Annotated in this window: 50 protein-coding genes (2 of these 50 running past the window's edge); 29 read left to right on the top strand and 21 right to left on the bottom strand. The window is 49.0% G+C overall.

The window, feature by feature from the left end; all coding sequences use genetic code 11:
• From C8E01_RS04005 to C8E01_RS03940, 14 genes are all read left to right on the top strand, one after another.
• Nucleotides 1-772: the 3' portion of a glycosyltransferase family 2 protein gene (locus C8E01_RS04005; RefSeq protein ID WP_116542069.1), read on the top strand. The gene continues 80 nt to the left of window position 1, outside the view; 772 of the gene's 852 nt are visible here — the last part of the coding sequence; the start codon falls outside the window, past its left edge; it ends in the stop codon at nucleotides 770-772.
• A gap of 24 nt (nucleotides 773-796) precedes the next feature.
• Nucleotides 797-1,714: a glycosyltransferase gene (locus C8E01_RS04000; protein WP_116542068.1), complete on the top strand. Its 918-nt coding sequence runs from the start codon at nucleotides 797-799 to the stop codon at nucleotides 1,712-1,714.
• Between the two features lie 79 nt (nucleotides 1,715-1,793).
• A complete protein-coding gene (locus C8E01_RS03995; protein ID WP_116542067.1) occupies nucleotides 1,794-3,422 on the top strand; it encodes a glucosamine inositolphosphorylceramide transferase family protein in 1,629 nt (542 codons plus the stop codon).
• A gap of 40 nt (nucleotides 3,423-3,462) precedes the next feature.
• Nucleotides 3,463-4,584, top strand: a complete 1,122-nt coding sequence (locus C8E01_RS03990) for a glycosyltransferase family 4 protein (protein WP_116542066.1) — start codon at nucleotides 3,463-3,465, stop codon at nucleotides 4,582-4,584.
• A complete protein-coding gene (locus C8E01_RS03985; RefSeq protein WP_116542065.1) occupies nucleotides 4,581-5,702 on the top strand; it encodes a glycosyltransferase family 4 protein in 1,122 nt (373 codons plus the stop codon). Before C8E01_RS03990 ends, C8E01_RS03985 begins: the two co-directional genes overlap by 4 nt.
• The gene (locus C8E01_RS03980; protein WP_243409417.1) at nucleotides 5,692-6,867 is read left to right on the top strand and encodes a glycosyltransferase; all 1,176 of its coding nucleotides are present in this window, start codon (nucleotides 5,692-5,694) and stop codon (nucleotides 6,865-6,867) included. Before C8E01_RS03985 ends, C8E01_RS03980 begins: the two co-directional genes overlap by 11 nt.
• 47 nt (nucleotides 6,868-6,914) lie before the next feature.
• Nucleotides 6,915-7,880, top strand: a complete 966-nt coding sequence (locus C8E01_RS03975) for a GNAT family N-acetyltransferase (RefSeq protein ID WP_116542064.1) — start codon at nucleotides 6,915-6,917, stop codon at nucleotides 7,878-7,880.
• A gap of 305 nt (nucleotides 7,881-8,185) precedes the next feature.
• Entirely contained in the window at nucleotides 8,186-9,106 is a 921-nt protein-coding gene (locus C8E01_RS03970) for a hypothetical protein (protein ID WP_116542306.1), read from the top strand.
• A gap of 6 nt (nucleotides 9,107-9,112) precedes the next feature.
• On the top strand, nucleotides 9,113-10,093 hold the full coding sequence (locus C8E01_RS03965; RefSeq protein ID WP_116542063.1) for a polysaccharide deacetylase family protein: 981 nt from the start codon (nucleotides 9,113-9,115) through the stop codon (nucleotides 10,091-10,093).
• 136 nt (nucleotides 10,094-10,229) lie between these two features.
• On the top strand, nucleotides 10,230-11,399 hold the full coding sequence (locus tag C8E01_RS03960) for a glycosyltransferase family 4 protein (RefSeq protein ID WP_116542062.1): 1,170 nt from the start codon (nucleotides 10,230-10,232) through the stop codon (nucleotides 11,397-11,399).
• Nucleotides 11,386-12,009 (top strand): sugar transferase, encoded by a 624-nt coding sequence (locus C8E01_RS03955; RefSeq protein WP_116542061.1) that lies wholly within the window; start codon nucleotides 11,386-11,388, stop codon nucleotides 12,007-12,009. Before C8E01_RS03960 ends, C8E01_RS03955 begins: the two co-directional genes overlap by 14 nt.
• 350 nt (nucleotides 12,010-12,359) lie before the next feature.
• The gene (locus C8E01_RS03950) at nucleotides 12,360-12,965 is read left to right on the top strand and encodes an acetyltransferase (RefSeq protein ID WP_116542060.1); all 606 of its coding nucleotides are present in this window, start codon (nucleotides 12,360-12,362) and stop codon (nucleotides 12,963-12,965) included.
• Entirely contained in the window at nucleotides 12,962-14,092 is a 1,131-nt protein-coding gene (locus tag C8E01_RS03945) for a DegT/DnrJ/EryC1/StrS family aminotransferase (protein ID WP_116542059.1), read from the top strand. The genes C8E01_RS03950 and C8E01_RS03945 overlap by 4 nt, the downstream gene beginning before the upstream one ends.
• 355 nt (nucleotides 14,093-14,447) lie before the next feature.
• A complete protein-coding gene (locus tag C8E01_RS03940; RefSeq protein ID WP_116542058.1) occupies nucleotides 14,448-16,379 on the top strand; it encodes a polysaccharide biosynthesis protein in 1,932 nt (643 codons plus the stop codon).
• Nucleotides 16,380-16,524: 145 nt separating this feature from the next.
• Here the strand turns inward: C8E01_RS03940 and C8E01_RS03935 are convergent, their stop codons facing one another.
• The 4 genes from C8E01_RS03935 to C8E01_RS03920 form a co-directional block, all read right to left on the bottom strand.
• Entirely contained in the window at nucleotides 16,525-16,848 is a 324-nt protein-coding gene (locus tag C8E01_RS03935) for an endonuclease domain-containing protein (RefSeq protein ID WP_317046893.1), read from the bottom strand.
• Between the two features lie 201 nt (nucleotides 16,849-17,049).
• Nucleotides 17,050-18,321, bottom strand: coding sequence for a fumarylacetoacetase (gene fahA / locus C8E01_RS03930; RefSeq protein WP_207774864.1), 1,272 nt, complete (start codon nucleotides 18,319-18,321; stop codon nucleotides 17,050-17,052).
• 135 nt (nucleotides 18,322-18,456) lie between these two features.
• Nucleotides 18,457-18,723 carry a NifU family protein gene (locus tag C8E01_RS03925; RefSeq protein WP_116542056.1) on the bottom strand — a complete coding sequence of 89 codons (267 nt, stop codon included), beginning with the start codon at nucleotides 18,721-18,723 and terminating at the stop codon, nucleotides 18,457-18,459.
• Nucleotides 18,724-18,728: 5 nt separating this feature from the next.
• Nucleotides 18,729-19,832 carry an Mrp/NBP35 family ATP-binding protein gene (locus C8E01_RS03920; RefSeq protein WP_116542055.1) on the bottom strand — a complete coding sequence of 368 codons (1,104 nt, stop codon included), beginning with the start codon at nucleotides 19,830-19,832 and terminating at the stop codon, nucleotides 18,729-18,731.
• 276 nt (nucleotides 19,833-20,108) lie between these two features.
• Between C8E01_RS03920 and C8E01_RS03915 the strand changes: the two genes are divergently transcribed.
• The 4 genes from C8E01_RS03915 (at nucleotide 20,109) to C8E01_RS03900 (ending at nucleotide 25,022) form a co-directional block, all read left to right on the top strand.
• The gene (locus C8E01_RS03915) at nucleotides 20,109-20,645 is read left to right on the top strand and encodes a transposase (protein WP_116542054.1); all 537 of its coding nucleotides are present in this window, start codon (nucleotides 20,109-20,111) and stop codon (nucleotides 20,643-20,645) included.
• A gap of 233 nt (nucleotides 20,646-20,878) precedes the next feature.
• Nucleotides 20,879-22,807, top strand: a complete 1,929-nt coding sequence (dnaG, locus tag C8E01_RS03910) for a DNA primase (protein ID WP_116542053.1) — start codon at nucleotides 20,879-20,881, stop codon at nucleotides 22,805-22,807.
• Nucleotides 22,808-22,896: 89 nt separating this feature from the next.
• Nucleotides 22,897-24,138, top strand: a complete 1,242-nt coding sequence (locus tag C8E01_RS03905) for a bifunctional 3,4-dihydroxy-2-butanone-4-phosphate synthase/GTP cyclohydrolase II (RefSeq protein ID WP_116542304.1) — start codon at nucleotides 22,897-22,899, stop codon at nucleotides 24,136-24,138.
• Between the two features lie 212 nt (nucleotides 24,139-24,350).
• On the top strand, nucleotides 24,351-25,022 hold the full coding sequence (locus tag C8E01_RS03900; RefSeq protein ID WP_116542052.1) for a hypothetical protein: 672 nt from the start codon (nucleotides 24,351-24,353) through the stop codon (nucleotides 25,020-25,022).
• An 11-nt stretch (nucleotides 25,023-25,033) separates the two neighbouring features.
• Here the strand turns inward: C8E01_RS03900 and C8E01_RS03895 are convergent, their stop codons facing one another.
• From C8E01_RS03895 to C8E01_RS03885, 3 genes are all read right to left on the bottom strand, one after another.
• Nucleotides 25,034-25,804 (bottom strand): ABC transporter permease, encoded by a 771-nt coding sequence (locus C8E01_RS03895; protein ID WP_116542051.1) that lies wholly within the window; start codon nucleotides 25,802-25,804, stop codon nucleotides 25,034-25,036.
• Nucleotides 25,805-25,811: 7 nt separating this feature from the next.
• Nucleotides 25,812-26,702, bottom strand: coding sequence for an ABC transporter ATP-binding protein (locus C8E01_RS03890; protein WP_116542050.1), 891 nt, complete (start codon nucleotides 26,700-26,702; stop codon nucleotides 25,812-25,814).
• Between the two features lie 232 nt (nucleotides 26,703-26,934).
• Complete coding sequence (locus C8E01_RS03885; protein WP_133242714.1) at nucleotides 26,935-27,690, bottom strand: DUF2490 domain-containing protein; 756 nt, start codon at nucleotides 27,688-27,690, stop codon at nucleotides 26,935-26,937.
• An 83-nt stretch (nucleotides 27,691-27,773) separates the two neighbouring features.
• On the opposite strand from C8E01_RS03885, the gene C8E01_RS03880 reads away from it, so the two are divergent.
• Together C8E01_RS03880 and C8E01_RS03875 are read left to right on the top strand one after the other, a co-directional pair.
• Nucleotides 27,774-28,364, top strand: coding sequence for a DUF3267 domain-containing protein (locus C8E01_RS03880; RefSeq protein ID WP_116542048.1), 591 nt, complete (start codon nucleotides 27,774-27,776; stop codon nucleotides 28,362-28,364).
• 156 nt (nucleotides 28,365-28,520) lie between these two features.
• Nucleotides 28,521-29,720: a dipeptidase gene (locus C8E01_RS03875; RefSeq protein WP_116542047.1), complete on the top strand. Its 1,200-nt coding sequence runs from the start codon at nucleotides 28,521-28,523 to the stop codon at nucleotides 29,718-29,720.
• A 74-nt stretch (nucleotides 29,721-29,794) separates the two neighbouring features.
• Here C8E01_RS03875 and C8E01_RS03870 read toward each other — a convergent pair whose 3' ends face one another.
• The 5 genes from C8E01_RS03870 to C8E01_RS03850 form a co-directional block, all read right to left on the bottom strand.
• Nucleotides 29,795-31,276: a PQQ-dependent sugar dehydrogenase gene (locus C8E01_RS03870; protein WP_116542046.1), complete on the bottom strand. Its 1,482-nt coding sequence runs from the start codon at nucleotides 31,274-31,276 to the stop codon at nucleotides 29,795-29,797.
• 89 nt (nucleotides 31,277-31,365) lie between these two features.
• Nucleotides 31,366-33,117 (bottom strand): M14 family zinc carboxypeptidase, encoded by a 1,752-nt coding sequence (locus C8E01_RS03865; RefSeq protein WP_116542045.1) that lies wholly within the window; start codon nucleotides 33,115-33,117, stop codon nucleotides 31,366-31,368.
• Between the two features lie 269 nt (nucleotides 33,118-33,386).
• A complete protein-coding gene (locus C8E01_RS03860) occupies nucleotides 33,387-33,698 on the bottom strand; it encodes a hypothetical protein (protein WP_133242713.1) in 312 nt (103 codons plus the stop codon).
• A gap of 68 nt (nucleotides 33,699-33,766) precedes the next feature.
• A complete protein-coding gene (locus C8E01_RS03855; RefSeq protein WP_116542043.1) occupies nucleotides 33,767-34,213 on the bottom strand; it encodes a DoxX family protein in 447 nt (148 codons plus the stop codon).
• Between the two features lie 40 nt (nucleotides 34,214-34,253).
• Nucleotides 34,254-34,886, bottom strand: coding sequence for a mechanosensitive ion channel protein MscS (locus C8E01_RS03850; protein WP_116542042.1), 633 nt, complete (start codon nucleotides 34,884-34,886; stop codon nucleotides 34,254-34,256).
• 120 nt (nucleotides 34,887-35,006) lie between these two features.
• Here C8E01_RS03850 and surE point away from each other — a divergent pair, with 120 nt between their 5' ends.
• Nucleotides 35,007-35,780, top strand: coding sequence for a 5'/3'-nucleotidase SurE (gene surE / locus C8E01_RS03845; RefSeq protein ID WP_116542041.1), 774 nt, complete (start codon nucleotides 35,007-35,009; stop codon nucleotides 35,778-35,780).
• 70 nt (nucleotides 35,781-35,850) lie between these two features.
• Here the strand turns inward: surE and C8E01_RS03840 are convergent, their stop codons facing one another.
• From C8E01_RS03840 to C8E01_RS03830, 3 genes are all read right to left on the bottom strand, one after another.
• Entirely contained in the window at nucleotides 35,851-37,104 is a 1,254-nt protein-coding gene (locus tag C8E01_RS03840) for a TonB family protein (protein WP_116542040.1), read from the bottom strand.
• Between the two features lie 102 nt (nucleotides 37,105-37,206).
• A complete protein-coding gene (locus C8E01_RS03835; RefSeq protein ID WP_116542039.1) occupies nucleotides 37,207-38,652 on the bottom strand; it encodes a M56 family metallopeptidase in 1,446 nt (481 codons plus the stop codon).
• Nucleotides 38,636-39,028: a BlaI/MecI/CopY family transcriptional regulator gene (locus tag C8E01_RS03830; protein WP_116542038.1), complete on the bottom strand. Its 393-nt coding sequence runs from the start codon at nucleotides 39,026-39,028 to the stop codon at nucleotides 38,636-38,638. Before C8E01_RS03830 ends, C8E01_RS03835 begins: the two co-directional genes overlap by 17 nt.
• A gap of 449 nt (nucleotides 39,029-39,477) precedes the next feature.
• Between C8E01_RS03830 and C8E01_RS03825 the strand changes: the two genes are divergently transcribed.
• Nucleotides 39,478-42,429, top strand: coding sequence for a SusC/RagA family TonB-linked outer membrane protein (locus C8E01_RS03825; RefSeq protein WP_116542037.1), 2,952 nt, complete (start codon nucleotides 39,478-39,480; stop codon nucleotides 42,427-42,429).
• 18 nt (nucleotides 42,430-42,447) lie between these two features.
• A complete protein-coding gene (locus C8E01_RS03820) occupies nucleotides 42,448-43,899 on the top strand; it encodes a RagB/SusD family nutrient uptake outer membrane protein (RefSeq protein ID WP_116542036.1) in 1,452 nt (483 codons plus the stop codon).
• Nucleotides 43,900-43,957: 58 nt separating this feature from the next.
• Here C8E01_RS03820 and C8E01_RS03815 read toward each other — a convergent pair whose 3' ends face one another.
• Nucleotides 43,958-44,572 carry a histidine phosphatase family protein gene (locus tag C8E01_RS03815; protein ID WP_243409416.1) on the bottom strand — a complete coding sequence of 205 codons (615 nt, stop codon included), beginning with the start codon at nucleotides 44,570-44,572 and terminating at the stop codon, nucleotides 43,958-43,960.
• Between the two features lie 321 nt (nucleotides 44,573-44,893).
• Between C8E01_RS03815 and C8E01_RS03810 the strand changes: the two genes are divergently transcribed.
• The 3 genes from C8E01_RS03810 (at nucleotide 44,894) to C8E01_RS03800 (ending at nucleotide 47,808) form a co-directional block, all read left to right on the top strand.
• Nucleotides 44,894-46,003 carry a glycosyltransferase gene (locus tag C8E01_RS03810; RefSeq protein ID WP_243409415.1) on the top strand — a complete coding sequence of 370 codons (1,110 nt, stop codon included), beginning with the start codon at nucleotides 44,894-44,896 and terminating at the stop codon, nucleotides 46,001-46,003.
• A gap of 41 nt (nucleotides 46,004-46,044) precedes the next feature.
• Nucleotides 46,045-47,139 carry a CgeB family protein gene (locus tag C8E01_RS03805; protein ID WP_116542033.1) on the top strand — a complete coding sequence of 365 codons (1,095 nt, stop codon included), beginning with the start codon at nucleotides 46,045-46,047 and terminating at the stop codon, nucleotides 47,137-47,139.
• A 111-nt stretch (nucleotides 47,140-47,250) separates the two neighbouring features.
• Nucleotides 47,251-47,808: an NUDIX hydrolase gene (locus C8E01_RS03800; protein ID WP_116542032.1), complete on the top strand. Its 558-nt coding sequence runs from the start codon at nucleotides 47,251-47,253 to the stop codon at nucleotides 47,806-47,808.
• Here C8E01_RS03800 and hisC read toward each other — a convergent pair.
• Nucleotides 47,805-49,958 (bottom strand): histidinol-phosphate transaminase, encoded by a 2,154-nt coding sequence (gene hisC, locus C8E01_RS03795; protein WP_116542303.1) that lies wholly within the window; start codon nucleotides 49,956-49,958, stop codon nucleotides 47,805-47,807. The two genes, C8E01_RS03800 and hisC, sit on opposite strands and share 4 nt — an antisense overlap.
• A 209-nt stretch (nucleotides 49,959-50,167) precedes the next feature.
• On the opposite strand from hisC, the gene C8E01_RS03790 reads away from it, so the two are divergent.
• Nucleotides 50,168-50,620, top strand: a complete 453-nt coding sequence (locus C8E01_RS03790) for a MarR family winged helix-turn-helix transcriptional regulator (RefSeq protein WP_165820556.1) — start codon at nucleotides 50,168-50,170, stop codon at nucleotides 50,618-50,620.
• 78 nt (nucleotides 50,621-50,698) lie between these two features.
• Nucleotides 50,699-51,520: a TerB family tellurite resistance protein gene (locus C8E01_RS03785; RefSeq protein ID WP_116542031.1), complete on the top strand. Its 822-nt coding sequence runs from the start codon at nucleotides 50,699-50,701 to the stop codon at nucleotides 51,518-51,520.
• 57 nt (nucleotides 51,521-51,577) lie between these two features.
• Here the strand turns inward: C8E01_RS03785 and C8E01_RS03780 are convergent, their stop codons facing one another.
• Nucleotides 51,578-52,177 carry a DsbA family oxidoreductase gene (locus C8E01_RS03780; RefSeq protein ID WP_116542030.1) on the bottom strand — a complete coding sequence of 200 codons (600 nt, stop codon included), beginning with the start codon at nucleotides 52,175-52,177 and terminating at the stop codon, nucleotides 51,578-51,580.
• 128 nt (nucleotides 52,178-52,305) lie between these two features.
• Here C8E01_RS03780 and C8E01_RS03775 point away from each other — a divergent pair, with 128 nt between their 5' ends.
• Entirely contained in the window at nucleotides 52,306-53,496 is a 1,191-nt protein-coding gene (locus tag C8E01_RS03775) for a serine hydrolase domain-containing protein (protein WP_243409414.1), read from the top strand.
• Between the two features lie 165 nt (nucleotides 53,497-53,661).
• On the opposite strand, the gene C8E01_RS22040 is transcribed toward C8E01_RS03775, so the two are convergent.
• From C8E01_RS22040 to C8E01_RS03765, 3 genes are all read right to left on the bottom strand, one after another.
• On the bottom strand, nucleotides 53,662-53,787 hold the full coding sequence (locus C8E01_RS22040; RefSeq protein WP_262509634.1) for a hypothetical protein: 126 nt from the start codon (nucleotides 53,785-53,787) through the stop codon (nucleotides 53,662-53,664).
• Nucleotides 53,788-53,898: 111 nt separating this feature from the next.
• Nucleotides 53,899-54,777, bottom strand: a complete 879-nt coding sequence (locus tag C8E01_RS03770; RefSeq protein ID WP_243409413.1) for a DUF4846 domain-containing protein — start codon at nucleotides 54,775-54,777, stop codon at nucleotides 53,899-53,901.
• 279 nt (nucleotides 54,778-55,056) lie between these two features.
• A protein-coding gene (locus C8E01_RS03765) for an amidohydrolase family protein (protein ID WP_116542028.1) crosses the window boundary here: on the bottom strand, nucleotides 55,057-57,671 show its 3' portion. 655 nt of this gene lie beyond the right edge of the window; 2,615 of the gene's 3,270 nt are visible here — the last part of the coding sequence; its start codon lies off the right edge, out of view — the gene reads right to left on this strand; its stop codon occupies nucleotides 55,057-55,059.

The raw sequence follows: 57,671 nt of genomic DNA, 5'->3' as shown, positions 1-57,671 counted from the left end.
GACATTTACAGACTGGGAGTTGATTATAGTAGATGATGGTTCTACAGATAATACATCTGAAATAGTAGAGCAATTTCTAGCTGATGATAGAATAAAATATATAAAAAAGAATAATTCAGGAGCTGCTGATAGTAGAAATGTAGGTGCAGGCAGTGCCTCAGGTTCTTTTCTTGTTTTCCTAGATAGTGATGACGAGGTTTCAATAAAATGGCTAGGAACAGTAGTATCCAATTTGAAAGCTGACACCGGAATTGTTTGTGTAGCTGCTCAAAGAAGGTTTAGTAGTGGGAAGATTTTACAAGAACCTCTTTTCGGGACAAAAATATTTGGGAAGAAATATAAACTTAAATTTACTGCTGGTTCCTTATTCGTGCGTAGAGAGCTTTTCCATCAGGCAGGCTGTTATGACGCACAGTTGGCTTCCAATCATCATACAGATTTGGGATTTAGATTAATGAATACATTAATCAATAGCAATTATAAGATCGTCGATCTTAATGTTCCATTAGTGCAAATCAATGTCCATGAAAGCGCTAGAATCAGAACAAATTGGAATAAAGTACGAGAAGGAAGTATAATGTTTCTTGAAAAGCATTATGAATTTATGTTAAGAAATGATAAGAAAGGAGTTTCTAATCTCTATGCAGTTATTGCATTTTCAAATTACAAACTAAATGACCGGAAAGAATGCTTTAAATATATAGTAAAGGCTATTAGATGGAATCCAGTTTCTTATAAGAACTATATCAGACTGTTTAAATATATATTTTAATTTAATTTTCGTGTTTGAATAAGTATGCTTAAGAATCTTAATTTAAAATTTGCTGCTTTTATAATTACATTTGAACGTCCAGAGATACTTCTGGAGACTATTGATCGCATTCTTAATCAATCTTGCCCACCACAAAAAATTCTGATTATTGATAATAGTTTTTCTAAGACGACAGAAATCCTTTTGAAGAAAGTTATAGATCCAAGAATTGAGTATTATTCTACTGGTTATAATGCGGGCCCTGCTGGTGGCGCAAAAATTGGATTAGAAAGATTAGCTGCACAGGGTTATGAGTGGATTTATTGGGGAGATGATAATGATCCTCCAGCTTTTGAAAATTGCTTTGAGCGTCTTTTGTATTTAGCATATACAAATGCTGAAAAATGCGGCCAAGTAGGAGCCGTAGGTCAACTATTGGATAAAAATAAAGGAATCTTAAAGAGATTTGAGACCGAATATTTAAGGCAAAAGAATACTGTCGAAGTGGATAATATAGGTGGGGGTATGTGTAAAATTGTCAATAGTGAAATAATAAAACAGGGAATCCTGCCGGACGAGAAAAAGTTTTTTGGATTCGAAGAACTAGATTTCGATTTGAGGTGTAAAAATGCAGGATATTCATTGTTAGTAGATTGTTCACTTTTCCTAAAATATAGAGAAAAAAGCAACCGTCTTAATTTTAAAAGAAAATTAGGGAGGAAAGTAAAAGAAGAAAACCTGTGGAGAGAGTACTATAGTACTCGAAATCTTCTTTCTATCTTCTGGGAGCAAAATATGCACAAAGCTTTTCTGTTATTAATTCTTCGCAAGAGTTATAAATCCTTTGCAGGCTTTACTTACGGTCTTTCTTATGGAGTAAAAAACTTTAATATACTTTTCAAAGGATTACACCATGGATTAATAGGTAAAAAGGGATTTATAAATAAACAAGACTTGTTTTAAATATAAAAATTTTAAAGTATGAATCTATCTATCCGCTTCAGAAATAAACCGATAATTTAAATAGAGCATTAATAGCCTTATGGTAAAAATTGATAATAAGGAAATCAAAGTTGTTATTTTATTAAACAGTACCACTGTTCCAAGTTGGGTAAAATACATTTGGGATTATATAGAAAATCATCCTAAATATAATGTTGTAAGCATAGTCATAAATAGCAACCCCATATCGAATCCTAACGCATCTTTTTATCGATTACTTCGAAAGGCAGATAGGTTCTTATTTAAATATAGTCCCGACCCATTTAAGCGAACACATCTTAACTTTAATTCAGAAGTTAAAGAGTTAAATATTAGACCTATACAAAAGAGGTTTAGTGACTACTTCACACCTGAGGATATTCAGAAGATAAAAGATGTTGATCCTGAACTTATACTTCGGTTCGGATTCAGAATAATCAGAGGTGAGATTCTTTCTATACCTAAATACGGCATATGGTCCCTGCATCATGCTGATCATATAGTTAATAGAGGGGGGCCTCCAGGGTTTTGGGAAGTTGTCTTGAACGAACCTAATACTGGTATAACTTTGCAGACATTAACAGAGGATTTAGATGGGGGCAAAATAATCGCAAAATCATTTATAAAGACAGATTATACATCTTTTAATCGTAATCAGGCTGCACTTTACTGGTCAGCTGCTGAACTATTCAAAAATAAGCTAGATGACTTTTCAAAAGGAGAAGTTCACCTTGACAAGGTGGTCGATAACGTGTCTTTGCCTGAATTTTATAGCCATCCATTATATAAAGATCCTGATAATTTAACGAGCCTAAAAATAGGCGTTAGGTTTCTTGCTAAATCGTCTATTAGGAAATTGAAGGACGTATTTTATGGTGAGCAATGGGCTATAGGATATGCTATTAAAAGTGATATAGAAAGTTCTTTTTTCAGGTATAAAGGGCTATATCCCCCAAAAAACTGTATATGGGCAGACCCATTTTGTGTGAAAAAAGATGGTGAACTTTTTCTATTTGCCGAACAGAAAAAGGGAAAAGAGAATGGTGAAATCATAAGTTTTAAATATGATGCTCCTACTAAGTCATTTAAGAATTTAGGAGTAGTACTAAAAGAACCCTTTCATCTTTCTTATCCATTTGTGTTCGAACAAGATAATCATTTTTATATGATACCAGAAAGCGGCAGTATAAATAAAATAGTGCTTTACGAGTCAATAGATTTTCCTTTTAAATGGACGCAAAAAAGAGTTCTTATTGACAATATTGCAGCCTATGATGCGACCTTATATCTTCATGAAGGCCTTTGGTACCTTTTCGCATCGATAAAACCAATAAAAGGAATGTCAGCTAATGAACAACTTCATATTTACTTCACGGATAATCTATTAGAGGGTACTTGGCAACCACATAAATTAAACCCAGTAAAGCATGATGCACGTGGTGCCAGACCAGCTGGAAAGATTTTTGAATATAAAAATACTATATATAGGCCTGCACAGATTGCGTCTTATAAATATGGATATGGGATAAAATTCTTTGAAGTAATAAAACTCACACCAGAAGTTTTTGAGGAAATACCTGTTGGTGAAACAAAGCCTTTATGGGATAAAAATCTGTTGGCAACACATACATTCAATTTCATTCCAGGGATTTCTGTTATAGATTTTCAGAAACGTGTTAGGAGATTTTAATACAGTAAAAGTAATTGTTCTTAATCCAATAATATAAAAAATGGATAAAACTCCTACTGTACTTTATGTAGTTGATTCTCTTCTAATGGGTGGAACTGAGATCAGTACGATTGATATTGCGAGTGAACTTAGGGACTTCAAACCAATCATTTGCTACATTTATCAAAATAGTACGTTAAGGTCATTAGCTGAAAGTAGAGGATTAGAATTAATTCACTTAAACATACCTGGCAGATATAACTTTCAACAAGCTTATAAATCCCTTTTGGAAGTGACGAATAAAGTGGCACCAGCAGTTATAGTATCTTCCTTATTACGATCTGATCTTTTGTGCAGATTTGTAGCAAAGAAAGCTGGTATTGCCCTGATAGGAACGTTTGTGAGTGATAATTATTCAGATAATAGGTTTAAAAATACTTCTCTGACTGGTAGTATGAAGATTAAAACATTCAAACTGATCAATCAGCTAACAGTTAACAGATGTGCACACATCATCAGTAATTCTGAGGCTATAAAAGTATCAAACTGTAAAATCCTCAAATATCCTAAAGACAAGGTATCAGTTGTTCCTAGAGGAAGAAGTAGTAAGAAGTACTCTTTCGAGAAGAAGTTTAACTCTGAAAGAACAGTTTTCTTGAATGTTAACAGACTCATAGGTTCTAAAAGAGTTGATCTATTGATAATGGCATTTGCGAAGCATTCAGAAAGCCATCCTAACGATGAGTTGCTCATTGCAGGCGATGGCAATGAAAGAATATCGCTACAAAATATGATTGATAGTTTAAACATAAGTAATAAAGTTAAGATTCTGGGTAAAGTTAGTGATGTACCTTCCCTTATGCAGCATGCAGACTGCTTGGTTTTTCCTTCTAATCTTGAAGGCTTTAGTGGTGTTTTGGTAGAAGCGCTTATGAGTGGTTTACCGGTTTTAGCGTCTGATATAAGTATGAATAAAGAGGCTATAAGCCACTTAAACAATGGATATCTTTTTGCTGTGAATGATTTAGATTCTCTCACACAGGCATTAGGCTGGTTTAAAGACAATCATATGCTGGCAGTTAAGATGGCTACAGATTTCAGAAGTGAAGCACATGAAAGATATGACATAGTAAATGTGGCAGCCAGACATGAAAGGATATATAAGGAGGTTATAGGCAATTGAAAATATTACAACTAGTTACTAAACGTCAGTTTAGGGGTGCAGAAGTTTTTGCTGCGAATCTGAGCAAGGAGCTTCTCAAAGAGAATATTGAAATCGTTTTTGCTGGTTTATATTCACCTCCCCAGCACGCACTTACTGTAGAAGGTGCACGAAATATTGATTTGAATGGTGTTAGGTCTAAATTAATTTCTTGGAGTCTATTACAGGGGCTGAAGAATCTAATAGAACAGGAGAAACCTGATGTAATTCAGGCTAATGGATCAGATACACTGAAGTATGCTGCCGTCCTAAAATTGCTTAAGCCTACAATACCCATAACATACCGCAACATCAGTATCATCAGTAACTGGATAGGTGGTAGTATCCCTAAACTATATTTTTACAAAAAGCTCTTCTCGTCTATAGATCATGTAACCTGCGTGGGCGATGTAGCACGTCAGAATTTTATAAACACAATTGGATTTACTTCTGACAGAGTTACTGTTATCAACAGGGGCATACCAATGCATACTGTTAATCGGTCTGTAGCCAGAGTAGAACTAAGGGAAAAGTTTAGCTTGGATGAGGGTCATAAAATCGTAGTTCATGTAGGTAACTTCTCTCCCGAGAAAAATCATACTTTCCTTCTTGATGTTTTTGAGCAAATAAAGGAGACGGATAATTCTATTAAGTTGCTATTGTTAGGTGAGGGCATGCTCATGCAAGAGATTAAATCAAAAGTTGAAGCAAAAGGCCTTGCAGATACAGTATTTTTCGGGGGCTTTACAAACCAGGTGCAAGATATTATTGCAGGCTGTGACCTGTTCGCTTTATCTAGTAAAATAGAGGGGGTTCCTGGTGTAATTTTAGAAGCTGCTGCACAGAAGATTCCGGCAATAGCAGTTGATGTAGGAGGTGTAAAGGAAGTAGTAAAACACAATCAGACAGGAGTACTCATTCCAACACATGATCCAAATCGATTTGCTGAAGAACTTTTGCTTTTGCTTCAAGACGATCAAAAGCGCACTGAACTTGCACAGAATGCCTACCACATGGTAGAAAGCGATTATGACCCATTGGTTAACTTGCATAAGTTTATCAATTTGTATAAAGAGATGTTGGCAAAAAATGGCAGGTAAAACAAAAGTTCTTCACCTTATAAAGTCTTTAGGAAGAGGCGGTGCTGAAATGCTTTTGCCAGAAACATTAAAAGTACACGATCGAGAGCTATTTGAATTCCATTTTGCTTACTTCCTCCCTTGGAAAGATCAGATGGTAGCCGCTATCGAAGCGATGGGGGCAAAGGTGGTCTGCTTTAAGGCTACTAACAACCTGCAGATGTTTCAGCGGGTTGGTGAGATTAGCCGCTATGTACAGGAGCATAAGATTGAAGTGATCCATAGCCACCTTCCTTGGGCCGGCGTGATTGGCAGGTTGGTAGGAAGGAAGACGGGTGTACCTGTGGTATATACCGAGCATAACAAGTGGGAGCGGTATAACAAGATCACGTACTGGCTGAATAAACTCAGCTTTAGCTGGCAAGACGCTGCAGTGGCAGTGTCGGATGATGTACAGCAGTCAATACGCAAAAATGCTGGGCTCAAATTTCGTGAACTTGAGTTTCCGGTTGTGGAAAAACTTGGGATTAACGGGAATACACAGAAGCCATACCTACTCAACATTCTAAATGGGGTGAATACCGCCCATTTTGTGCGTGAAGAGCAAGCCGGTGTACAGATAAGGCAGAAACTGGGTATACCAGCTAATGCTCCTGTAATCGGGACTGTGTCTGTATTCCGTTTTCAGAAACGCCTGGATATTTGGATGGAGATTGCGGCAGAGGTATTGAAAAAAGTACCGGAGGCGCATTTTATTATTGTAGGAGACGGCCCTCTTAAGGAAGACCTTTTGGCAAAACGAAAGTCACTAAGTATAAAAGAGCGCTTGCACATGCCAGGACTTAAAACCGATGTAAAGCCTTATTTCAGCGCCATGGACATCTACATGATGTCTTCGATCTTTGAAGGATTACCTATCGCCTTACTGGAAGCCATGAGTTGCTCTTGCGCCGTGATTAGCACCAAAGCAGGCGGCGTTGAGGAAGTAGTAGAGGAAGGTAAGAGCGGACTGCTCTGTGAAGTGGATGATTATATGAAGTTGGCAGATTATGGCATTCAGCTACTGCAAAATACTGAGCAACTTATAACCCTAGCAGATGGGGCACGCGTCCGGGTGCAAGCTGATTTTAGCATAATTAAAATGGCGAAACAGTTAGAGGAGTTATACTTGTATCTAAAGAAATAAATCCAGCTCCCTCTCCTGTTTTTAGGGGAGGGCCGGGGAGGGGTAACATGCAAATTAGAAAAGGAACAGCAGCCGATATACCAGCAATTGTAGAGTTACTTAAGTCGTCTTTGGGCGAAGGGTTAATTCAGAAGTCTGAAGCTTTATGGAATTGGAAGCACTTGGAGAACCCACATGGCGCATCCCCTGTGTTGGTAGCTGAAGCCCACGGTCAAGTAGTAGGTGTTAGGGCTTTTCTGAGGTGGCAGTGGGTATACAAAGGGCAGGTGCTACAAGCCATCCGTGCTGTGGATACGGCCACCCATCCTAGTTACCAAGGGAAGGGTATATTCAAGAAACTTACTTTGCAGGGTTTGGAAGATGCAAAGTCAGTAGGTATACACCTGGTATACAATACTCCTAACGAAAGTAGCAAGCCAGGATACCTAAAGATGGGATGGGTCGAGATGAATCGGATGGCGCTGAAATTGAAAGTAAATCCGTTTGCCTACAAGCAGTTGAACCCTCCAATGCCTCCAGCACAAGATTGGAACAAGCTGGCATCCATCCTGGCACAATTATCTAATCCGGTAAATAATGCTAATGATTATGTTCATACGGTATTGAGCCCTGCTTATATTAAATGGCGTTACCAGGACAACCCCCTTTTTGATTATTACTTCCTATCAGATTACCGCTCCTATGTGCTTTTTTACCGGTATAAGCAGCATAAGTTTGGACAAGAGATGCGCGTAGTGGATTTGTTCACAGTTAAGAGCGCTTTTGATAAGTCTGCAAAGAAAGCGTTAGCCATTTCCTTCAAACAAGTAAGTGGAGCTTGTTTCTTAACTTCTGCATCCGGAAGGCACTTTGAACTAGCGGGTAGCGTTTATCCAGGTATGGGCTTATTGCCGGTGTTGGATAAAGGTCCGATTGTAACGTTGCGCAATATCAGCTTGCAGGAAGATAAGTTCAACGTATTGAGCAAACAGGAGAGCTGGGGCTATGCCTTAGGAGATATGGAATTGTTTTAGAGCGGATGATAGGCGCGATTGTATTAATATTTTTATTGTACCTAGTTAACCAGGCGATTCTCAAGAGCTATAAGAAAAAGTTCTCTTTCTTTTCGGTTCCTTTGATGAATAAACTGTATTTCTATCATATTCTTTTCTGGGGGGTATACTACACCTATACTTTGTTTAACAATTCGGACTCCATAACGTATTTTGCAAAGTCAGCCACTCATAGCAGTTCCTGGTTTGAATTATTTACTACAAGCTCCAAATTTATTCAATTTGTAGCTTACCCCTTTACAAATGTATTAGGTTTCACCTATGAAATGGCCATGTTCCTATTTGCCTGGTTTGGTTACCTGGGATTTGTTCATTTCTATATTTTCTTTAAAGAGAACGTAAAATTAAAGCTACAGCTGTGGGGTTATGATTTGCTGCTTATCCTGCTGTTTCTGCCTAATATGCATTTCTGGACGGCTTCGCTAGGGAAGGGCTCTCTGATTTTCATGGGAATCGGCCTTTTTGCCTATGCCATGCGTTTTCCTCAAAAGCGTCTTTTTGCTTTAATACTGGGATCCGTAACTGTCTATATGATTCGGCCGCACATGTTTATGTTCCTGGGCTTAGGTGCTGTGTTAGGTTATTTCACCGGTCGTGAGAAGGTGCCTGTTTATCAAAAAGTATTAGTTTACATAGCCTTTGCTGGAGGCATATTTGTCATGTCGGACCAGATATTGGCGATGGCTAATATAAATGAAGAAGATGTGTTAGGAAGTTTCCAGGACTTCTCTCAGGTACAGGCGGGACGTCTGAGTAGTTCTGGTTCAGGCGTGGACATTACAAATTATCCACTTCCACTGAAATTGTTTACATTTTGGTTCAGGCCGCTTTTTGTAGATGCTCCGGGTGCACTCGGTTTATTTGTATCCTTCGAAAACTTGCTTTACGTTATTCTTGCCTGGAAGCTAGTTGATAAGGACTTTATTCCTTTTCTAAGGAAATCAACTTCACTCGTTAAGATGAGCTTGGTTATCTTCATTAGTTCTTCTATTGCTCTCTCCTTTGTTATGTCTAACTTAGGTATAGCCATGCGGCAGAAGAGTATGGTAATGTATTTTCTGTTCTTCGTAGTTATCTCCTTCCTGGAATATAAAAAACAGAAGAAGATCAACTTCCAATTACTCAGAAAGCGAAAGTTAGAAGAGCAGGAACGATTTGCTGGTTCTCCTACTCCTGCTGTATCTTAAATCACTATGCCTAATAATATACCTGTCTTCACCATCTCCCTTGATTTTGAGCTCTATTGGGGAATTTTTGATAAAGTGCCCTTATCAGAGCGGAAACAGTATTTTCAAAACACACGCCGTGTAATACCTGAGATGCTAGCGATTTTTGAGCAGCAACAGGTGCAGGTGACTTGGGCGACGGTAGGAATGCTTTTTGCGAAAGACTGGACCGATTGGACAACTGCTATACCCGCACTCCGCCCTTCCTATCATAACGATCATCTGTCAGCTTATAGGCTTAAAGAGGAATTTGGAAGGGACTGCAGCCTAAATAATTTCTTTTTTGCGCCAGAGCTAGTAGAGCAGATTAAGCAGACGATTTATCAGGAAATGGCCACCCATACCTTTGCGCACTACTATTGTCAAGAGGCCGGGCAGACGTTGGATCAGTTCCGGCAGGACCTACAGGCTGCTCAAGGTATAGCTGCCCGACAGGGAATGAGACTGGAGTCGCTTGTTTTCCCACGTAACCAGTATAACGAGCAATACCTGAGTGTCTGCCGTGAAGAAGGCATCAAAACGGTCCGGTCTAACCCAAGCGATTGGTTCTGGAAACAGACAGTGGAAGATAAATTGTCGAAACGTATTTTTCGGACGGGCGACGCCTACCTGCCACTTGGTAAAAGGACCTCTTTTCCGCTCTCTTCTCTCAAACTGAAAGAAGGATTGCCTTTGGCTATACCTGCCAGCAGATTTCTGAGACCAGTTAACGGGAAGAGAGACATTCTCAATAAACTGCGCCTACAACGCATACTGTCTGAAATGACCGTAGCCGCTAAACGCAAAGAATGCTACCACCTCTGGTGGCATCCGCACAATTTCGGAAGTTTTCCCGAGCGCAGCATGGCTGACTTACGGATAATCATAGAGCATTACAAGAAGTTGCAGGAGCAGTATGGCATGCAGAGTATGAGTATGCGGGGGATTTATGAATACCTGACTACTTAAATATTTTATTGTCAACTCGACCTTTGGGAGAAATCCGAGATATTGCGAAAACCCTGAAAGACCCAGATTTCTCATTGCATTCGAAATGACAGTTTAAGAATAGATACCTTTGCACTCGAAAACAAATTTTACCCCAATGCCCCCAGTTCTCATCCGTATCACTACAGTACCGCTTTCACTCCAAAAACTGATTACGGGTCAGTTACCTTATATGCGATCCAAGGGGTTTGAGCCGGTGATGGTGTCGGCCACAGGGCCGGAGGCAGAGGCAGTGGTACGTGAGCAAGAGACACCCCTGATCGAGATCGGGATGACGCGTAAGATTACGCCGGTGCAGGATGTGAAGGCGCTCTGGCAATTTTACCGTCTCTGCAAAAAACACAAGCCTGCTATCGTACACTCCCATACCCCGAAGGCTGGCATCATAGGCATGTTGGGCGCAAAACTGGCTGGTGTGCCAGTACGCCTGCACACAGTGGCCGGGCTTCCGCTGATGGAAACTCAAGGCAAGACACGCCGGCTATTAGAGGCGGTGGAGAAACTCACCTATGCCTGTGCCACCAAGGTATATCCCAACTCAACTGTGCTGAAATACTTTATTCTGGAAAGCAGATTCTGCGGACCAGAGAAAATAAAAGTGATTGGCAATGGGAGCAGCAACGGTATTAATACAACCTTTTTCAGTAGAGAGCAATTGATTACTGCTAAACTGGAAGAGCTGAAAGCGCAGCTAGGTATAAAGCCCGATGACTTTGTATTTGTGTTTATCGGACGTCTGGTGAAAGATAAGGGAGTACAGGAACTGGTGACTGCCTTTAAAAAACTACAGGGGCAGCATCCGCAGATAAAGCTATTGCTGGTAGGGCCGTTTGAACAGGATCTGGACCCAATCGCAGATGAAATATTGCAGGAAATAAAGCAGAACCCTGCTATCCTGTCGGTTGGTTTTCAAAATGATGTGCGACCTTACCTGGCCATCAGTCAGGCGCTGGCTTTTCCATCCTACCGTGAAGGCTTCCCCAATGTACCCATGCAGGCAGGATGCTTCGATCTTCCCGCTATCGTGACCGATATCAACGGCTGCAACGAAATCATACGTCAGGGTGATAACGGCCTGATCGTGCCGCCGAAGTCGGTGGAGGCTTTGTACGCGGCGATGGAACGTTTGATCACCGATAAAGCAGCTTATGCCCATATGCGGGTGCAGGCACGCAAGATGATCGTGGAGCGTTACGAGCAGACCCATTTTTGGGAGCTTTTATTACAGGAATACAGATCCCACTTAAAACAAGATGAAGGTATATAGCCGTTTCTTTAAACGCCTGATTGATTTTATGCTTAGCCTGATAGCTTTCATCGTGCTGCTGCCCGTTTTCTTGGTGGTCACGCTGCTGCTGGCGATTGCCAATGATGGCAAGCCATTCTTCCTGCAGCCACGCCCAGGCAAGGACGGCCGCATCTTTCGGGTGATCAAGTACAAAACCATGAACGACAAGCGGGATGCACAGGGTAGTTTGCTACCGGATGCTGATCGTCTTACCCCTATAGGTTCATTTGTTCGCAAAACTTCCCTGGATGAAATACCGCAGCTGCTGAATGTGATCAAGGGGGAGATGTCCCTGATTGGTCCCCGCCCTTTGCTGGTGGAATATCTGCCGCTTTACAACGAAATACAACGCCGACGCCACGAAGTGCGCCCTGGAATCACCGGCTGGGCACAGGTGAACGGCCGCAACGCTATCAGTTGGGAAGAGAAATTCCGTTATGATGTGTGGTATGTCGATAATATCTCTTTTTTGCTGGATGTGAAGATTATTTTCATGACCATTGGAAAAGTGTTTAAGTCGGAGGGAATAAGTGCAGAGGGAGTTGCTACGATGGAGCGGTTTAGGGGGAGTAATTACGCGAAAGATTAACCCACCCCTCCGATTAGGGGAATTATGGGGAACAACTGTCATCCCCCTGCCCCCTTCAAAGGGGGACTTTTCTTCTCCTGCCAGTATATAGGTATAAGCTTTGTTTGAGCATTGATGGGTTCACCTCACTAGATTTTACAAAAAGAATTACACCTGCGGTTGTCCCCCTTTGAAGGGGGCAGGGGGATGATAATTGTGCTCAGGAATCCTGTTAATCTTTAAATCCTGTAAATCCTGGGAATAGGGGCCCTAAACAAAGCTTCAGACAAGCACTATTCCAGATTTCTCATTACATTCGAAATGACAAACTGAGAATTCTTACCTTTGCAGACACCATACCAGAACCAAACATGTACCTGTACGGCGCTAGCGGACATGCGAAAGTGATCATCGATATCCTGCGGGATATGGGTATACCTGCGATTGGGGCCTTTGATAAAAATCCTGCCATAAAGGAAGTGGGTGGTATACCTGTGCTTGGACCTGAGGTGGAGCAGGATCCGGAAAAGTCTGTAATTATCAGTATCGGCGATAATGCTATTCGCCGCCGAGTTGCTGAACAACTGAAGCTGTCGTTTGGCAAGGCCATCCACCCCACGGCGATCATCTCACCATCCGTTACCATAGCCGAAGGCACCGTCGTAATGCATGGAGCCATTGTGCAAGCTGATGCTACAATCGGGAAACATGTCATTGTGAATACGGGTGCCAGCATCGACCATGACTGTAAGATAGGCGACTATGCACATATTTCGCCGGGGGCGGTGCTGAGCGGGAACGTGCAGGTAGGAGAGGGTACGCATATTGGTGCCGGCGCCGTTGTGATCCCCAACCTGAAAATTGGCAAGTGGTGCAAAATAGGCGCAGGTGCCGTGGTGATACGCGATATACCTGATGGCGTCACCGCAGTAGGTAATCCGGCCCGAATTATAAAAGAACATCTGACAAACATATGAATACAAAGATCTGGCTCTCTTCCCCACACATGGGAGCAAACGAGTTTAAAAATGTCAAAGAGGCATTCGATACCAACTGGATCGCGCCACTTGGTCCGCATGTGGATGGCTTTGAGCGTGACCTGGCCGACTTTCTGGGGGAAGGCGTACATGTGGCCGCCCTGAGCTCGGGTACGGCGGCGCTGCACCTGGCACTTATTATGCTGGGGGTACAGGTAGGTGATGAAGTGATCTGCCAAAGCATGACCTTTTCGGCTTCGGCTAACCCGATCGCTTACCAGGGCGCCACACCGGTCTTTGTGGACAGCGAGGAGCGGACCTGGAATATGTCGCCGGACATACTGGAAACTGCAATAGAAGATCGCATTCGCCAAGGCAAAAAGCCCAAGGCAATCATCGTGGTACACCTCTACGGTATGCCAGCAGAGATGGATCGCATCATGGCAATAGCCGACCGCCACGGGATACCGGTAGTAGAAGATGCTGCTGAGGCTTTAGGTTCTACCTACAAAGGCCGCAAGCTGGGCACCTTCGGGGCGATGAGCATCCTGTCCTTCAACGGCAACAAGATCATCACGACTTCTGGTGGTGGCGCGCTGGTTTCAAACAACGAAGCCTACATTAAGCAGGCTCGTTTCCTGGCTACGCAGGCCCGTGACGCGGCTCCACATTACCAACACTCGCACATTGGGTATAACTACCGCATGAGCAACGTGTGTGCTGCCATCGGCCGCGGACAAATGGACGTGCTGCTGGAGCGTGTGCAGCAGCGGCGTGCCAACTATATCTTCTATCAGGAGGAACTGGCTGCTATACCTGCTATTCAGTTTGCAGAGGAGCTAACTGGAGAATACTATTCTAACCGTTGGCTCAGTACGGTGCTGGTGGACGAAAGCCAAGGGGTGAGCCGTGAGGACATCCGTTTGGCAATGGAGCGGGAGAACATTGAGTCGCGCCCGCTTTGGAAGCCGATGCACCTGCAGCCGGTGTTTGCCAGTGCGCCTTACTATGGTGATGGGACGAGCGAGCGCCTGTTTGATCAGGGACTGTGCCTGCCATCTGGCTCCAACATGACGGACGAAGAAAGGGAACGGGTTGTAAACTGTATCAAAGCCTGCTTCGCCTAAATAAGAAGCGTACCGTGCAAATAATATAAAATCCACCTGCGCTTTATTATGTTACGCAAAGCACTGGTGGATTTTTACGTATAGGCTACTAACTGTGTCATTTGAGATACAACTAGTTAATATCTGAAATGTCAGTTTTTTTCTGTAATTTTGGACGGCTTGTTTATCTTTTAATAATGTGAAAGATATAATTATGCTGGTAAAGCTACGTTAGGGATTAGTTAATGTGTGGAATGTTAGAGAAATCCTGAAGTAGACAGGAACTTTTGACTGGACAAAACAGGTATTAATTTAAATTAAAACGAAACCAGCCTTTCGCCGTAATTTAAGCTCTTTTCTACCCCGAAAATTTCGTATGAAAACATTTTTACAGAACAAGGCTTTACCAAAATGGATCATTCTGATCATCGATCAAATCATCTCCACTTGGTCTTTTGCTTTGTCCTTCTTCATCATCCGCCAGTTTGATTTCGAAACCATTCTGCGCGGTCACTTCTTTGTATATAGCAGCATATACCTGGCAATCTCTGTCATAGTGTTTTATGCGATGCGTATCCACACGGGCCTGATCCGTTATTCCAGTACCGACGACATTTACCGCATCTTCACGGCCGTCCTGATAGCCAGCCTGCTCTATGGTGCTATCGTCGGCTTTTGGGTCTCACCTGAGCTCCATATTGACTCTGTGAACATCTACGTGGTGCTGCTGGTTAACTTCTTTATCAGTTCTTCGGTGCTGATCATGATGCGACTGGGTGCGAAGGCCTTATTCTATTATATTAAACGTGGCGCGAGTGGCGAAAAGGAGTCTGTGTTGATCTACGGAGCGGATAGTTTTGCCATCCTGGTAAAGCAGGCGCTGGAACTTAGCAACGCAGGACGCCTGAATATAGTGGGTTTTGTGGACGACAACCCCAATAAGATCGACAAGCACATTCAGCAGAAGCGAGTGTATCATATCAATGATGTGGAGAAATTACAGCGGAAGCTGAAGATCGATAAACTGGTTATTCTGAGCGAGGACCTGAAATCGGATGCCCGCAAGAACGCGATCGAAACCTGTGTGGAGCTCGGTATAAAGGTGGTGACTGTGCCGCCAACAGAACAGTGGATGTCGGGTCAGTTGCGTATGAACCAAATACAGGATCTGCGTATTGAGGACCTGCTACAGCGCCCACCGATCGTGATCGAGAACGACAAGATATGCGCTGACTTGGCCGGTAAGCGTATCCTGATCACAGGAGGTGCTGGTTCTATCGGTTCAGAGATCGTACGTCAGGTGCTGTCTTATAAGCCAGAAATGGTCATCATATGCGATCAAGCGGAATCTCCGCTGCACGAATTGCAGCTGGAGATGGAAGAGCATTATCCGGAGGCCAATCTGAAAATTTGCATAGCGGATATCCAGAACTTCAATCGCATGTATGCCCTCTTCAAGGAGTATAATCCGCAGATGGTGTACCATGCCGCCGCCTACAAGCATGTGCCGATGATGGAAAGTAATCCGTCTGAGGCCATCCTGACGAACGTGATGGGCACCAAAAACCTGGCTGACCTTTCCATGACCTTTGATGTGGAGAAGTTTGTGATGATCTCCACGGACAAGGCGGTGAACCCGACGAACATCATGGGGGCCTCGAAGCGTATAGCTGAGATTTATATTCAGTCACTCAACAACATCAGTGCGCAGCCCAAACTGCAGGACAATGTGAAAGGCACGGCCCTGCAGCAGACTCGCTTCATTACGACCCGCTTTGGCAATGTGCTGGGCTCGAATGGGTCTGTTATCCCACGCTTCCGCAGCCAGATCGAGAAAGGCGGTCCGATCACGGTAACACACCCCGATATCACCCGCTACTTCATGACGATACCGGAAGCGGTGCAGTTGGTGCTTGAAGCCGGTACAATGGGCAGAGGCGGTGAGATCTTTATATTTGACATGGGGCAGCCTGTGAAGATCGTAGACCTGGCCCGCAAGATGATTAAGCTGGCCGGTCTGACATCCAACGACATTGAGATCGTGTTCTCAGGTTTGCGTCCGGGAGAGAAGCTCTATGAGGAGCTCCTGAACCAGGAAGAACTCACTATCCCGACTCACCACGAAAAGATCAAAGTATCGAAAGTGCGCGAATACACCTACAACAAGGTACTCGCCAGCATCAACGAGCTACTCAACCTCAACAAAGAAGGCGACGAGGTGGATACTGTCAAGCAAATGAAAAAGATCGTACCCGAGTTCAAAAGCAAAAATTCCAGATTTGAAGAGCTGGACTCGATGGTGCAGTAGACCTCCCTTGCATAAACAGCAAAGGCCCGGTAGATCCGGGCCTTTGCTGTTTATGATCATAAAGCTCTTCTGTAACTTCAAAAGCAGTGAAAAATCATCTTGTTGGGATTCCCCTCCTCGGAGGGGTAGGGGTGGGTTTCACGTGCTATCTGTTCTCCAATACCCAAGCTTCAACTTCACGTAATACATTAGAAATGTTTTGCTTCACCTCAATGTCTTCAAAGCGTAAAAAACGCACACCTAAACTCTCGAGTTTTTCCTGTCTAGCTTTATCTACTTCATAAGCGTAGTCATGGCTATCACCATCAATTTCAATTGCTAGCATCAGATCCTTACAATAGAAATCTACAATGAAATTATCAAGTGGTTTTTGCCGATCAAAGTCTAAGCCATGGAACTTCCTTCCCTTAAGTTCATCCCATAGTAGAACTTCTGAAAGAGTACTATTTCCACGAAGTTGCTTTGCCAAAGCTTTTAAATGTGGCTTGTAGGGTATAATTTTCCGCCTCATTTGTGAACGATTAACCCACCCCTAACCCCTCCGAGGAGGGGAATTGTTCCCCACTTAATAAGTTTAGTGCATTTAACTTTATTTCTGTGAGTGTCAAAGCTAAGAACCCTTCAAAAGCTAAACTCCCACTCCTGTTTTTAGGAGGGGGCTGGGGGGAGGTTACAACGCCGGCAGTACCCTGCTCCTCACTTCCCCAAAGCCAATCCTGATCCCATTCCGCTCTGCAAAACCGCGCATGATCACGGTATCGTAGTCGTTGATAAACTTACGCTCGGTGCCGTCGGATAATTTAATGGGCTGTGTGCCGCGCCAGGTGAGCTCGAGCATGGAGCCGTAGGAGGTTTTGTCAGAGCCGCTGATGGTGCCGGAGGCATACATGTCGCCGACCTGTATGTTACAGCCGTTACTGCTCTGGTGGGCCAACTGCTGGTTCATGTTCCAGTACATGTACTTAAAATTAGAGCGGCAGATGCTGTTCTCTTGTCCGTCTTCTGGTTGCAGGAGCACCTCCAGGTTAATGTCGTAGTTATGGTCACCATGGAACTCCAGGTAAGGTAGTGGTTTCGGGTCCTGCACAGGTCCTCTCACGCGGGAAGGCTCAAGGGCGTCCAGGGTGACAACCCAGGGCGAAATAGAAGAGGCAAAGCTTTTGGCCAGGAATGGCCCCAAGGGTACATACTCCCAGGTTTGCATATCACGGGCTGACCAGTCATTGAAGAGCACAAGGCCGAAGATATAGTCATCAGCTTCATCCGGGCTGATCATATCACCCAGCTCAGTTTCGCGGCCGGTGATAAAAGCCACTTCCAGCTCAAAGTCAAGCAAGCGAGAGGGGCCAAAGGTTGGTGCATCAGCATCGGGTGCTTTGGTCTGGCCGTTCGGACGGCGTATGTCAGTGCCGGACACGATGATGGAAGAGGCCCGGCCATGGTAGCCGATCGGAATATGTTTCCAGTTGGGCAATAAGGCATTTTTCGGATCGCGGAACATCGTACCCACATTGGTAGCGTGCTCGATGCTGGAGTAGAAGTCCGTGTAATTACCTACTTTCACGGGCATCAGCATGCGGATGTCGCTTCGCTTGATCAGGCAATCCTGCATCAGCCTGCTGTTACCACTGATCTCGTCGTTGTCGTTGCGTAATAGCTCCGACACACGGTTTCTTACAGACCGCCAGGTTGGTTTGCCCAATGCGATGAAATCGTTCAGGTATGGGCGGTGGAAGACAGTCGGGTCTACGTCGAGGAGTTCGAACAGATTGTGCTGCGCGACCGCATAAAGATCGAGCACATAATCACCGATGGCCACACCCACGCGTGGGTCTTTGGTGGCTGACTCAAAAATGCCGAATGGAAGGTTCTGTATGGGAAAGTCACTCTCAGGTGCTATTTCGATCCAGGAATGCAGGGAAGGGTCGTTCGCTTTTATCATAGTGCAAGAAAATCTGGGTTGTTAGACAAAGATAGAGATTTTGGAGGGTATGGGAAACAAAAAAGCAGGCACCGATTTCTCGGTACCTGCTTTAAATTTATTGTCTTTTATCAGAAACTCTTTTCCCTGCAAAACTTAAGGCAGTGGAATGACATTCACAGCCTCAACCGCCCTGATCTCAGGTACAGCTTTCAGTACAGATTGCTCTACACCCGCTTTGAGCGTCATGGTAGACATTGGGCAGGTGCCACAGGCGCCGAGCAACTCCAACTTCAGCGTCATGTCATCGGTTACTTCGAGCACTTTCACGTTACCGCCGTCAGCTTCCAGGTATGGCCTGATCTGGTCAAGGGCACTCTCAATGCGAAGTAAAAAATCGTTGTCAACGTTAATGGTTGCCATCTGTCTTAGCTTTTAATTTCTACAGGTTGTGTTTTGGCCAAAGTCGCGTTGCGAACAGACACCTGCTGGGCAACAGCCTGGGCCAACTCTCTGAAAACACCAGAAGCCGGAGAATCGTTCTGCAAGGCCACCGGAGTTCCTTCATCACCGCTCTCACGGATGCTCTGTACCAACGGTACCTGGCCTAATACCGGCACGTCAAACTTCCTGGCTAGGTTCTGCCCACCTTCCTGTCCGAAGATGTAGTACTTGTTCTCAGGAAGTTCAGCAGGAGTAAAGTAAGCCATGTTCTCGACTACACCCAGCACCGGCACATTGATCTGCGGTTGGCGGAACATTTGCAGACCCTTCTGCGCGTCGGCAATAGCTACCTTTTGAGGAGTCGTTACGATTACAGCGCCCGTAACCGGCAGCACCTGCACCATGGTTAGGTGGATGTCAGAGGTTCCCGGAGGAAGGTCCAGCAACAGATAATCCAGCTCGCCCCACTCTACATCGCTGATGAATTGCTTCAGCGCAGAACTTGCCATCGGGCCACGCCAGATCACCGCATGGTCAGGGGGCGTCAGGAAACCGATCGACATCAGCTTTACGCCATATTTCTCTACCGGAATGATGTAGTTCTTGCCGTGGTCACCTTGTACCATGCTCGGACGCTGGTCTTCAACACCAAACATAGTAGGTATGGACGGCCCGAAAATATCCGCATCGATCAGGCCTACTTTAGCGCCCGACTGTGCCAGGGCAATGGCCAAGTTGCTGGTAACCGTAGACTTGCCAACGCCGCCTTTTCCGGAGGCCACTGCAATGATGTTTTTCACGCCTGTAAGTACTTCGCTGCTGCCTGCGCGACCAGAAGTCACACGGGAAGTCATGTTCACGGTCACTTCCGCCTCCTTGTCCACCATGGTATGGATGGCACGGATGCAGGCGTTGCGGATGAGGTCTTTGAGTGGGCAGGCCGGTGTGGTCAGGATCACGGTGAAACTCACGTCCTTGCCGTCTACCTGTACATCCTCTATCATGTTGAGTGTCACCAGGTCCTTGCCAAGGTCCGGTTCCTCCACATAACTGAGGGCTTTGAGTATATCTTCTTTTGTAATAGCCATAGTGTTAATTGCTTTTGTGAAGCCTTACAAAGATACAAACAAAAAAACTTTAAACATGATTTAGGGAATGGAGATTCATTCTTGTAGGGACAGGTCGCGACCTGTCCGGGGTATAGCTGCACGATGAAACTGTAACGGCAGAACCAAAAGCAATATGCAGGATGGTGTGTGCAATGGGGGAAAGAGCTGACGGTGAACGATTGCCGGTGCACGATTGGACAGGTCGCGACCTGTCCCTACAGGTATTGATTCTGTGACTTGCCGTATACTGGTTTTATGAAACGCCCTGATCGAAAACAAAACAGGTTAGATGGCTATGATTACAGCCGTGATGCTTTATATTTTGTGACTTCGTGTGTGAAGGACAAGATATGTTGTTTTGGGGAAGTAATAAACGGTGAAATGCAGCTTAATGAGTACGGGTACATAGCTGAACAACAGTGGCGCTGGCTGGAGGAGCAGTATCCGTATGTTATTTTACATGCTTTTGTGGTGATGCCCAATCATGTGCATGCCATCATCGAAATAGATAGATATGCTGTAGGGACAGGTCGCGACCTGTCCGCGCGACGACAGTCCGATGAAACAAGTGCATCTGCCTTTTCAAATCCAAAAGTTAAATCACTGTCAGAATTAGTAGGTGTCTATAAGACCACAACATCTAAACGTGTTCATGCCATAGGGTTAACTGATTTTGCATGGCAACGATCCTTTCATGATCATATTATTCGTAGTGACAAGGCTTATCACCAAATTCGGAATTACATTTTGAGCAATCCTGAACGATGGACAGAGGATGTATTTCATCAATAGGACTTTAACAGCGGCCAGAGTCCGCCCGATAACACACACTCTCGGGACGCGAACGAGGGAAGATTGCTGGAAACTCTTTCTCATGTCTGTAGGGAAGGGCCGGGATTGGGTATAATACCTCAGCTAAAGGGAAGACCCGGCATCAGTGAAAATCCTGAAAATTCTTTAATCTTTCAATCCTGATTCAGACAATTTAAACCTTATATTTGTAACCCTCTCAAAATTGCATACCCATGTCCCTGATCCCAAAAGAAGTAGTTGACCAGATCCTTGCCCAGGCCGATATAGCGGAAGTGGTGGGGGATTTTGTGTCGCTCAAGAAAAAGGGGCAGAACCTGTGGGCGAACTGTCCTTTCCATCACGAAAAGTCACCGTCTTTTTCGGTGTCGCCGGCCAAGGGCATTTACAAGTGCTTTGGTTGTGGCAAGGCGGGCAACTCCGTACAGTTTATCATGGATGTGGAGGGCACAAGCTTTCCGGAAGCGCTGAAATACCTGGCCAAGAAGTACGGCATTGAGGTGCCCGAAGACGAGCCCAATCCGGAATATGCCCGGGAGCAGAGTGAGCGCGACAGCCTCTACATCGTATCGGATTTTGCCAGCAAGCACTACCAGCAACTGCTGCACAGCCATGAGGAGGGGGCGATTGGACAATCCTACCTGAAGGAGCGCGGGCTGAGCAACAACACTATCAAAAAGTTTGAGCTCGGGTATAGCCTCGATGCCTGGTCTGACCTGACTGATGCGGCTCTGAAGGCGGGTTATAAGCAGAAGTACCTGGAGGCGACAGGCTTAACCATTGCAAAGGAGGACGGCAAGAAATACGACCGTTTCCGGGGGCGTGTCATGTTCCCGATCCATAATATTTCGGGACGTGTGATCGGCTTCGGTGCCCGTACGCTGAAGAGCAACGATAAAAAAAGCCCGAAGTACCTTAACTCGCCCGAGTCAGAGATTTACCACAAGAGCAATGTGCTCTATGGCATGTACCAGGCCCGGCAAGCGATCCGCATGCAGGACAACTGCTACATGGTGGAGGGTTACCTGGACGTGCTTTCATTGCACCAGGGAGGTATAGAGAACGTGGTGGCTTCGTCGGGTACCTCGCTGACCGAAGGACAGATCAAGCTTATTGCCCGCTATACCCAGAACATCACAGTACTGTACGATGGCGACGCAGCAGGTATAAAAGCCTCTCTCAGAGGGATAGACCTGATCCTGGAGAATGGGCTGAACGTGAACGTAGTGACTTTTCCTCCCGGAGAAGACCCAGACTCTTACATCCACAAGGTAGGAGATGAGAAGTTCAAGGCCTATGTGGCGAAGCACGCGCAGGATTTTATCTCTTTCAAGACCAGTCTGTACGCCGAAGAGTCGAAGGGCAACCCGGTGAAGAAGGCGGAGGCGATACGTGAGATCGTAACCTCTATCTCTAAGATACCAGATCCAATCAAGCGTTCGGTTTTCTTCCAGAGCTGTAGCCTTATCTTCGATATCGATGAGCAGCTGCTGATTTCGGAGTACAACAAGATGCACCTGCAGGAGCGCCAGCAAAAGCAGCAGCGCTCGGGCAGTCCGGAGGATCTGGCAGAAGCGGAAGTCTATGAGGCAGAACAGATGGAGGCTGAAAAGCCTGCCACGGAAGCCGATAGCCTCAAACGCTACGAACGCGAAATCGTGCGCATGTTACTGAACTACCCTGACAAGGTGCTGGTGGACGGACAGAACACCTGCCAGTATATGCTCGAGCAGTTGGAGGATGTAGAGTTCCGCACACCACTGTACGCCCGCCTGATCGAAGTGGTAAAGGAGAAATTGCTACAGGGCGTTATACCTGTGGCAGATGATTTCATCAACTATCCTGATCAGGAGATACGCACCGAGGCAACCAATTTGCTGTCAGACCCCTACGAGCTTTCTCATAATTGGGAGACTCACCAGATTTTTGTGCCCCATGAGTCGGATCTGCTGCCATACGGTGCTGAACGTGCCGTGCTGCGCCTGAAATGGCGTAATGTACAACTTCTCATGAAAGCCGAAATGGAGAAGCTCCGCCTTGTCACAGACCCAACAGAGCAGGACCGGGTACTCCAGGTCATCTTCCAGCTCAAATCCTTCGAAAAGCAGATCGGCGACTTATTAGGAATTGTGGTGAATAAGTAAAATTAAACTTTTTACCTTTGCAGCGCATTTCATAATAAAGGAACCACCTGGCCCATACTTACAAAATGGGTAGGTACATGAAGGTATACATGGAAACTAATTCACTAGAGCCTATCAAGCTCGATTTAATAGAAGATGCGATTGAGGACATCCGCCAGGGTAAGATCATTATTGTGGTGGATGATGACGATCGCGAAAACGAGGGCGACTTTATATGCGCGGCAGAGAAGGTAACCCCGGAGATCATCAACTTCATGGCAACACACGGCCGCGGCCTTATCTGTGCGCCGCTTACCGAAGAACGATGCGATGAACTAGGACTTGAGTTGATGGTGGGCCGTAACACGGCCCTGCATGCCACGCCTTTCACCGTTTCAGTTGACCTGATCGGGCATGGCTGCACCACTGGTATATCTGCCTCTGACCGCGCCAAAACCATTCAGGCCCTGGTAGACCCTGCTACAGACCCGAATGCCTTGGGCAAACCAGGCCATATTTTCCCGCTGAAAGCGAAGAAAGAAGGTGTATTGCGTCGCCCGGGCCATACGGAAGCGGCCGTTGATCTGGCACGTCTGGCAGGTCTTGCACCAGCGGGTGTACTGATCGAGATCATGAATGAGGACGGTACGATGGCCCGCTTGCCAGATCTGGTGAAAGTGGCGGAGCGTTTCAATCTGAAGCTGATTTCGATCAAAGACCTGGTAGAGTACCGACTGAAGAAGGAGAGCCTGATTGAACGCGAGATAGCGGTAGAGTTACCAACTGATTTTGGGAATTTTGACCTGTATGCCTTCACACAGCGCAGCAACGGTGCCAAGCACCTGGCCCTGGTAAAAGGTAGCTGGAATGAAGATGAGCCTGTGCTGGTTCGTGTGCACTCTTCGTGCGTGACGGGTGATATTTTCGGCTCGTGCCGTTGCGACTGCGGTCCACAGCTGCACGAGGCCATGCGCATGGTAGAACGCGAGGGCAAAGGCGTGATCGTGTACATGAACCAGGAAGGGCGTGGTATTGGCCTGATCAACAAGCTGAAAGCCTATAAACTACAGGAGCAGGGCCGCGATACCGTGGAGGCCAACCTGGAGCTTGGCTTTGGGATGGACGACCGCGACTACGGTGTGGGTGCCCAGATTCTGCGTGACCTGGGTGTAACGAAGATGCGCCTGATTACAAACAACCCTAAAAAGCGCGTTGGCTTGATCGGTTATGGGCTGGAAGTAGTTGAAAATATGCCGATAGAAATTGCGCCGAACCCACACAACCAAAACTACCTGACCACGAAACGCGACAAGTTAGGGCATGAGATCCTGAAAAATACGGTTGTACGCTAAGCAGCCTTGATTTAAATTAAACACGAGCCCGTACCATTAGGTACGGGCTTTTTTTTGCACAAAACTTTCTACGGCCGCTAAAGATAAATTTTGAAAAGGCCTATACCGCTTCCGGTTTCTTACGTTTAGATTTGTATGTAAACTTGTGTAAAACAATAGGTTATGTGGTATGTTTTAAGATAAAAGATTTACGTCATTTAATATTTAAGCTGATGAGAAGACTGGGGACCAAGTATCTGTTTTTATCGCTATTAGTAACTTTTGCCTGTGGGAATGTGCCAGCTTGGGCGCAATCTAATCAGGGGTTCGATACAGAGCGCTGGCTCTACGGAAAAGTTGTACTGGTCACCGGCGACAGCCTGCAGGGGGCTGTAGTCTATCACCCTGCGCAGGATGTCGTACAAATAGCATCAGAAGATGGTATTATCAATTCCTTCTCGGCAGTAAGTGTCAGCCATTTCATGATCAGCGGCGTGTACAATGGGAAGCCGCAGGTTTTTCGTTCGTTGCCCTGGAACAAGGGCAGCATCCAGAGCGATTTCAGGGTGCCAGTGTTCTTTGAGCTGATCAACCAGGGAGAGCTTGTGCTAATGAAACGATACATTGGGGTGACAGCAGCAAAAGCAGATCAGCAGTATGCAACGGCATCCATACAAACGAGCTACTTCCCACATTTTGCAACAGAAGGCGATGAATTGCAGGAAGTGTTGTACATGCTGCTGCCTAACGGGGAAATCGTGCAGTTACGGAAGCCTAAAAAAGATCTGCTCAAACTGTGTGGCGTCCATACAGGGAAAGTAAAACAGTATGCCAAATCCAATAAGCTTGACTATAACAGCTCTAAGGACCTGCGCAACATTGTCGACTATTACAATACGCTTTAAAGCAAGGGCCTCTATAGATCGCGGAGGCGCACCAGCAGGATGGAGGCAAGCACGAGCAACCCAATGTAAAACAGAGCAGGCAGCACAGCCCAGGCAGGACTTAGCGCCATGGTGGGGGTAGTAAGGCCGTCTATAATATCCTGCCCTGGAGTAGGAGTGAGGCTGCCAAATACTTTCATGGGCATAAAGCGGTCAATACGGTCATCGATCTGATAATGGATGATCGGCTCCACGATTTTGGACCAGGCCAGAAAAGCGATGATGGCCAACCCGCTTTTACGTATTAAAAAGGCGAAGAACATGGCCAGGCACATATACCCGACAGCCTGCACAAAGAAATAAGAGAGGTAATCGATCTTGCCAACTATGGCTCCTATACTGGTGTCCGAGCTGTAAATCAACCCAAATAGAAGGCCCATCACCAGCAAAAAGACAGTCCCGATTGCCGCCAGGCCCAGTGAGACGTAAAATTTGGCCAGCACCGCTTCTGTCCGTGAGCGCCCGTCTATCACCTGCTGCCTGAGTGTACGGTAGCTGTACTCGTCCGTAACCAGCACAATGACCAGTATGCCCAGCAGTAGGTTAAAAAAATAGGCGATGTAGGAGAAGCGCATCCACAGGTTAGGGAAATCGTACAGCGATTTGCCCAGCGACTGCCCGCTAATCATGAAATTGCTACTGAAATAGATCAGAAGCACTTGCAGCAGCACATAGATGGCCATAATCACCCAGAAAGTTGGATATTGGAGTATTTTTCTGAGCTCGGATCTGATCAGGTTCATGCGGGGCTTATTTTTGGGTGAGTTCAAGGAATTGCGCCTCCAGACTTTTGCGGCGCACCAGCAGTTGAGAGAGCACGATGCCCTGCGCAAACATATCGCGGTTGAGGTCGGTGCTGGTATAGCCCTCGGAAAGTGTGAGGCTGATGTAATTCTTATCTTGGACAAACTGCACAATGTAGGGCAAGCGTTCCAGGAGTTGCAGTACAGGAGCCAACTCCTCGGCACTGATCACTAACTGATCTTTGGTGGAGAGGATATCCCCCACCGGACCATTGGCTTTGAGTTTGCCTGCCTGCAGCACCGCCACGTGTGTACACACTTTCTCTACTTCGTCGAGCAGGTGGCTGGCCAGTAGGATGGTTTTGCCCTGTGCGGCGATCCGGGTGATCAGGTCGCGCACTTCGGCTATACCTTGCGGGTCGAGTCCGTTGGTGGGTTCGTCGAGCACCAGCACTTCCGGATCGTTGAGCATGGCTGCGGCCAGGGCCAGGCGCTGTTTCATCCCTAGCGAAAAGCCTTTGTAGGTGGTGTGGCTGCGGGTGCCGAGGCCCACCATGTCCAGCATTTTATTGATGTGCCGGTGGTCTGCCTGCTTGGTGTCGGCTACCACCTGCAAGTTTGCCTTGGCAGTCAGGTAGGGGTAGAAATTGGGTGTCTCCAGTAATGCGCCCACCCGCTGTTTGGTTTCTTTGCTGATAGATCGTCCAAACCACAGAAAGCTGCCACCGCTTGGCCGGATCACGTCGAGCACCATACCCAGGGTGGTAGTTTTGCCGCTGCCGTTTGGACCAAGTAAGCCATAGATACTGCCCGCTTCCACCTGAAGCGTCAGTCGGTCAACGGCCTGCAGGCTTCCGTATTTTTTAGAGAGTTCGTGGAGGTGTAAGACTGTTGCCATAGCGGGGAGTCGTTTAGACAAATATACCCTTTTTCTGATACTGACAAGAAAAGAAAAGTGCTCCTGCTATACCTGAGCAGTGCACTTTTCTTTTTGTGAGAATAGACTTAATGCCTCCTGGCATGCTGTTCGGCACCTTTGTTAAGAAGGCCAAGCTTCTACTATCTAGTGCCAAGATCCCCCGGAACAAGTTCAGGATTTTCAACTTGCAGGATGACGGGAAGTGGGGCAGCTAATTATCGTTTCTGAAATCCAGATTGTAGAAAAGGCTTACCTGCAAGGTATGGTTGTGTTCGAAAACGGTGCCGCTGGCTTTCTGCACGATTTGGTTGAGATAACCTAGTTCCAGCGTGGCAGCATCGCTGATCTTATACCCCATAGCGGCATAAGCCCGGTTCTGGTCGAAGATGTTGCGCTGGATGTTATGGCCAAAGCCAATGAAGATTTCGTCATAGGCCGCCAGGAAGGGCTCCCCGGCCTCAATGCTCGTTCCAATAAGCGGAAGGGTAGCTTTGAGCATATAGCGTGCCCTGTTCAGGTAGGTGGAGGACTCGGCTCCGGCCGGTTTTATCCAGCGCTGCTCCAGTCGGTAACGGTGCGTCAGGCCTACCCGCGATATGCTGTTTCTGAGCTGCAACTGCTGGTAAATGCGGTGCTCCGGAAAAGTGTCCGCCGCCGGAAAGTCGCCGTAAGGGTATGTTTCAATGTAGCCGTAACCCAGCGTGAACATGGCTGATGGCGTGAGATCATAGTTTATACCTGTGCGGACAAGCAGTTGCTGCGGGTCTTTGAGTATATTGTGCCGACGCCACTGCAGTTCGGTATGCAGCCCCCACCTGGAGGTGAGTTTGTGGTCGCCAAAGTACATGTACCAGCCATTGTGGTTGAAGTCCTTTACTCGTTCGCTTTGTGCCTGTGCCACAAAGCTCCATCCTAAAAGCAGGATCAGGCCTGGCACTATTCTGTAGAGTATACCTTTGCATGTCATGCAGGCAAAGGTCAAACCCAAAAGGATGAAATTCAACTTGAATTTTTGTCAATTTTTTACTACTTAGAAGTGAAATTAGCAGCATGCAAGCAGGAGAAAAATACAGAAAAACAGAACTCAGCATGTCCGCTGCCGAAGCCAATGTGCGGGCCCTGAGCTTTATTGTTCCGATAATTGTGATTTACGCAGCGGCTTATTGGCTCATCTGGCCCGAACAGTTCACTACCCAAAATCTGCGACAACTCGTGCAGACGCAGCGGGATTTACTGATGATCTCTCCCATGATCATGCTGTTGGTTTTTGTGCTAGGGGCAGTGGTGCACGAGTTGCTGCACGGTCTTACCTGGGCAGTCTTTTGCCAAAACGGACTAAAATCGATCAAATACGGCGTGCATTGGAAATTACTGACACCTTATTGCCACTGCAAAGAAGTACTGCCGCTGAAACACTACGCGATAGGAGGGATGATGCCGGGCCTGGTGATGGGCTTGCTGCCAGCACTGGCAGGTATAGCGATGGGCCATTTCCTGCTCTTCCTGTTCGGGCTGTTCTTCAGCATGGCAGCTGCCGGCGACCTGCTGATCCTCTGGATGCTGCGCCATCAGCATAGCGCCGACCTCGTGCAGGACCACCCGGACAAGATCGGGTGCTACGTACTCAGTGACAAGGTATAGCTGGCCTGCCATACTTTCTTATACCTATGATAACTCATGCACCGATCCATTTTTTTTACTTCTCCAATCTGATTGTGAAGAATCGGTTGCTTTAGGAAAGTCGCGCCTTTTAACTATATTTAAGGTATGGCACTTTGTGACTTTAAGCATCAAATTATGATTTATAAGAAACTACTAGGTGGAAGTTTAGCACTGGCAGCCTTGCTTTGCAGCAATCTGACGGCGTCGGCACAGGATTACAAGCAACTGCACGAACAGGCGATCGTGGTAGACACGCACAACGATGTACTGATCTCGGTTCTGGAGGGACTGCGACTAGAGGACGACCTGCGCGGCAAAACACACTCTGATCTGGCCCGCTTCAAAGAAGGAGGCGTAGATGTGCAGGTGTTCTCCGTTTGGAGTGATGAAACCTATGGGAAGGGCAAAGGCTTTAAATTCGCTAACCTGCAGATCGACTCTTTATACGCCATTGTGGAACGTAACCCGGACAAGATGATGATCGCCCGTACGCCTGCTGATATAGAACAGGCCATTGCGCAAAACAAAATGGCAACCATGATCGGAGTTGAAGGCGGCCATATGATGGAAAGCAATCTGAAGTACTTGGAAGCGCTGCACAAACGCGGCACCATTTACATGACCCTGACCTGGAACAACTCGACTCCCTGGGCGACTTCTGCCTTGGACGAGACAAGTGGCAAGCTGCCTAAGAACCGCAAGCCGGGGCTAACCAAATTTGGCAAGCAGGTGGTGCGCAAAATGAACTCCTTGGGCATGCTGGTTGACCTGAGCCACGTAGGCGAGCGCACTTTTTGGGATGCCATGGCCACCACCACCAAACCGGTGTTGATCTCACACAGTTGTGTGCACCATTTCAATCCACACTCCCGCAACCTGAAAGACGACCAGATACAGGCCATCGCCAAAAACGGTGGCGTGATACACCTCAACTTCTTTTCCGGTTTTCTGGATCCGGAGTATGACAAACGCATGAATGCCTTCCGGACCAAACATAAGGCAGAGGTAGACTCGCTGCGCAAAGCAGGTGCAAACTCGATTCAGATCTTTGACTGGGCCATGGCAAACTATCCGGAAGAAGCCTCGCAACTTCGTCCGCCTCTCTCATTGCTGATGGACCACCTCGACCACATTGTAAAGTTGGTAGGCGTAGACCACGTGGGCCTCGGCTCTGACTTCGACGGCATTACCTCTACCCCGCAGCAGTTGGATAGTGTAGCAGATATGCCCGTAATTACTCGTGAGCTAATTGCCAGGGGGTATAGCGAAGAGGATATAAAGAAGATACTCGGGGAGAACTTTCTGCGCGTGCTACGAGCTAACGTAGGTTCTTAAGCAAGTACAGGTATAAAAAAGGTCAGGCCCAATTGCTGGGCCTGACCTTTTTGTTTGTAGCCGGATCCGTTCAATTACTCTACTGGAACAACCCTGTAAATTGTCCCCGGGCTCTCTACCGCAACATAGATATACCCATCCGGTCCCATTTTTACATCACGCACGCGGCCTATGTTTTTGAGGAGCTTTTCTTCACTTACGATCTTATTGCCATCCATTTTGAGCTTGCTCAGGAACTGGAATCGCAGGGAGCCAACCAGCATATCGCCTTCCCAGCCTTTGTAGCGATTGCCCGTCACGAAGGCCATACCCGATGGGGCAATGGAGGGCACCCAATACCAGAGTGGCTGCTCCATTCCTTCTTTTTTGGTTAGTTCCGTCAGCACGGTACCGTTGTAGTTGATGCCGTAGGAGATAACGGGCCAGCCGTAGTTCTTACCTTTCTCGGCGATGTTCACTTCGTCACCGCCGCGCGGACCGTGTTCGTTTGTCCAGATAGCGCCGGTGCTTGGGTGGATGGTCATGCCCTGGATGTTGCGGTTGCCGATGGTCCAGATGGAAGCGATGGCGCCCTTTTCGTTCACGAAGGGATTGTCGGCAGGTATAGTGCCGTCGTCTTTGATGCGGTGTACCTTGCCCGGTGCGCGTTCTATCGTTTGGGCATTTTCGTGGTGCTGACCACGATCACCTACCGACACATACAGCAGACCATCGCGACCGAACTCCAGGCGTGAGCCGTAGTGGTGGCGGGTGCGGGCCCAAGGCTGCGCCTCGAAGATTACTTTCTGATCGGTGAGTTTGTTGCCGTCCAGTTTGGCGCGCATCACGGCTGTGGTCGAAAGCGTCTGATCACCTTCTTTCTTAAAGGCAGAGTAGGAGAGGTAGATATGGTTGTTTTTTGCGAAGTCAGGGTGCAATTCCACGTCCAGCAGGCCACCCTGACCCTGCGCCAGAACCTCTGGCGCACCGGCTATTTTCTGCAACTGGCGGCTTCCTTGCGGCAGACGGTAGAAAGCCCCGTTGCGATCCGTGATCAGCATGTCGCCGTTTGGCAGGAAGGCCATGCCCCACGGAATCTCCATACCTGTCGCGACCGTGTCGAGGCGATAGCTGAGTGCTTCGGAGGTATAGACGGCTGCGGCTGTGGATTCTTCGCTGAAGTCGTATTGCTTCACATTCTGTATACCTTCCTGTATGTAAGCGACAAGAGCTGTGATTTCCTGATCATTGAAGGTCTGTCCGAAGGCGGGCATACCTTCATCGGGGTAACCCTGTTTGATGGCGGCAAACAGGTTTTCGGCGGTGTTGCCATGCTTCCATTTGCGGTCGGTGAAAGCTTCCATCTGTTCGCCGTGGCAGCCGGAGCAGTAGCTGGCGTAGTTGGTGCGGGCTTTCTCCAGTTGCGCCTCGCTGAGAGCTACTTCTTGAGTAGAGTTTTGCGCAGCAGGCTGTGCGGCAGTGTCGGTTGTACTGGCGCTGCTGCCGGAACTGGTGCAGCTATCTAATGTGATCAGGGCTAATCCCAGCAGAGGGAGCAGGTGTGGTGTTTTTAACATAGATTCGTGTATTTAAGTCTTGCAACTTTATGTGGAGCGAAAGCCACCTTCATGGGGTGGCTTTTGCTTTTTCAGTCCTGATTCAATTATTACAAGGGCAGTTTTACATCCTGCATTAGTCGCCCTACCGGGTACATCTGGTGGGTTGGCTCGTAGTGCGGGGAGTTCCGGTACACGAAATCCAGTTGGGCGCGGGCATTCTTGGCAAATTCCGGGTCTTTCTTTTTGCGCTCCTCTAACTGCTTGCGCAGGTCGGGATTTTTCTTCAGGATATCAGCAGCCAGGTCTTCGAATACATAGCTCGAGAAGTATTCTTTCTGCATCAGTATCCCGTCGAAGAAGTTCCAGTTGAAATAGGAGTCCACGGCCTGCGGCTCTAGCGCCTCTACCAAAAAGCGGTTGGCCTCCTGGTTCAGGTATACCACGTAATCGCCTTTCAGAAACTGCCGTGGCATGGTGCGGGTCTCTACCTGCGTGCCTGTGTGCAGGTAGTGGCCTTCGTACGGACGGGGCGAGGTTTTGTAGTCAGTAATGTAGTAGGTGTCGAGCGTGAGGGTGGTGTCGCGCTTGAGTTGGCGCATCTCCACCTTGTTCAATTTCAAACGCTCAATTACCTCGCGCCAGGCCTGCGGAATGATGTAGGCCACTGGCTTCTCCACCGTCACAGACGGGGTGAAGGTGTTGTAGTAGTTGATGTTGGTAGCATAAGGCGCTTTGCGGTCATAGTACAGGCGCTCGAGCCCGCTTACCTCGCTTGGCTTATACTTAGCAGCATAACCCAGAAACGGAATCTGTTCTACTTTCGTGGTATCCAGTTTCCAGTCCAGCGCAAAGGTCTTTTGCGCCAGCGTTTCCTGTTTGGCCTTAGCCCGCAGCTCACCTATCTCCTTGGCATCGCGGCTCACGGTGCTGATCATGTGCTCCATCAGTTTGTAAGTTGACTGCACCCGCTGGTCAAAAGGCTTAAGCATGTGCGTTTCGGGTACAAAACCAATGGTGTTGTAGAGTGCCGTATACCCGGTAGCATAGCGCGGCGATTCCATGAAGCCAATGATGCCCTTCTCCGGCGTCTCGCCAATGGTGTTCATGTAAGGCACCATCGGGAATTTGTCTTTCTTCATCCCTTCATACAGGGTAGGTAGCATTTTGCCTTGCAGGTAACCGGCCAGTGTCGGGTTCAGTTTGTTATGCTGCGTGGCGATGAGTGTCATCACGTGCTGGTAGTCAGCGCCGTTGGAGGTATGGTTGTCCATAAACACGTCCGGGTCCCAGTCGCGGTAAATGAGGTGGAAGGTCTGCGCGTTACGGGAATCGGTTTTGAGGTAGTCGCGGTTCAGGTCGAGGTTGCGGGCATTGCCCCGGAAGCCATAGCTCTCCGGACCGTTCTGGTTCGTACGGGTGTGGCTGTTTCGGTTGAGCGCTCCGCCAATGTTGTAGACAGGTATGATGGCCAACACCACGTTGTCGAGCTGTTTGCGCTTGTTTTTGTCTTGCAGGAAGTCGCGGGCCAGCAGCATGGTGGCGTCAATCCCCTCTGGCTCACCCGGGTGAATGCCGTTCTGGATGAGTAGTACGCGCTTGTCCTTTTGCTTGATGGAACGTGGGTCGAAGTCTTTGTCGGTGGAAATGACGACCAGGTGCAGCAAACGGCCGGAATCGGTATAGCCGTAGGGCACCATTTTTACTTCGTCGTAGGCCGCGTCGAGCTTGCGATACCAGTCGATGGCCTCGTCGTAAGTGGCTGTCTGGTTTTTATTGCCCTTTTCGTAAGGCGTTTTGAGGTCGTTTTTGTCAGGTGTTCCGGTAGCCAGCAGCGCGGCTAAAAGTAGGGTAGTTAGCATGTGCAGTGTTTACAATTGTTCTTGCCAAGCAATGTTAACCATTTATGCTCAGAAATGGAATTGAAAATGCGGCTGAACGTTGATTTTGGTAGTCAGTGTGTCTGGGTTGCGACCTGTCAGAATCGCGCGTAGGGAGAGTCTATACCTGAAATTGTTCCTATTCGGAGGCTCTTGAGGGTTTTTAACTCCGAGGCAAACTGTTGAAAAGATATGCATTCACATGGGTAGGTGTAGGTATAACAAGATTGCCTACCTGTTTGCCTGAGACCTTAACTGATTTGATAGAGGTGCCAACTGGCAGCTGTAAGGTATAGCATGGCCGAAGCCAGCAAGGACACAAGAAGTATTCTCTCGATAAGGTAACGCTTGATGTGCCGCTCGTAGCGCCAACCCACTATGTGAAAGAAGATGACCGACAAAGCCACCAAGGCAAACCCCGAGAAAATAGCCCAATCCCGGAACCCGGCAGGTGGCTCTGGCGACTCTGCAATAAAGTGGTAAGACAGCGCACTAAAAAGGAAAGTGAACACCAATTGACCCGGTCCTGTTAGTCTGCCGCCTCTAAAGAAAGAACGAAACATCTGATTCGCATTTATTTTGGGTTAGAGATAGATCAGGCAGGCTCTACAAGCGCTGTAGAAATGACGAACTATACCTGAAAAGTCTTCCGGTGTTTGTTGGTAGGGAAAAGCGTTTTGTCGAGGCTGTATTTGCCCGGACCGATTAAGTAAAGGGCGAAGAAAAGTATAGCTGCTTCCAGTGCGTGGGAATAGCCGCCAAAGCCATCACCTGCACTCATGTGGCGCAGGGTGGCAACGAGCATGGTAATAATCAATAAGACAAGCGTCGGGCGGAAAAACAGGCCCAGCACCAATAGCCCACCACCTACTGTTTCGGCAAAAGCAGCCATAAAGCCCCAGAACTCCGGCATAAAGTCTATACCCAGCAGCTGCATGTTTGCTCCTATTTTGGCCCAGCGCTCGGGCCCGCCGACCATTTTGGGCCAGCCGTGAAGGATGAACATGATGCCTATACCGATGCGAAGCAGCAGTAGGCCGGTGTTTTTATAGCTGTAGCGGGTGCGGAGTAATGACATGAGAGCAATAATACGCAATCCGCAGAAATATTACAATAATCTAATATATTAAAATGCCCTGCACTAAGGTATTGGCTGGCACCTGATCGGGTTTGAGCTGGTGCAGCCTGCCTTGATTTAATTGATTGGTATTCAATATAAAAGACATGCCGTCAGCTTCACTTACAGCTACAAAGCCTGCCTCACCTAAACTAGTATAGGCAATCGGATGATGCTGTGTTATTTCGCTGTACTTCGATCCAATTCCTATGCCCTGGGTCGTTCTGTAGTCAGGGTTGCGGATGCTGATGCGCCATACCTGGCAGTCAGGTTCGCAGATTTGTTCTATAAGTATACCTTCCGCATTTTCCGGACCGCTCAATGCATAAGCCGTATACTGTTGCCCCTCGAGTTGCAGGGTGGTGTCCCGGATCTGCTGGCCTGCCGGCACCTGGCTGCGCATTTCTGCAATGGGCATACCGATGCGCACATGGCCAACCCGGCCCTGGCTGATCACCAGGTTAGCCGGATCTGTTACTTCGGAGGGCGTTTCGGGTTCAGGGGTTTCGGTTATCAGTCCGCCTTCAGTTACCGTATCGGTATTGGAGGTCGCTTCACCGGCGTTGTCATGGTCGGCCAGGCAAGCTGCCATACCCACCCCCAACAAAATGGCGTAGATGGTATTCTTAAGCATGAGAAGAGATTAGGGAATCATTATATTCATCTTAACCCTGTTGTGACAGCCCGGGTTGTCGTATATTAGCACGAAAACGTAATTCGTTTATTTTGTCATACATCAACTAAAAATAACAAAATGGCTTTACCATTAATACTGGTTTCGAACGACGACGGCATTACGGCGCCAGGTATACGTACGCTGGTGAAAGTGGCCAAGAAGATAGGAGAGGTAGTGGTTGTGGCACCCGACGGGCCGCAGTCAGGTATGGGGCACGCGATCACGATCGGCAACACGCTGCGGCTCGACCGCTCTATCGCCTTCGACGATTTAGGTGTAGAGGCCTACGAGTGCTCCGGCACCCCGGCCGACTGCGTAAAACTAGCCAAGTTCCATGTACTGAAAGAACGCAAACCTGACCTGGTGGTGAGCGGCATCAATCACGGCTCCAACTCGAGCATCAGTGTGCTTTATTCGGGCACTATGTCCGCGGCTATTGAGGCAGCCATCGAAGGACTTCCGGCTATCGGGTTTTCGCTTTGCGATTACGGGCACGAGGCAGACTTTTCCCATACCGAAGAGTTTGTGGAACTCATCATCCGGCAGGCCCTGGAGCACGGTATACCTGAAAATACGGCCCTGAATGTAAACCTGCCTAAGAAAAGCAGTGAACCCATAAAAGGCGTGAAGGTATGCCGGCAGGCCCATGCCCGATGGCAGGAAGAGTTTGACGAGCGCCTCGACCCGCGCAACCGCCGCTACTTCTGGATGACGGGAAGCTTCGAAAACTTCGACAAGGGTGAGGACACCGACGAGTGGGCGCTGGTCAATAACTACGTATCCATTGTGCCTTGCCAGTACGATATGACGGCCTACCACGCCATGGCGACGCTCAATGAGTGGGATATGTAAGGTATAGAAAAACCCCTGGGCCGCCAAAAGCGGCGCCAGGGGCAACCTAACAAGTTTTTGTTTTCGTAGCTTATTTATACCTGGTTACCACTACGTCGGCTTTCTCTAATTCGGACTTCTTGCCGCCGTTGTCTGTCACAAACAAAATGGTTAGGGTCTGGGTGACGTTCACCGGCTGACCATCCACTTTGCCAGGATTCCACTGGCCGTTCGATTTCTGAAACACGTTGGAGATCATATCGTGCATCTCTTTGCCTACACTGGTCGGGATCATAGACATGACAGTGCCGTCTGCTTTTACCGTGAATGTCAGCGAGAGCGGGCCTTCAAATTCAGCTTTCGCAGGGTAGCGCAGGTTTTTGGCCAGGTAGCGTTCAAACGAACCGTCTTTGAAAGCGGGCTTCACATCCACTTCATCTGCTTTGTAAAAGCTTTTGGTGTACTTGGTCATGCTGGGTACACCCATTTTCTCGCTGCCATGGCCCGATTCGGAACTCAGGAACTGCACGGGTAGCACCACTTCAGCACCGGTTGGCTGCCCGTTTTTAAGAGCTGGCTCCCATTGGCCGGACGTGGCCTTCACAGCAGCCATGGCTGATTCGGAAAGTTTAGCCAAAAGAGTTTTGTTCTGCAGTTGGAAAGTAGAGGCATCCATGTAGTCTAGTTCGGAGCCCGGGCCAACGGTTTTCTTCAGCTTGGTGCCTTCCAGGCGCACGTTTGCTACCTGTCCTTCGCGGTCCACGTAGAACTTCACTACCACACGGGCGTTCAGGTTCTCCTTCCTGGCCTCGGCTGGCAAGGCCAAGTGGGCTTGCATGGCCTGCTGCATCGCTTCTGTACCGCCTTTAAAAGCAGGCATGCGATTAGCCACGCTCGCAGCGGCGGCCCGGTCAGTGTCCTTTAAGGCGAACTTGATTGGCAAGGTATAGCGCACCCGCACAGCTTTGCCATTCTGCCGGCCCGGTGTCCACTGGCCATTCATCTGCTTTACCACCCGCATCGCTTCTTCATCTGTTTCCTTGCTGAGCGGCTTCACGGTTTTCACTTCACTGATGCTGCCATTTGTCTCTACCACAAAGCTGATCACCACCAGGCCTTCCAGTCCGTTGCTCTTGGCAACATCGGGGTACTTGATATTGGTACCCAGGAACTTGAGCATTTCGGCCATGCCGCCTTTAAACTCGGGCATCTGCTCTACATACATAAAAGGCTCATCGGTAGACTTGTTGGTCTGCGCAAAAGCCTCTGTGTGCGATCCGAAACTAAGTGCGAGTGCCAGCAGGGGGGCAGTCAGCAGGGTTTTGAGTGTGTTCTTGTTTTTCATGAGATGTAAGTTTTAAGGTTTTGTTTAAGGTTAGAAAAGGCAATAGGCATCCTGCCCCGGTTTTTAGGCCGGGTAAAACAGGTATAAGCAGATAGGGGTGAGTTATTTTATGGCAAAGCGTACGGGCAAGGTATAGCGGACAGGTACAGCCACTCCATTTTGTTTGCCAGGAGACCACTGGCCTTGCATTTTCTCCACTACCCGTAACGCTTCTTTGTCAAGCGATTCGTGCAGGGGCTTCAGGATCGTGATATCCTGCAGGCCACCTTCTTTGTCTACCACAAAGGCCAGGACAACCAGTCCTTCAGCGCCTACCTCCTGCGCATCTTTCGGGTAGCGTATGTTGCGGGCCAGGAATTTCATCATTTCAGTATCACCTCCATCAAATTGGGGCATCTGCTCTACATAGCTATAGGGCTTTTCTGCAGTTGAAGATTCTTCTTTTGGCGGAGTGGGCGTAGTGGTTGGTTCCAACATTTTCAGCTCCTTCTTCACAACACTGGCTGTTTCGGTCGTCTTAGGCTCAGCTACTGCTGCTGTTGGCTCGGGGCGTATACCTTCTTTTCGCTGCTCCCCCACAGGTATAGCAGCTTTCCGGGCAGGCGCAGTGATCAGAATTTCAGACAGCGACGCCGGCTCCTCCACGAGAGGCGCAATGTCGGCGCTTACCTTGCTGCTCGAGAAGGCCACCAGCAGCAGGAGGATGACAGGCAGTGCCATGAGCAGGCGCGTTTTGCTTGCTGGTTTGCCGTGGAGTTGCAGCATGCGCAGGCGTCGGAAAACCTGGGGCTTCTGGAAGTAACTGCCCACCGGTATGCCGGCCATAAAGAGCGCTTCTTTGGCTAGCAGCGAGCTGTACTCTTGCGGCTGGCAATTGGCAAGCACCTCGGCATCGGCCTGAAATTCATGTACGTTGCGCAGTTCCTCTTTCATCAGCCAAACCAGCGGATTAAACCACAGCAGAGCCGTCAGTGTTTCATAGTATAGCACGTCATAGGTATGGCGCAGCTTCACGTGGGCCATTTCGTGCAAAAGAATCTGTTGTCGTTCCTGTGCGGACAGATGCTTCATGTCTCCCAAAAACACATAGTGCAGAAAGGCAAAAGAAGGAGATTGCCCTTCTGTTTGAAGCACGGTCGCCTCGGGGCTGGAAGAAAAAACCGGTGTGGCGGCGGATGCAAGCTTTCGGATGCGGACTACCTGCAGGCCAAGCCTGGCCAGTAACACAAGTCCAATCACACTATATAATATAAGGAGCAACTGGCTTGTGGTGAAAAGCGATGTCATGGCAGGCGTGGCTGAGCTATAGCCCACTACCTGTATTTCCTGCAGTTGGATGGCAGGTATAATGTCAGCAGCCGGGAGCGCCGTCTCAAATGGCAAGGGCAATTGCAATAGCGGAATGATCAGCGCTAGGGCAGGGGCTAGCAGCAGGTATAGCCGGTTGTAGACCAGGCCAGGCTGGTTGTGCAGCACAATTCTGTAGAACAGGTAGAGCACCAGCAGGGCCAGGGCTGATTGCAGCAGGTAGTTAACCGTTGTTTCCATCTTTCGGATCCTCCTCTTTTAGTTCGTCTTTTACATGGCGCATCAGTTGGTCGATCTCCTTTACATCCAGGTTGTTGTCCTTGGCGAAAAAAGAAACGAGCTTTTCGAAAGAGCCTCCAAAATAGCCACTCATAAAGTTTTTCAGGAAGAAGCTCTTATACTTGTCCTCTGCCACCAGCGGGTAGTACTCGTGCGACTTTCCGAAGGCGGTATAGCCGACAAACCCTTTTTTCTCCAGAATTCGCACAATCGTGGACACGGTGTTGTAGGCAGGCTTTGGCTCCGGCATTTCCTCCAAGATGTCCTTCACAAACCCTCTCTGCAGTTTCCAAAGGATCTGCATGATCTCTTCTTCGGCTTTGGTAAGTTCTTTCATATGTCGTATTGGCTGATTGGTAGGATAAATATATAACTAATTACTTAGTTTACAAACTAAATGTTTAGTTTATTATGAAATAATGTTCGCGCCCGCATTATTCCTTCTTTTAAATGGTCGCAAAAAAAGCCTCCGGCTGGCCTTTGGCTTTAAAAACAGCGCTGTGAGGCAAATTTCTTGAAGTTTGCTGTACCCAAAACCGGCACAACTTGGATGATGCAGGTTTTTTAATTAGCTGGCAATCTATGTGTTAAAAATAAATCTTGGTATCGTATTCTTTTTTAAAGCGGAAGTTTTTAAATTATGCTTGAAAAAGTGTCTGTAGTAATTAACTTGCGTGATGATGTTGTGTTGACTGTGGAGATGTATGCAAGCTATAACTACCTCTGACTGAAACTCACATTGAATCTAGTGATTAACTCAATTTTTCTAACTTAAACTCAAATTCTATGAGAAAATTCGTACTTATGGTATTTGCTCTGGTGCTCTGCCTGGTAGAACAGGTGGCTGCGCAGGGCAGAACTATATCGGGTACAGTGACCGAGCAGGCAACTGGCGAGGCGCTACCTGGTGTGTCCGTTATCGTGAAAGGTACAACCACGGGCGTCAGCACTGGTGTTGACGGTGGCTACTCCATCACCATTCCGGCTAACGTAACTGCTGAGACTGCCACTTTGGTCTTCCGTCAGATTGGTATGACTACACAGGAGATCGTGATTGGGAACAGATCAAGTATTAATGTAGCATTGAGTGCTGACACGCGTCAGCTTTCAGAAGTAGTAGTGACGGGTTATACCACGCAAACACAGCGTGAAGTAGCTGGTTCGGTTTCTACGGTGAAAGCTGAAGAGATCCGTCAGGTGCCGTTGGCATCTTTCGATCAGGCACTTCAGGGTAGAGCACCGGGTATCCTGGTGCAGGCCAACTCTGGTCAGCCTGGTGCGGCGGCTAACGTGGTGATCCGTGGCAGAGGCTCTCTCCGTGGTACAAACGACCCGCTTTACATCATGGACGGTGTGCAGATTTCTGCAGCTGACTTTGCTACCCTGAACCCTGCTGACTTTGAAAGCCTTACGATCCTGAAAGACGCTTCGGCTACTTCTATCTATGGTTCAAGAGGTGCAAACGGTGTTGTTGTAATCACTACCCGTAAAGGTCTTGCCGGTAAAACCCGTATTAACTACGACGTACAGTATGGCTTCTCAAGAGCTCCTGAGAACAGGCTGGAGGTAATGAACACAGAGCAGAAACTGCAGTACGAACTGCAGCGCGGCAACCCTTACGGCTGGACTGATGAAGAGCTTGTTGAACTGAGAAAAGTTGACACGAATTGGGAGGATGTGTTCTTCAAGACGGGTACAACCAAGAACCACACTCTGAGTGCATCAGGCGGTAGCGAAAAAACCACTTACTACCTGTCAGGCTCTCTTTTCGACCAGACAGGTACCGTGCCTAACACTGGTTTGGAGCGCTACACAGGTAGAGCCAACGTGGAGTCCAACGCCGGTAACTTCAACTTTGGTCTGAACTCTACTTTCGGTTACTCTGAGTTCACCAACACAAGTGAGGCAAACACGGGTATCAACGCACCGCTTAACGCGATCCGTTGGACGAACCCTTACGAGACGGTGTATGATGAGGAAGGCAACTACACGCAGATGACTTCTGGTCAGCCTAACGCGATGCAGGAACTTCTTGAAAACAAAAACCTTCGTCAGCAAATGAAGGCGGTTGGTAACATTTATGTAGGCTATCAGGCTCCATTCCTGGAAGGTTTGTCACTCAGAACAACTTGGGGTGGCGACTTTACTGGCAACGAGCAAACTGCATTCGTGAATCCTACTACTTATACTGGTCAGTTCTCTACGGGTGGTTCAGGTAGCTTCGGCCGTGGTTACAACCGTAACTTCTCCTACACTGGTACTACCTCTGCCACGTATAGCACATCTTTCGGCGAAGACCATACCTTGTCGGTAGGTCTCTTCAACGAGATCGTGAACAGAAAATTCAGAACATTCAACTTTACAGGTTACGGCCTGGGAGGTGCTTTCCAGAACGAAGCGGGTATCACACCGGGTAACGCTACTAACGGTTATATTCCGGCTGTGGGCGGCTCAGGCACTGAAAACGCGCTGCTTTCTTACTTCACCAACATCAACTACGGTTTCAAAGACAGATACTTTGTGACACTTGGTGCCCGTCGTGACGGTTCTTCCCGTTTCGGTGCGAACAGACGCTATGCGAACTTCGGTTCTATCGGTTTCAGCTGGATCCTGTCTGACGAAGCTTTCTTCGAAGGGCTGACCGGTGTGTTCAACGACGTAAAGTATAAGATCAGCTACGGTTCTGCCGGTAACCAGGCACTTACAGACGACTTTGCCTCCAGAGAGCTTTTTGCCCGTTCTGTATATGCTGGTATCAGCGGTTTGAGCCAGTTGCAGTTAGCTAACCCTGACCTGCAGTGGGAAAGAAAGACCACATTCAACACAGGTCTTGAGTTTACTACACTGAATGGCAGACTACAAGCTACTGGTGAATTCTACAACGCTGTGACAAGCGACCTGTTCCTCAGCCGTCAGCTGTCCAGAACCACTGGTTTCACTAACCTGCTCTCTAACGTAGGCGAACTGCGCAACCGCGGTGTGGAACTTGCCCTGAACGGCGACATCATTGCCTCACCTGACTTCACATGGAGTGCCAACATTAGCGCAACTTATAACAAGAACGAAGTGCTGAGCCTGGTAGGCAACGAAGAAGAGATGATTGAAGGCCTTTACATCCAGCGTGTTGGCGAGCCAATGAACTCTCTGTACGTGGTACGTTATGCCGGTGTAAACCCAGACAACGGTAATGCGCAGTATTTCACAAGAGAAGGCGAGATTACAGAAGTATACGACCCGAACGACCGTGTAATTGTAGGTTCAGTTGAGACGCCTTGGTTTGGTGGTTTCGGTACTACGCTTCGCTTCAAAGGACTTGAGTTGAGCAGTTTCTTCAGCTTCGTAACAGGCAACAAACTCTACAACAACGACCGTGCAAACGTAGAGCATCCGCAATACCTGTGGGACAACCTCTCGACGTCTATGCTTAATGAGTGGACGCCGGATAACAGAGTTACAGATGTGCCAAGACCAGGCAGCCCATTCCGTTCGGGTACTACCCGTTTCGTAGAGGATGGCGACTTCCTGCGTCTGCGTAACATCAACCTGTCTTACGAGTTGCCACAGAGCATCTACAGCGGCATAGGCATCAGCAGCATCAGACTGTTTGCTCAGGGCCAGAACCTGAAAACCTGGACTAACTTTAAAGGTTTCGACCCGGAAGTTTCAACAGGCTCACTGGTGGGTGCTCAGTACCCAGCCCTCCGCACTGTTACATTTGGTCTGAACGTTGGTTTTTAATAATTTAATTTACAGAAAATGAGAATCAAACATCTATTTATAGGCTTGGGTTTATGCTGCTCGGTTGCACTCTCTTCCTGCGAAGAAGTAATCGAAGTAGAACCTGAGTTCCAGAGAGACGCAGACTTCCTGTTCAACAACCTGGATGACTACGAATTCGCCCTGACTGGCGCTTATGCGCGCTTCCGTAACGTAGCCTACTTTGGCAGCGGAGCTCAAACAACAGGTACCTGGTCACAGCTGCCTGACATGATGAGCGACAACCTGGTGCAGACATCTGAAGACCTTGCCAACTGGTCAAACCAGACCAACTGGGTGTACACCAGCGACGAGGACGACGTAGCGCAGGCCTGGCTTGCCGCTTACTCTGTGATCACCCAGTCCAACATCGTGCTGCGCAACATTGACAACTTCGCGTCTGAGAACCCAGGTCGAGTGAACCGTCTGAAAGGACAGGCTTTGGCGATCAGAGCGATGGCACACTTCGACCTGCTGCGCTACTGGGCTGTTAGCTACGACCGTAACTCAAACGAGTTGGGAGTGCCTTACATCGAGTCTGTTGACCCGGAAGCAAAACCAGCCAGAGAGACCGTGCAGGAGAACTACAACAAGATCTTCAGAGATTTGGAAGAAGCTGAAACGCTGCTCGGCGACGTAGACAGAGCCGTCAATACTTCTAACCGTGCGTTCATCGACCAAATTGTAGTAAAAGCAATTCTGGCCCGTGTGAACCTGTACGCGAAGAACTATGATGCTGCTGAAACCTACGCAACTCAGGTTATCGATGCCCGTCCGCTTGCTACGAGAGCGCAGTTCCCTGGTGTTTGGACTGACGCGACTTATGCGGGCGTGATCTGGTCAATAAACTTCAACGCTGGCGAAGGCTCGGCTTCTAGCGGTACTTTTAACGGACCGTCTAACCGAAACCGTTTCAGACCATCTGAAGAACTGTTGGCAGAGTACAATGCTAATGACATTCGTACTACAGCCTATTTTGGTACCAGAAACCTTTCTGGCTCTCCAAGAACGGTGATGACAAAATTCTTAAGCCGTGGCACTGCGTCAGACAACCTGGTAGACTGGAAAGTTTTCAGAACTGCTGAAATGTACCTGATCCGTGCCGAGGCCAGAGCCATGAAGTCTACGCCTGACCTGCTTGGTGCTATTGCAGATCTGCACACCTTGCGCGCTGCCCGTATCGAAGGATACAACCCACTGCTAAACACACCGGTTGGACTGCAGGCTACCCTGGATGCGATTGCACTGGAGCGCCGTAAGGAACTGATCGGCGAAGGACACCGCTTCTTCGACCTGAAGCGCACTACGCGTACAATTGAGCGTGAAGACTGCGGTACTACCGCTACTAACTGCTCATTGGCACCAACTGCTCGTGAGTGGGCGTGGCCAATTCCGCAGGGTGAAATCGACGCAAACCCAACGTTAGAATCTCAGCAAACCACTGGTTACTAATATCCGAAAGGAACACCATTCTAAAAGCCCCGGCAGCCTTCTGGTTGCCGGGGCTTTTTTATTTTTTCTCCAGCATGGTCACGCTTAAAAAGCCGCTGCCCTCGTGGAGGGTCGACTTCCAGCCCAGGTCCTGCAGGTACCAGCGTATAAAGTTATTGAGCAGGCCGTGTGCCACCAGTATCACAGCAGGATTATGTTCTGCGTCACCCGCCAAAAAAGAGGCAGCTTCCCGTGCTCGCTGCTTCGCCTGCCGGAACGTCTCGATACCCTTGCTGTTCAGTCCCATCATCCAAAGCAACCGGGCACTCACCAGCCAGAGCCGGATGGGAAGCCGCAGCAGGGGCAACGAGAAAATACGGCGCTCAAACTCCCTGAACTCATGCCGCACAATCAGCTCGACCTCCTCCCCAAATATCTGGCGGGCGGTAAGCTGCGACCGCACCAAAGTGCTGCAATATACCTGGCGGATTTCCTGAAAGGGAATGGCCGCGTGCTCGAATACGAATTGCTCGACTTCTGCCGCATCGTAGTCATTTATGTAAGCCCGTGCAGATGCTTTGTTAAAATACCCCTTCTTCGGCACCACGGGCCGTGCGTGTCGGATGAGGAAGATCCGTCCTCTTGTATGACTGGTTTCGGTTGCTCCTTCCAAGGTATGGCTTTGCTGATTCAAACATGCTATACGAAAGCAGATGCCCTGCGATGCCTGCCCGCCATTTGGCAACCATCTCGAGCCACTGTTTTAAGGGGTCTGGCAGGTATGGGAAGTGAGATCGATAAAAAAACGTAAAAAACCGAAAATCACACTAACGGAATAGGGTCTGAACGCGTAATAGTATGCACCGACAAGCCAGCCATCGGCCTCTCTTTATACCTGGCTGGCTACTTATCAATTCCTATACCTGCCTTCAAATGCAATTCTGCAACCTGACGGATAAGGTATATTGGCCTGAACCAGAACTTGATGTAAAATATATCTACACCAGAAAAGATAATGAAAACATCCCATCACCCATCGACAATCCTGATGACTGCGGATACGGTTGGCAGCGTATGGACGTATGCACTGGAGCTAACAAGAGCCGTAGCAACACATGGCACACACATAGCACTGGCTACCATGGGAGAGCCCATGAGCGAAGAGCAGCGTGCGCAGGCCGAGAGCATCTCCAATCTCACCGTATATGAAAGCACGTATAAACTCGAGTGGATGGACGCTCCGTGGGAGGAGGTAGAGAAAGCCGGTGAATGGCTGTTGCAGTTGCGCGACCAGGTGCAACCCGACCTGATCCACCTCAACCATATGAGTTTTGGCAGTCTGGACTGGGGAAAACCTGTGCTGACGGTCATTCACTCTTGTGTGCTATCGTGGTGGCGTGCCGTGAAGCAGGAGGAAGCACCTAAGAAATGGAACAAGTACAGGGAAATGGTACGCAAGGGGCTGCAGGCAGCTGATGTGGTCGTAGCTCCGACGCAGGCCATGATGCACCAGGCTGAGGAACTGTATGGTCCGTTCAAACACAGTGCCGTGGTGTACAACGGACGCGGACAGCATTACTTCCAGTTCGGACGCAAAGAGCCGTTCGTTTTCAGCCTGGGCAGGGTGTGGGACGAGGCCAAGAACATCTCGATGCTGGCGCATATTGCTTCGGACCTGCAGTGGCCGGTTTATATAGCCGGCGAAGGGAGGCATCCGGAAACAGGGGAGTCCATGGAGTTGGAAAACGTGTATTTCCTGGGGCAGCTCACCAACAAAGAGGTAACGGATTGGCTGTCCAGAGCGTCGATCTATGCGCTGCCTGCCAAGTATGAGCCATTCGGGTTAACGGTGCTGGAGGCGGCCATGTCGGGTTGCGCCCTGGTAGTGGGCAAGACCGAAAGCATGGCCGAGGTATGGGGCAATGCTGCCAAATACGTAGACCCGGTCAGTGCAGATGAACTGCGTGATACGATTGAGGATTTGATAGAGGACGAGTTTTGCCGCAATATAATGGCTTGCCGCTCTGTGAAACGCTCGCATGGATACACCGCCGACCAGATGGCCCAGGATTACAGTTATCTGTATGGGCAGCTGATTAAGGCACCGGTTTCGGTTTCTGAATGAAAAACTAGCTTATCTTTACAAAAAAATTGTCAGACAACGGCATGAACATCGTAATACTTGGCCTTTCTATCACAACCTCCTGGGGCAACGGCCATGCTACCACCTATCGTAACCTGGTGCGGGCACTGCACGCCAATGCACACCACATCTTGTTTCTGGAGAGAACATCCACCCAGCGTACTGCGCCTGATTTAAGTGAGCCCGACTTTTGCCAGGTCGGGAAGTACGAATCACTCGGGCAACTGCAGCAGTACACAGAGCAGGTGCGTGAGGCTGACATGGTAATAGTAGGCTCCAGCCTGACAGAAGGCAATGCTATTGGGAAATGGGTGATTGAGACGGCTAAAGGCATCAAAGCTTTTTACGATCTGGATGCCCCGGCAACTCTCACCGAGCTAGAAGGCCAGGGACCAACATACCTGAATGCGAGCCTGATTCCCGCATTCGACTTATACCTGTCCTGCACAGGCGGTCCGGCGCTGGAACTGTTTGAGCAGAAGTATGGCGCCCGCATGGTACGCCCATTGTATTTTTCAGTTAATCCCGCGCTATACCACCACGAGTACCGCGAGATCAAATGGGACCTGGGTTACCTGGGCGCCTATTCAGAAGACCGGCAGTCTACCCTGCAGAAACTGATGGTGGATACTGCAGCGCAGTGGCCCGAGGGACGCTTTGCGGTGGCAGGCACGAAATATCCTGAAGACATGGGCTGGCCGGGCAACATCACCATGCTCCATCACTTGACCCCGGTTGAACACCGCGATTTCTTCAACAGCCAGCGCTTTGCCCTGAGCATCGCCCGCGCCGGCACCAGCAGGTTCGGCTATACCCCGAGCATGCGACTCTTTGAAGCGGCAGCCTGCTGTACGCCCGTCATCTCTGACTATTGGGAAGGTATAGAAGCGCTGTTTGAGCCCGAGTCGGAGATCCTGATAACGAAAAGCGCTTCCGAAACGCTCCGTTATCTGCGTGAGATCTGTACTTCTGAGCGTAAGGCTATTGGAACGCGAGCCCGTCGCAAGGTAATGGCGCATCATACAGCCGCCCATCGTGCGCACGAGCTGGAAACTTATGTGGGAGAGTTGATGACACTAGACACCTCAAATGAAGAACAGCTGGAAACGATCAGGTAGTATTAAACGATTTATATAAGAAAAGGCCATACCTGAAATGCTGACAAGCAGGTATGGCTCTTTTTTGTGCGGTATGCAACTAACCTGCTCCGCTCTGATAACTTCGGAACAATGACTAAGAAAGAAATAGAACGCTGGAAGACGCTCAAATCGCAGGTTGTATTTGATCATAAGTGGTACACTCTTCGCCGTGATCATGTGGAGCTGCCCAACGGTCACCAGATGGACGATTACTTCGTGAGTGTGCGGCCGGATGTGGTATTGACCTTCCCAATAACCGAGGATGGACATGTGCTCTTTGTGCGCCAGTACAAGCATGCTGCCGGCGACATCTTCATCGAACTACCCGGTGGTGTGATCGATGCGCATGAGAAAGACCCCTTAGAGGCGGCGAAGCGAGAACTGCTGGAGGAAACCGGCTATACCACCAACGAGATAGAGCCTGTGCTGCAGGTAATCGACAACCCAACCAAAGACACAAACAAAATCTACTTCTACATTGCCCGCAACGTGCGCGAAGTGGCCGCCCAGGACTTGGATGAAAGTGAGCACATCGAGGTCCTGAAGGTGCCTTTGCAGGAGGTGGAGCAGATGATCCTAAGCGGTCAGATCAATGTGGCTGGTACTGTGGCGCTTTGCCTGCTGGCCCTCCGCAAACTGGCGCGTTAATCGGCTACCTGCCAGGCAGTAGCCGCTATAATGTTAGTGCCCTTCCAGTGCAAGGTATAGCCTGCCGCGTGCGGGGCGAGGCTAAACTGCGGGTGCAGGTCCAACTCCTGGTGTATCTGTGCTGCTGTTACCTGACATGGAGCGGGCGTAAACCCATTGCGTATCAGGCGGTGCTGCCAGGCATCCAGCCGCTCGTGGCGTTCCACACGGTCGCTCCCCTCAAAAGCTACTACATTGAGGATCTCTCTCCCAAAAAACTCCTGTTCTATGACGCGGCGCTCCGGCATGTCGGCTGGCAAGAGTGTGTCCAGTACGTCAAACACGGTATAGTAGTGGCGCAGCGACTCACGCAGGCGCGGCAGGAAATCCAGGCGGTTGTGCTCGGAGTCTGGTTCAGTTAAGGTTACCAGCTGTGGACGCAGCTTCCGGATCTGTTGCAGCACCCGATCACGCTGGTCAGGTATCGCTACCAGTTCGTCGGCGAGGTGGTGCAGAGTGAGTGCGGCATTCACAATCAGGGTATGGGATGGAGCTATTTCAAGCGACTGCAGGTCGAAATCTTCGAGGCGGGTGGCCAGATAGGTATAGCTGAAGTTCAGACCTAAACGCTCAGCGTGTGCTGACAGACGCGAACCTGTCGCCTGAAGCTTGAATGCCGGGTTATCGTTTCTGCCATCTGGTATATCGATACCAGTGAGATGCAAAGCAGGACGCTCGCCGGGCAATGCTGCCAGCAACTCCATGAAATGAAACCACTGCAAACCACTGCCTATACCTAAATCGAGCAGGTATACCGATGCTTTACCGGCAATAGCAGCGCATATAGAGTGGTTGGCGAAGCGGTGTCCGAATGTAACGAGTGGCGTGGCTGTCACCAGCACATTAAAGGCTGCGATCATGTCCATCTCCCCTAAGTTGGAGGCATACAAGTTGCCTGAGGCAGCAGTTTTGCCTTGTTGACAACGCAATGCCATGGCCCGTGCAAAAGCCTGCGCAATGCGGCCCTCCGCATCTGTCTGCTCAACCGCCTTCGTTAGCAGGTCATTTACACCAGTTACCGCCTCTTCAGGCTGGTCCTGTATCTGGTAGCCCAGGTCAAGCACTTGTGCCAGCAGCGGTTGTGTGGCGTATACGCGGGAAGGATGTAGCAGTTCTTGGAGCATATGAAGTAGGTATAACTGATGTTCGTCGGGGCCTATGGTCAGGCGCAGGGTATGGTGATCGGCGCGACGCACCAGGATGTGGTTTGCGAGTAAGTAGTTGTGTATTTCATCGGCACTGTATCCGCCGGCATCCACCAGCAGAAAATTGCCCTGCGATGGCCAGAACTGAACGCCCATTTTATACAAAGCCCGCTCCAGTTTGGCCTTTGCGACCTGCGTGGCCTGCAGGGTCATGTACAGGAACTGTTCGTCTTCCAGAGCGGCCAGGGCAGCGACCTGGGCGAGTTGGTTAACATTATAAGGCTGTTTCACCTCCAGTACCTGCTGGATCAAATGACGTTGTGCGATCATGTACCCGATGCGGACAGAGGCAAGTCCGTAGGCTTTGGAGAAAGTGCGCAATACCACCAGGTTCGGGTAGCGGGGCAGCATGCTCACCGCATCGGCACAATCGGGCGCGGTAACATACTCTATGTAAGCTTCATCCACCACCACGGTAACGTGTGCCGGCAGGCATGCGAGTACCTGCTCCAACTCAGTGCTTGTCAGGTAGGTACCGGTCGGGTTATTCGGATTGCAAATGAAGCAAAGCCGGGTAGTAGGCCTCAGTTGGCGCTTGAAAGCTTGTACGTCGATCCGGTAACCGCTCGTGAGCGGAATCTCCGTGCAGGGAACCCGCAGCGCGCGGGCCTCCTGGCAATACAGCGGATAGGAGGGGGTGAAGGTGAGCACTTCTCCGTCCTTGTCGTGACCGCAGAAGCGACGCATCAGCAGCGAAATTAGCTCCGCCGATCCACTTCCCACTATAATTTCGTCAGCCTGCACACCTTGCTTTCTGGCTAGAGCGAGCCGCAGATCAGCCGCGTCGGGCGTTGGGTAACCGTGCACGCTGCTTATGGCTTGCTGCATGGCGGCCAGCACCTGTAGAGATGATCCGAACAGGTTTTCATTGGTGGCAGCCTGGTAAGGGAGGCGTTTGTTTTCCATGGGAAAAATATAATGGAGCGGGTTGTTCATTGCAATATAGCAATTCAAAAATGTATATTATGTTTTAAATACGGGCTAAGCATAAATAATTAATAACAAAATGAAATTTAAAAAAATGCTGCTTAAGGCTTAAGTAACTAAATATCTGAAAATGTTGTATATACAATTATTGCAAGCGTTATTGCATTCGAATCATAGATTTTTTTCGCATGAAGTTAGAAGATGAATTAAAAATGCCCAAGTTCAGGAGCCCTTATCAGAAAGCATCTCTGAACCTGATGTTTACAGGCGAATGGATGATGGCGCGCGTCGACAGCCTGCTCAAGCCCTACGATATTTCTTCGCAGCAGTTCAATGTCTTGCGCATCCTGAGAGGGCAGCAAGGGAAGCCGCTCAACCTGTTCACCATACAGGAGCGGATGCTCAACCGCATGAGCAATGCCACGCGGCTTGTGGAGAAACTGCGTCTGAAAGGGCTGGTGACCCGCGAGCTTTGCGAGCAGAACAGACGCAAGGTAGAAATTGCCATTACAGACAAAGGGATGGATCTGCTCGACAACCTGGACCCCCTGATGAAGCAGCTGGAGGAGGAGACGTTTAAGAACCTGTCAGCAGAGGAGGCGCAGCACCTAAGCGATACCCTGGACCGGGTGAGAGCTTAATTTTAACAGCGATTCCTGCATCCATCAACTTCTGGCCGAGCCTCGCGTTTAAATGTCAGTAAGAACATTTAAATAGCTATGGAACAGGAACAAACAACACTACTGAAAGATTATACCATGGAAGAAAAGGGTGCCTACCTGGCTGCCCTGGCTTCTATCGCCTCTGCAGACGGAAACGCCTCTGAGGAAGAACTTGAGTTTTTGAGAGTGCTGAGCGAGGCAGCCGAGATGCCGGAGAACATAGAGGAGGAGGTGCTGTCTATTGCCAGAAATCCTTCTCAGATCAGCCTGCAGCGCGTGTTGGATGTGCTCAAAAAGAGTCAGCTGCGCTTTTCATTTATTACGGATATCATCAGTTTTGCCAAGGCCGATGGCGAATATAGCCAGGAAGAGCAAAAGCGCATCCAGGAGATGGCCAACTACCTGGGCGTGGACCAGCAGCAGTACAGCTTGCTGGAGCAATTTGTAGACAAGGCCGATGAAGCACAAAAACAGGGAGAGGATCCGAGCTCACAGGCATTTATGAACAAAAATGGCTTTGGCGACATGTTCAAGAATGTTGGCATTTCGCCGCAAATGGTACAAGGTATACTAGGTATAGCAGCGCCTATTGTACTGGCCCGCATGATGAGCGGTGGCAGACGCCGTGGTGGCATGATGGGCGGTATGGGTGGTATGGGCGGCGGCCTGTTAGGTGGCTTGCTAGGCGGGATGATGACGGGCCGGGGAGGCTTGATGGGGGGCGGCCGACGCTCTACCAGCGGCTTGGGCTCCATGGCCTCTGTACTGGGCGGACTCAACGGCCATAGCCGCTACGGCGGCATGGGCTCCGGCGGATTAGGTGGCCTGCTGGGTGGCCTGTTCGGCGGAGGTAAACGAGGTGGTGGCACCAGCTGGTAAGGTATAGCAGGTCATACCGCAGGTATAAAGAACATAAGAACCAGAGCTGGAAGTAGACTATACCTCCAGCTCTAGTTTTATGAGCCTCCTCAGGTCGTCCTCCCGCAGCAGTCCCCGGACCAGTTTGTTGCCAATGATAAAGGTCGGCACGGCCTGTATACCTACTTCTTCGTAGGCATGCTGCAGTGCCTGCCGGTGTGTCTCCTTATACCTACCCGAATCCAATGCCTGTCTGAATCCCGTTTCATCTAACCCCACCTCACCGGCCAGTTTCGTGAGCACGTCCACTTCGCTGATGTCCTGTTCTTCCTGAAAAAAGGCTGTGAACATACGGTGCGTGTAGGCTTCCCCTTTGCCCTGTTCCTGCGCATACTGGTAACCTTCGAATGACAGGTGTGTGTAAGGCTGCGGCGATACTTTGGGCAGTACGATATGGATGCCTAATTGCTTTGCCATCGGATATACCGAGTTTTCCCAAGTCGTCTGCAAATACTCACCCTCCGGTTTGAGGGTAGGGTTCGGGTAGGGTCGAAGTTCGAAAGGCATCCACTCCACCTGTACCTGGTCCTTTATACCTTGCAAAGCCCTTTCAAGCACCTGCTCCCCAAAAAAGCAGTAAGGGCAAACGTAATCAGAATAAACCTTTATCTGTAGCATATTATTTCTGCCTGTGAACTTTATTCTACCATAGGTGTCAGACTTTTGTTTAAAGTCGGTTTGCCAGACTAGTAGTTATACCTTACTTTAAGTAGTTTTAGGGGCACATTCTAAACGCACCTGATACTATGCTAAAAGACAAATTCCTATACCTGGCGCTCGCCCTGACAATGGGTATAGGCGGCTGCCAGCAACAGCCGCAGCAAACTACAGCAACCTCAAGCGCACAACAGACCGAGACAAAGGTATACTACCCCGGCAAAGGCGATAACTGGGAAAAGAGGCAGCCAGAGCAACTGGGTATGGACGCAGCTATGTTGCAGGAAGCGGTTGAGTGGGCCAAACAGCAGGAGACGACTCAAATGCCCAAAGATTTCTCGACACAAGAGGAAATTTTCGGCAAAATGCTCGGTCCTATACCTAACGACAGGGCCAGCACGAACGGCATCATACTAAGGAACGGCTACATTGTGGCCGAGTGGGGCGAAACCGAGCGGGTAGACCCGACTTACAGCGTGGCTAAAAGTGTGCTCTCGACGATACTGGGTATCACCATCGATCGAGGTATGATCAAAGACATCCAGGACCCGGTAGCCAACTACGTAAAGGACGGCGGCTATGACTCAGAGCAGAACCGCAAAGTGACCTGGGAACACCACGTGCGGCAAACAAGTGAATGGGAAGGCGAGCTATGGGGCAAAAAGCATGATTTTGTAGGCAAAGAAGAATATGGCAAAGGCGAACGCAAGCCACGCGAACTGCAGGAGCCGGGCACTTTCTACGAGTACAACGATGTGCGCATCAATCGTTTTGCCTTGTCTATGCTGCGCCTCTGGAAGAAGCCACTGCCGGAAGTTTTCAAAGACGAAGTAATGGATCCGATAGACGCTTCTAACACCTGGCAATATGTGCCCTACCGTAACTCTTATGTAGAAATAGACGGCAAGCGCATGCCTTCAGTGAGCGGCGGTACCCGATGGGGTGGTGGCCTCTGGATCAGCGCCCGCGACGAAGCCCGCTTCGGCTACCTGTTCCTGCGGAATGGCCGTTGGAAAGACAAGCAGATCGTATCGGAAGCGTGGGTGAAGGAAGCAACGACTGTAAGAGGACCTGTCGGTCCGGACTACGGCTACCTGTGGTGGCTTAACACGGAAGGCAAGGCCTGGCCGAGTGCACCAACCACCAGTTACGCCGCTTTAGGCGCCGGGCAGAATACCATTTGGGTAGATCCCGAGCATGATATCGTGATTGTTTGGCGCTGGCATAATGGGAATCCGGATGAGTTGATTAAGCGGGTGTTGGCAGCGGTGAAGGAGTAGGGGATTTGTAGCTAGGACTGTTGCAGGTATAATAATTTTTACTGTTTCATAGCTTCAGGAGCTAGTTACCCTTTCAATGCGTGCCAAGGGTGTGTTTGCTATAATTCATATATCTTAGATAAGGCAATAGCCGCGGTTCCCCTCTCGGGAGGGGTAGAGTCGTACTCATTTGGTAGAAGTCCGAAAGGCATAGGCCTGAATGATATACCTGTGAGTTGGCGACAGCAGACTCTCCTCCTTCGAGAAGTAGAAGATGCCGGACTTGTTCCAGAGGTGGATCCGGTAATGCAAACAAAGTATGATGCTACAAAGCTTATACAATGCAAATTGCAGTGGCTAGCCCCATTCTAAACATAGATAGGCAGGTGAAAAGAGCTGATGATAGACAAGCCATACATAACACTAAAACCGCTTGAGGTGACTCCGCTGGAACGGCCACTCTGGCGTTAAAAGCGGGCCGCTGAAATTGGTGCTATACCATGGGCTTATACCTGGGTTCATCGGGTTCTTCAAAATCTGGATCTCCTGCGCTGGCATGTAGCTTTGTGCTAGCAGGAACAGCTTTTCTCCTGTTTGTTCATCAATAGCCATATCCATTACGATCACAGCGTGACCTGGACTTCCGCCTTTGATGAACACGTCGCCAATCTGCAAGTCCTTTATCGAAACAGCTTGCATCTCTTTCTCCAGCGATAAGGTGCCGGCATAAGTAAATACGACTTGCAGGTAATCCTTGAAGGAAGCATAGGCAGTTGATGGAGTTGCTTTTTTAACCCAAGAGCAATCATTTCCTTTCACATGCACCCGGTAGCCTTGCTGCCATTTGCTGTAATCTGCCTGAAAGCCACTCGTGAAGTTAAAGTGAATGGCATCGTATTTCTTTTGCTCATATAGGTACTCCGCCCGTAGGCGCATGATAGCGTCAGCGCATTGTTGGAGGTCGCGGGTACCTACGTCAATGTCCAGCACAGCATCATAAATACCATCGTTCGGTTTGACCGCTCCATTGTAATAATGCACCTTTGCGCCATGTGATTTCAGCTTAAAATGCTGTAAATAACTACCAAAGCTGTTATTTGGTTGAGCTTCCCTTTTGTAGCCTCTCGGTGGGAAAAACCTTTCTGCGATTGTCTTTCCTGCGGGATTAACCAGTACTTCGGACTCGATTCTCCCTTCAGGAATTTCAGCTGTCACTTTCTCGGCTTTGGAACCGCAAGCAGTGAGCCAAACGAAGAGAATGCTGTACAGGTATAGCGGCATGGTGCTGTGTTTAAGTTTCAAACTAAATTAATAGTTTATTTTGAAATTCCAAGTATCTTTTTATTTAAGCAGTTGGCTATTATTGGTTAGTATGTGATAGATTCATCAATGGGGCCGGAGGCCCCACGATAGTAGACACGAGCGAGGACGCTCGCGCCATAAAAGCATTACATTCCAGGGGGCTTTTGAGTTGAGTCCGGGATCTTTGAATCACGCCATGCCGATTGTCTACACCTTCAAAATAAAACGAGCCGACTCTTTTGAGTCGGCTCGTTTCTTATCAGCTTATACCTGTAAATCCTAGTGACGGCAGGTACAGTTCTCACCAGCTATACCTTCCACGCGGGTGTCGGTACCTTCGTGCCAGTCGAAAGTTGAGGCGTACTTGTTGTTTTCCCACCAGAATTTACCTGGCTTGCGATCGTAGTTACCTGTTTCGTTCAGGGTAGCAGCATCAAACAGACGGCCGTTTACCATGGTGTAGCGCACGTGCTCTGAGTTCTGGATGTTCTCCAGCGGGTTCTGGTCCAGCACGATCAGGTCAGCCAGTTTGCCTGTTTCCAGTGAGCCGAGCTCTTTTCCCATACCCAAGTACTCGGCACCGTTCAGGGTGGCGGCACGCAGGGCTTCCAGGTTGGTCATGCCACCTTGCTGCAGCATCCACAGTTCCCAGTGAGCACCCAAGCCTTGCAGCTGTCCGTGTGCGCCGAGGTTCACTTTCACACCGGCATCCGTCAGGGCCTTGCAGGCTTCTGAGGTCTTGAAGTAACCGTTACGATATTCCTCATCCGGTACCTGCATCACAAAGCGTGAGCGACCGTCGATTACCGAGCGTGGCGTGAATTTCAACAGGCGGTCTTTCTCCCATACCTTGGTGTTCTGGTACCAGTAGTACTCGCCGCTGGTAGCGCCATAATTCACGATCAGAGTAGGAGTATAGCCAGTGTTGGAGGCCTTCCATACTTCTACCACGTCTTTGTAAAGCGGGGCGATCGGAATATTGTGCTCGATGCCAGAGTGACCGTCGAGGATCATGCTCATGTTGTGGAAGAAAGTCGAACCGCCTTCCGGTACCACGGTCATGTCGAGTTCGCGGGCCGCCTGAATAATCTGCTGGCGCTGCTCGCGGCGTGGCTGGTTGTAGCTCTTTACCGAGAAACCACCAGCCGCCTGAATGCGGCGCAAGTGCGAACGGGCATCGTCGAGGCTGTTAACCACCGCTTTGAAGTTGCCGTCAGCTCCGTAGAGGATCGTGCCCGTGGAGAAGATACGCGGACCCACCATGTGACCTGCCTTCACAGCTTCTGACTGGCTGAACACCATCTCCGTGGTAGATGATGGGTCGTGTGTAGTCGTTACACCATAAGCCAGGTTAGCCAGGTAGGACCACTGCTGTTTCGGGCTCATGCCGTTGCGGAAGGTACCGAGGTGCGCATGTACGTCAACTATACCTGGCATGATGGTCTTGCCGCTGGCGTCGATTACTTTCGCGTCTTTTGGTACGGCTATACCTTTGCCAACCGACACAATGCGGTTGCCGTCCACTATGATCGTGCCGCCTTCAATCACTTCATCGCCCTTCATCGTGATGATGCGAGCGTTGGTGAAGGCCACTTTGCCTTGCGGGGCATCTGTCTTGAACTCCAGGCCGATCTTTATACCTGTGGTATCAATGGCTGGCAACTTCTCAGGGGCTCCTTCCAGGAAAGCGAAACGGTCTTTCAGGTCGTTCGAGAAATACTCGTCGCCCAGCACCCAGTTCACTTTCTTGCTGTCGCCTGACCAGTGCACACTCGTGCCGGCGTCTTTGGTAAAGCGGGCAACAGGCACAGCTTTGGTTTCAGCGCTCAATTCCATACCTGCACCATTAGCCGAGAAGGGTACCACATAGCCGTTGAACAGCTCCACAAAAGCCAGCCACTTGTTGTCCGGGCTTGGGTAGAACTGGTCGGTGTAGGTAGAGGTATAGTGCGTGCGTTCTTCCTTGCCGTTTAGGTCCACGCTCTTGAAGGTATACTTACCGCCACCGCCTGCCGTGAAGAAAATACGGTCAGACGTTGCGTTGAACAGCGGATTGAAGCCGCTTTTCTGCACCAACGTCGGGTTTTTACCTTCGGCGGTCATGTAGTACAGTCCGCGTTCGTTACCAAAGGCATAGCCCATGTGGTTGTTGCCACCGTCTTTGCTGTACACAATCAGCTTGCCGTTTGGCGAGAAAGAAGCGTTGGTATAGAAGCCTTTTTCGGAAGTCAGTTTAGCTGGCTTCGCGTTCTTCTTGCGGATGTCCACTTTCACCAACGCACCGAGGTTTTCATCGTCCCAGGTAGAGAACACGAGGGTCTTGCCATCAGGTGAGAAAGCTGGGTAGAACTCGAAATCTTTGCCGTTGGTCACGCGCTCGGGCTTACCGTTTGGCAGTTCTTTTTTGTAGATATGGCCGGCTGCGTTGAATACAAGAAGTTTTCCGTCAGGCGACGTCACGGCGTGACGGATGGCTTTGGCTGTAAACTGATCCGGAGAAACACCAGCCTTGCTGAAGTCGTGGCGCACAGCTTCGGCAATGTGATGCGTGGCGGTGGCTTCGAAAGGGATGTTGGTCACTTTCTGGCTGGCTACATCAATCTTGTTGATCTTGCCACCTGCCCAGAACACGAGGCTCTTGTTGTCAGGCGTCCAGGCGAAGTTCGGGTATACTCCGAAGATAGCCCAGGCTTCCTGCTGGTCGTTGCTCAGCTGGTCATAGATCGGCCACTGCTCACCTGTTTTCAGGTCGTGGATGAAAAGCACAGACTTGGTGCGCACACGGCGCACGAAGGCAATGTGCTTGCCATCGCGGGAGATAACCGGGCGAACGGAGCCTCCGTTACCGGTCACGATGTTCTCGATCTCGCCCGTGTTGCGGTCCACGCGGCGAA

Origin of the sequence: Pontibacter virosus, assembly GCF_003096355.1 — a bacterium.
In the GTDB taxonomy this organism is placed as follows: Bacteria; Bacteroidota; Bacteroidia; order Cytophagales; family Hymenobacteraceae; genus Pontibacter; species Pontibacter virosus.
This window is presented reverse-complemented; position numbering and strand designations above follow the sequence as displayed.

Coding starts and splice junctions, on each gene's coding strand:
- C8E01_RS03940 (WP_116542058.1), top strand. CDS start 14,448: ATGAAAACATTTTTACAGAACAAGGCTTTACCAAAATGGATCATTCTG.
- dnaG (WP_116542053.1), top strand. CDS start 20,879: ATGTCCCTGATCCCAAAAGAAGTAGTTGACCAGATCCTTGCCCAGGCC.
- C8E01_RS03970 (WP_116542306.1), top strand. CDS start 8,186: ATGGCCATGTTCCTATTTGCCTGGTTTGGTTACCTGGGATTTGTTCAT.
- C8E01_RS03920 (WP_116542055.1), bottom strand. CDS start 19,832: ATGGCTATTACAAAAGAAGATATACTCAAAGCCCTCAGTTATGTGGAG.
- fahA (WP_207774864.1), bottom strand. CDS start 18,321: ATGATAAAAGCGAACGACCCTTCCCTGCATTCCTGGATCGAAATAGCA.
- C8E01_RS03975 (WP_116542064.1), top strand. CDS start 6,915: ATGCAAATTAGAAAAGGAACAGCAGCCGATATACCAGCAATTGTAGAG.
- C8E01_RS03850 (WP_116542042.1), bottom strand. CDS start 34,886: ATGCTTAAGAATACCATCTACGCCATTTTGTTGGGGGTGGGTATGGCA.
- C8E01_RS03805 (WP_116542033.1), top strand. CDS start 46,045: ATGAACATCGTAATACTTGGCCTTTCTATCACAACCTCCTGGGGCAAC.
- surE (WP_116542041.1), top strand. CDS start 35,007: ATGGCTTTACCATTAATACTGGTTTCGAACGACGACGGCATTACGGCG.
- C8E01_RS03800 (WP_116542032.1), top strand. CDS start 47,251: ATGACTAAGAAAGAAATAGAACGCTGGAAGACGCTCAAATCGCAGGTT.
- C8E01_RS03775 (WP_243409414.1), top strand. CDS start 52,306: ATGCTAAAAGACAAATTCCTATACCTGGCGCTCGCCCTGACAATGGGT.
- C8E01_RS03955 (WP_116542061.1), top strand. CDS start 11,386: ATGAAGGTATATAGCCGTTTCTTTAAACGCCTGATTGATTTTATGCTT.
- C8E01_RS03870 (WP_116542046.1), bottom strand. CDS start 31,276: ATGTTAAAAACACCACACCTGCTCCCTCTGCTGGGATTAGCCCTGATC.
- C8E01_RS03925 (WP_116542056.1), bottom strand. CDS start 18,723: ATGGCAACCATTAACGTTGACAACGATTTTTTACTTCGCATTGAGAGT.
- C8E01_RS03880 (WP_116542048.1), top strand. CDS start 27,774: ATGCAAGCAGGAGAAAAATACAGAAAAACAGAACTCAGCATGTCCGCT.
- C8E01_RS03810 (WP_243409415.1), top strand. CDS start 44,894: ATGAAAACATCCCATCACCCATCGACAATCCTGATGACTGCGGATACG.
- C8E01_RS03865 (WP_116542045.1), bottom strand. CDS start 33,117: ATGCTAACTACCCTACTTTTAGCCGCGCTGCTGGCTACCGGAACACCT.
- C8E01_RS03835 (WP_116542039.1), bottom strand. CDS start 38,652: ATGGAAACAACGGTTAACTACCTGCTGCAATCAGCCCTGGCCCTGCTG.
- C8E01_RS03980 (WP_243409417.1), top strand. CDS start 5,692: ATGGCAGGTAAAACAAAAGTTCTTCACCTTATAAAGTCTTTAGGAAGA.
- C8E01_RS03995 (WP_116542067.1), top strand. CDS start 1,794: ATGGTAAAAATTGATAATAAGGAAATCAAAGTTGTTATTTTATTAAAC.
- C8E01_RS03950 (WP_116542060.1), top strand. CDS start 12,360: ATGTACCTGTACGGCGCTAGCGGACATGCGAAAGTGATCATCGATATC.
- C8E01_RS03780 (WP_116542030.1), bottom strand. CDS start 52,177: ATGCTACAGATAAAGGTTTATTCTGATTACGTTTGCCCTTACTGCTTT.
- C8E01_RS03825 (WP_116542037.1), top strand. CDS start 39,478: ATGAGAAAATTCGTACTTATGGTATTTGCTCTGGTGCTCTGCCTGGTA.
- C8E01_RS03990 (WP_116542066.1), top strand. CDS start 3,463: ATGGATAAAACTCCTACTGTACTTTATGTAGTTGATTCTCTTCTAATG.
- C8E01_RS03840 (WP_116542040.1), bottom strand. CDS start 37,104: ATGAAAAACAAGAACACACTCAAAACCCTGCTGACTGCCCCCCTGCTG.
- C8E01_RS03965 (WP_116542063.1), top strand. CDS start 9,113: ATGCCTAATAATATACCTGTCTTCACCATCTCCCTTGATTTTGAGCTC.
- C8E01_RS03945 (WP_116542059.1), top strand. CDS start 12,962: ATGAATACAAAGATCTGGCTCTCTTCCCCACACATGGGAGCAAACGAG.
- C8E01_RS03855 (WP_116542043.1), bottom strand. CDS start 34,213: ATGTCATTACTCCGCACCCGCTACAGCTATAAAAACACCGGCCTACTG.
- C8E01_RS03790 (WP_165820556.1), top strand. CDS start 50,168: ATGAAGTTAGAAGATGAATTAAAAATGCCCAAGTTCAGGAGCCCTTAT.
- C8E01_RS03890 (WP_116542050.1), bottom strand. CDS start 26,702: ATGGCAACAGTCTTACACCTCCACGAACTCTCTAAAAAATACGGAAGC.
- C8E01_RS03875 (WP_116542047.1), top strand. CDS start 28,521: ATGATTTATAAGAAACTACTAGGTGGAAGTTTAGCACTGGCAGCCTTG.
- C8E01_RS03830 (WP_116542038.1), bottom strand. CDS start 39,028: ATGAAAGAACTTACCAAAGCCGAAGAAGAGATCATGCAGATCCTTTGG.
- C8E01_RS03785 (WP_116542031.1), top strand. CDS start 50,699: ATGGAACAGGAACAAACAACACTACTGAAAGATTATACCATGGAAGAA.
- C8E01_RS03915 (WP_116542054.1), top strand. CDS start 20,109: ATGAAACGCCCTGATCGAAAACAAAACAGGTTAGATGGCTATGATTAC.
- C8E01_RS04000 (WP_116542068.1), top strand. CDS start 797: ATGCTTAAGAATCTTAATTTAAAATTTGCTGCTTTTATAATTACATTT.
- C8E01_RS03895 (WP_116542051.1), bottom strand. CDS start 25,804: ATGAACCTGATCAGATCCGAGCTCAGAAAAATACTCCAATATCCAACT.
- hisC (WP_116542303.1), bottom strand. CDS start 49,958: ATGGAAAACAAACGCCTCCCTTACCAGGCTGCCACCAATGAAAACCTG.
- C8E01_RS03820 (WP_116542036.1), top strand. CDS start 42,448: ATGAGAATCAAACATCTATTTATAGGCTTGGGTTTATGCTGCTCGGTT.
- C8E01_RS03860 (WP_133242713.1), bottom strand. CDS start 33,698: ATGTTTCGTTCTTTCTTTAGAGGCGGCAGACTAACAGGACCGGGTCAA.
- C8E01_RS03905 (WP_116542304.1), top strand. CDS start 22,897: ATGGAAACTAATTCACTAGAGCCTATCAAGCTCGATTTAATAGAAGAT.
- C8E01_RS03900 (WP_116542052.1), top strand. CDS start 24,351: ATGAGAAGACTGGGGACCAAGTATCTGTTTTTATCGCTATTAGTAACT.
- C8E01_RS03885 (WP_133242714.1), bottom strand. CDS start 27,690: ATGACATGCAAAGGTATACTCTACAGAATAGTGCCAGGCCTGATCCTG.
- C8E01_RS03960 (WP_116542062.1), top strand. CDS start 10,230: ATGCCCCCAGTTCTCATCCGTATCACTACAGTACCGCTTTCACTCCAA.